The organism is Noviherbaspirillum cavernae, from assembly GCF_003590875.1.
GTDB classification, from domain to species: domain Bacteria; phylum Pseudomonadota; class Gammaproteobacteria; order Burkholderiales; family Burkholderiaceae_D; genus Noviherbaspirillum; species Noviherbaspirillum cavernae.
Map to the genome: position 1 here is coordinate 2,922,076 of NZ_QYUN01000002.1, position 57,536 is coordinate 2,979,611.

Consider the following 57,536-nt stretch of genomic DNA (forward strand, 5'->3'; position numbering starts at 1 on the left):
CATCGAGCGAGTCATAGCTCAGCACCGGCAGGATGGGGCCGAAGATTTCTTCCTGCATCAGGCGCATTTCCGGTGTGGCGCCGAACACCAGCACGGGTGCCAGTTGCCGCGTTGCGCCTGCGCTTCCCATGACAGGACCGAGCCGCCGCAGCGTCGCACCCTGCTCTTCCGCCTCTGCCAGCAACGATTGCAGCCGCGCGTAATGGCGTTCGCTGATGATGGCGGCATAGTCGGGATTGTCGATGTAACGCGGAAACAGTTGCGCCGCCGCAGCGGCAAAGGCATCACCGAAAGCTGCCTCGCGTCCCTTGGGCAGCAGCACGTAATCGGGCGCAATGCAGGTCTGGCCCGCATTGAGCAGCTTGCCGTGCGCGATCTTGATGGCGGCATCCGCCAGATCGCATGAGGCGTCGATGATGCAAGGCGACTTGCCGCCCAGTTCCAGCGTGGTCGGCGTGAGGTTGACGGCGGCGGCAGCGGCGACCTTGCGGCCCACGGCGGTCGAGCCGGTGAAGAACAGGTGATCGAAGGGCAGGCCCGCGAACTCCGCAGCCACTGCGCCGTCGCCCTGCACCACGCAGAATTCGTCGGGTGCGAAATAGCGGCCGATCAGCTCGGCCAGCAAGGCCGAGGTCTGCGGCGTCAGTTCGCTCGGCTTGAGCATGACCCGGTTGCCGGCAGCCAGCGCGATGACGGCCGGCCCGAGCGAAAGCTGCAGCGGATAGTTCCACGGCGCGATGATGCCGACCACGCCGAGCGGCTGGCGCTGCACATGCGCGCTGGCCGGTTGCAGATACAACGGCGTGCGCACCTTCGCGGGCCGCATCCACTTGCGCGAATGCCGCAGCGTGTGGCCGAGCATGCCGCGCAGCACGAACATGTCGGCGACCTCGGTGAGCCGGCGCGAACGGTTGCCGAAATCGGCGTTGACGGCATCGGCCAGCACCTCGCCATGCACGTCCAGCAGCTTGCGCACACGCAGCAGCCGCTCGCGTCGCAGCGAGTACGGCACGTCGATGGCGGCGCGGCTTGCCGCATGCTGGGCTTCGAACAGGGAGCGGATCGAGTGTGGCGGCAGTGTCATGTCTCGTTCACGGTGAGCGGGGTCAGGTGGCGGCGACAGATGCGGGCCGCGTTCTGGCCGATTGCCAGAGATACAGACTGTACAGGATCACGCACAGGCCGTCGAAGATCGCCGGCAGGTGCAAGCCTTGCAAGGCAGGGTCACGCCATGCCAGCGCCACCATGGCGACCAGACCGGCCTTTTCGATCGTCGCGGCGAACACGATGGGCCGGCGTGCCTCCGGATTGCGAGCCGCATGCACCAGCAGCGCGCCCATGCACAGCGCCAGCAAGCCCCAGTGGCGCGCATAAAAAAGACCGGCCGGGTCGCTCACGTCCAAGCCGGCCAGCCGCAGCGCCGCAACGGGAAACAGGAATTGCAGGCCTGGCAGCATGGTGGCAATGCCGGTCCACAGCAGGATGCGGGATTTGTGACCTTGCATGGTGTTTCTCCGTTCGATAGTCGGGTTGGGCATCAACGTACATACCAGCCGGCAGGGCCGGGAAACTCCGCACCGGTGTCGCGCCCCACTTCCTGCGCCACCAGTTCATTGGTGCGGCGCGACAGGGACAGCAGCAGTTCCTTGTGCGCCTCGGGTTTGGCCGCGAGATTGACCAGTTCGTCCGGGTCCTTGTGCGTGTCGTAGAGTTCCAGTTCGTTGCGGCCGATCAGCGTGTCCCAATCCTGCGGCTGGTGATGGTCCGCGGGGCGGAAATAGCGCGCGAACTTGTAGCGTCCGTCATGGATACCGCGAAACAATGCGGGATGTTCGCGGCCCGGAAACATCTGTCCCTTCGTCAGCGCGACGCGCAGGGCTGCCGCCTGCGGACTGCCGGCATCGGTTTCGATGGTGGCGCGGGTGAAGGCCGGATCGATGTACAACGGCACGCCATAGTTGAACAGGATGCCGCGCCGGTCGCGCTCGGTACGGGCCTGCGGCGATGCGACCACCGCACCGACATCCACGCCCTTGAGATCGGGATAATGCTCCGCCATCGCACTGGTCGACACTCCCGCAAAACCCAGCATGGTGGGAACCAGATCGATGCACGAAGTAAGCGCGCTGCTCTGGCCGCCGCCGCGCACGTCCGGATGACGCACGATGAGCGGCACGCGGATGTTTTCCTTGTACATGTGTGGGCCTTTCTGGCGCAGACGATGCGCACCGGCCATCTCGCCATGATCGGCGGTATAGATCACGATGGTATCGTCCGCCATGCCCATCTGCTCCAGCGCCCGCAGCACGGTCAGCACATGGCTGTCCACATCGCGTATGCAATTGAAGTAGTAGCTCTGGTAGGCGCGCCACGCGGCCTCATCGTCAGGATCGATGCGCCCGTACAGATGATTGCAGAGATCGACATACGAACGCTGCGCCCACGGCTTGCCGCTCAGGTCGTCCTGGTAGTGGCTGCGCGGTAGCGGCAGATCCCACTGCCGGTCATAGAGAGCGCCGGACGGCGCACCCGCCAGCGGCGCGAGCAGGTTCCTGCGCAGGCGGGAATCCTCCTGCTTCTCACCGCTGCTGAAATACATGATGTCATGCGGGTTGACAAAATTCACCGCGAGAAACCAGGGCTGCTGTCCCTTCAGGTCCTTGCCGCGCGTCCCCAGCCACTTCACGGCCTGGCTGGCGATCTGCGCATCGTAGCGGTAGCCGGTCCACGTCGCGCCGTGCGGATCGCCGTCGATATTGAAGTCGGAAAAGCCGTAGGGCTCCAGCACATGTTCCGAGTTGGGATACATCCCGTACACAAGCCCCGGATCATGACCCACCGGGCTCAAATGCCATTTGCCCTTGTAGGCGGTGTAGTAGCCCTGCGCGCGCAGCAGGTGGCCAATGCTGGGCATGCCGGAAGGCAGCTTCGGAAACGTGGGCGGCGCGTCGATGTTGGCCGTCATGCGCGTGCGCTGCGTATGCTGGCCGAAGTAGATGTTCGAGCGCGAGGGCGAGCACGGGGTGGTGTGGGCATGGTGCTGCGTGAAGCCGGTGCCGGTTTCCAGCAGCAGTTCGTGTGCGTGCAGGCCGAGGTTTTTTGGCAAGTCCAGCCAGCTGCGCTCCTGATCCGACATGATCAACAGGATGTTCGGCCGGCGACTGGCACGGCTTGCCTCGGAAACGGCCGAGGCGAGCTTCGGTGCCCGATAGGGACTCTGCGCCATCGCGCCGAGCGTCCCCGTCACGGCCCCCGCGCCGACAGCGGCGAGTCCGGCGAGCAATTGCCGTCGCGTTGGTCCGTTGGGTCCGAATCCATCCATGGCTTGTCTCCCGTGTGCTGTATGAAGCGGATTCTAGGTAACATGTCGGAATACATCCAATTCATTATTTTCATCCCTTTAATGAGTTCAACTCATCGGGTAAATCATGGACCTGCGCAAACTCCAGCACGTAGCCCTGCTCACGGAAACACGCCATTTCGCCCGTGCGGCGGAACTGGCGCACATCACGCAATCTGCCTTGAGCCGCAGCATTCAGGCGCTGGAAACGGAACTGGGATTGCGCCTGTTCGACCGCAGCCAGGCAGGCGTCTCGGTGACGCCGGCGGGCCGTGAACTGCTCGAGCGTGCGAAGCCGCTGTTGAAGGCGGCGCGCGATCTGAGCTATGAGATGACGCAACTGCGCGAATGCAAGCTGGGCGACCTGGCGATCGGCGCCGGCCCCTTCCCGGCGGCCACCCTGATCCCGCAGACGATTGCCAGTCTGCAATCCAGTCATCCCGGCCTGCGCCTCTCGATCGAAATCCACCATACCGAGGCGCTGTGTGCATTGCTTGAGCAGGAGACCATCTCGCTGTTCGTGGCGGATACGCGCAAGGGCGCCCTGCCGCCGGAAGTGGAGATGGAACCGCTGATGGTGCAGCACGGCGGACTGTTCTGCCGCGCCGATCATCCGCTCACACGCAGGAAGAATCTCGTCTTGCACGATCTGGCCGCCGAACGCTTCGCGTCCGTGCAGTTGCCGCCGCCCCTGCTCGCAGGCTTTCGTCGCGCACTGGGTACGACAGGCGATGTTCCATTCGCTGTCACATGCGACAACATCTATCTGCTCAAGGATCTGGCCAGACGCAGCGACGTCGTGCTGGTCTGCACCCGCGAGGCGCTGCGGGAGGAACTTGCCAGCGGCGAATTCCTTGCCTTGCCGCTGGCGCAGTTCCGCCCGCAACCGGTATCCGTCGGCGCGGTGACGCTGAGGAATCGCAGCCGTTCACCGGCGGCAAGCCTGTTCATCGATACCATCAAGCGCCAGATCGCGGCATCTTCGGCCTGACGATCGCGCACTGCCATCGGCTCACCAGCTGTCCAGCCGGTCGCCCCAGCTCGTCATGTCGCGCGCATAGAAGCGGTAGGCATCATCCGGCACCTTTTGCGCCAGCCGCGCGAGGTCGAAGATGAACAGCGCGCGGCCGATGCCGCGACGGCGGAAGCCCCGGTTGCGCTTGGGCCGGATGCTGTCGCGCCATGCGCCGAGGTTGATGTAGGTGTAGTTGTTGCGTCCCTTGCGCGGCTGCGAAAACTGCACGTCGGCTTCCAGCGCCACATGCGTGTGCCCTTCCACATGCAGGTGAAAGCCCAGTTCGCGATAGGCCGGCTGGAATGCCGGCAGGCGCAGCACCTTTGCCGTCGAAATATCGGCTTCCGGCTCCTGCTTCTTCGCCATGCCGCGCATCAGCAGCACGTCGAGCCAGTACCAGCGCAGGCGGCCGAGTATGCGCAGCAGCCAGAGCCCGAATTTCATGCTGCCCGCGGTCGTCTTCCATGTCTCGTCGTGCGACAGCCAGGCGATCAGGCTTTCGCGAAAACATTCCAGCACGGTCTCGTGCAGCCCCTTCGCCGCCGCGTCCTCGCGCGCCATCTTGCGCGTCTCGCGCAGCAGGCGCACCACCGCCGCCACCGAGGGCCGGTACAAATCCATTTCGTCGAGCAGGTTGCGCACGCGTCGCGCACCCGGCATGTCATGTGTGTCGTCAGGCAGATTCTGCGCGGCGCACCAGATGAAGCGCGACAGCATGCCGGCCGCCACCGTGTCGCCGAAGCAGGGATCGCTGAATGCGCGGTATTGCTCGCTGTGCCATGCCTGCGGCTGCCAGCCGTCGCGCGGATTCCAGCGTGACGTGGCGCGCGCATTGTCTGCATCGCGCCATTGTCCATGGGTGGCAAGCAGCCGCAGCGCCACATCGGCGAAATAGAACGGCAGGCAGGGATACATGTCGTCGCGCGAGGTGCCGAGCTGCGCCGCAACCCAGTTGCGGTAACTGTCGGGGATGTCGAATGCGGTCATGCCCAGGCATTCTTCGTAGAACATCTGCCGCGCCGCCGGCACCACCTGCAATTCCTTGTCATGGTTGCCGACAATCGGGATCACGGTCACCCTGACGCCGGTTGCGCGCAGACTCTCGATGGTCTTGCGCATCCAGAAAAAGAAACCCGAATACGGCCGCTCCGCACATACCGGCCGCTTGTGCGCGTGGATCGCGACGATCTCGCGCATGATCGCCATCACGATTTCCTCGAAGCGCGGATCGTCGCGCTGCCATGGATAGACGTCGGCCTGCGCCCATTTGCTGCTGCGGATCAGGTCGATGATGTCGCCGTTCAGTATCAGCAGCAGCTCGTCGATGATCTGGTCCGGATCCTGTTCCGATTTTTCACTCGGCGGATTGCAGACTGCGAACAACAGTTGCTCGAAGAAGAGTTGCCAATCGTTTTCCGATGCGGTCTGGTTGCCCACCGAACAATCGGTGCAGTGGATGTCGCTGATCAACACGCACAGGCGATTGTTCGGCAATGCGCCGGCCGGCCACAGCACCAAATCATGTGACTGACTGCCTTCAGTCATGGCAATGCTCGCGCAGAAAACCGACCAGGTGCGGGAAGATATCGACCGCCACGTTTTTCCCCATGAAAACGTCCTGATGGCCGTAACCCGGAAAGACATGCAGCCGGTGCCTGCCGGGCACGATCTGCTCCAGCCGCTCGTGGCAGCGGATGTTGGAATCGGCAAAGACGTTATTGTCCTGCCCCTGCACGAAGAAGATCGGCGTGTCGATCTCGGCCGCGTGCGCGAGATAGTTGTCGGGCAATGCGGCATAGCGCGGATTGCCCGGCTCGAACTTGACCGCCGCATGGCCGCTCTTCACCATCTTGTGGACATGGCGGTAGTAATGCACCGGGGTGCCGCCGAACAGGTCGCCAAGGCGTTCATGCGTTTCCGGCGCGATGTTGGCGTGATTGAACACCGCCGGCCGGCCGCTGCCCCACATGAAACTCAGCATGTGGCATTCCGGCGAATCGCATTCCTGATGCACGACATCGGCCGCGCAGGCAATCAGCTTGCCGACTGACCACGCAGGTTGGCGGCGCCAGCTCGGGTTGAAGTACTCGACGCCGAGCAGATAATCGGACGCCCACGGCCCCCACGCCAGCTTGAATTCCGACCAGCGCGGCACATGCGGCGTCAGCGACACGCTGTTCAGGATCATGCTGGAAATGCCCTGCACCGTCTTGCCGAACACCGCCATCGCCATCGTGATCGCGCCGACGCAATGCGCGATCACGTGCAGGCGGCGATGCGACCCGATATGCCGCCGCAGTTCCGCAAGCGCCGCCGGATGGTCGAACAGCGCGATATCGTCGAAGTTGTAGCGGCTGCGTTCGAGGTTGTAGGGAAAACGGTTGCTGCCGCGATAGTCGAGCGTCCACACGTCGCCGAATCCTTCGTCCAGCAGATGCTGCACCAGGTTGCGATGCTCCGGCATGATGAACATGTCGGACGAATTGGTCAGGCCATGCACGATCAGCACCACGTCATCGCAGACTGCGCGCCTGAAGCGCGTCAGTTGCAGGCCGAGACCGTCGGCAGTGGAGAACGGATGCTCCGTGATCTGCGCGCCGCTCACGCCTTCGGTCGTGAATTTCGCGTAGCGGCGCTTCGGTTGATTCAGCTTCGGCGGCAGATGCGGTCCATACACATCCCACAGCTTGCCGGCAAAGAACTGGCCGAAGCGCGCCAGCCCCTCGACGCTGGTCTTGCCGTGCGCGTCGGTGGCACGCAATCCCCGCAGCACCTGCATGAAATCCTGCAAGCCGAGGCTGATGATGCCGGTGACCCACAGCGATGCCTGCGCCGGCTTCGCCGGATCGACATGGCCGCGAAACACGTTGACATACAGAGTGGTCGTGTCGTGCCACGCGTCGAGCGGCGCAGTGTGCTGCACCTGCTTCTGCCCGACAAAAGTCACCGACTCGCCTTGCGGCGTGGTGCAATACACCTGGTAGTACATCACCTTGCGGTCGCGGTCGGCGGTGTCGGGCATCAGGCGGAATGTGCCCGATTGCACCGGACATATCCCACCGAGCAGAGGACAATCGATGTGACCGGCGAGCGTGCCCGCATGCTCGGATTTTTCGAGAAACGCGGCGAGATCGCCGATGCCAACGGTGACATGCAACGCCAGCGTGTTGCCCGCCGCCTCGCCGTCCTTGCGCCCGTCGGCGAAGGTCGTCGCCTCCGCGCTCACGAAGCCGCTCATCACTTCGGAAAATTCGATGCTCACTCTCTGCAGCGCGTTCGACATGACGATTGCTCTCCTGAAGAAACTCGTTCGATGAATCCGTAGGGTGCGCCGTGCGCACCGCATGTGAGACGTATCAGTACATAGGGTGGGCACCTGTGCCCACCTTGAAACTGCTCAAACAGGAGTAGGGCGGGTCCCACCCGTCAATGAACCACGCGTGGCGGGTGGGCCCCGCCCTGCCCATCCTCGTTGGCTTCAAAGCTCCGCGTCCGGCGCATTGCCGGTGATCTCATGCGCAATCCACTCCGACAGCGCCGTGATCGTCGCCGCCGGATTCGCGCCCAGCGCGGTCGGCATCAGCGATCCATCCGCCACATACAAGCCCGTATAACCAAATACCTGGCCTCTGCTGCCGGCCGCCGCGCTGACCACGCCTTGCTGCGGCGAATCGGCCAGCGCGCATCCGCCCAGCGGGTGCACCGTCACGTTGTTCCTGACCGGCCACAGCCATGTCGGCATCGGCAGAAAATGCCGGCCGCCGATGAAGCGCGTGAAGCGTTCGCCGAGGCGCAGGATCGCGTCGTACAGCGGCCGATTGCTGTCCTGCGGCCAGTCGATGTCGAGACAGCCGGACGCATTCAGCCGCAAGCTGCCATTGGCCTTGTCCAGCCCCATGCACAGCAGCACCGCGCTGTATTGCGACAGGTCGTGCGAGAACAGGCGCTGCACGAGATGGCCGACCCTGCTGTTCTTGCGCCCCGGATAGGCGCGGTCGAAGGCGTACAGGCAAAGCTGTCTGCAGGTCTGCCAGAGGCGTTCGAGCGGATTCATCATCGGCCCGATGGCCGCGGCAGCCCATCCCGCATGCGTCGGAAAGCTCGCGTCCTGCAGCAGGAAGGCATGCTCGCGATTATGGTTTTCAAACAGGTGATGGTCCGTGTATTGCGTGATGACCGGCCCGTAGGTGGAATTGACTTCGCGCTTGCCGTCGAGCGCGAAGGAAAGGAAGTCGCCGTTGCCGGAGAAACGCTGTCCCAGGCGATCTGAAATGCGCGGCAGGCTGCGATGCACATCGCGGCAGCGCAGCAGCAATTCGGTCGTGCCGAGCGTGCCGGCCGACACCACCACACGCCGCGTCGTGACGCTGTGCTGCGATCCGTCTTCCATCGAGCGAAACAGCACGCGGTAGCCATGCCGCCCATCGGCGGTCGCATCATCCCGGCCGGCGCCATCGAGCGGGACGATGTTCTCGACCGCCGCCTGGGTGCGGACCTGCGTCCGGTAACGCGTCTGCGCGACATGCAGGTAGTTGCGGTCGAGCGAGTTCTTGCCCTGCACGTTGCAGCCGATATCGCATTCGCCGCAGTAGGTGCAGGAAGTCTGACGCGCGCCGTAGCGGTTGATTTCCTGCTCGCCCAGCGCGGTGGCCTGCCCGCTGCCGTAGCTGTAATCGTTGCCGAAGAAGACGCAGATGTCCGCCAGCTTCGTCGGCAGCCCGGCGGCGCGCGCAAAGTTCTGGAACTGCACGGTGCGCTTGATGTGGCGGCGGTCGTGCGGATCGTCGCCTGCCGGCGGTATGGTGCGCGCGCCGAGCACCTGCTGCGCCACGTCGTAGTACGGTGCCAGCACCTCGCGCCGCACGGCGGCAGGCCAGCCTTGCTCGAACACCGCCTCGGGCGGGCGCAGGAAGACGTTGGCGTAGATTTGCGAGCCGCCGCCGAACACGGCGGAGGTGACGGTATCGATGCGGCTGAAATGGCGGATGTCGAACATGCCGGTGAGCTGGCCGCGCCTCGCCTTGCGCCGGCGAACCGCCCTCGGACGACGGACCGCATCGCCGTCGGGGCACCACACATTGTCGGCCAGATCGTGCGGACTGCGCGGAAAGGCGCCGAGCGGATAGGTCTTGCCGCGCTCCAGCAGCAGCACGCGCCCCGGCCATGTCTTCGACAGTCGCGCCGACATCACGGCGCCGCCAAAGCCGCTGCCGACAATCACTGCTTCATATTCCAGAGTCGTATCCAATCGCCCTCTCCCTTCCTTGTTTCACGTCCGGTTGGCATCATGCGCAGCGGCATTCGAATGGAACGCCACTGTTACATTTTCGATACATCTTCCGGCAGCTTTTCAGCCAGAAGACAGATGAAGCAGGATGTAGCAGTGCAGTTACGGCGCTCTGTTACATTTTTTTACATATGGTATTTGATTTTCATCAATACATGTTAAGTTTGTCCATGGTTGACAACGTGCGGGGCGTAGGCGGAACCGTTGCGAGAATTTCCGCGCCCCCTGCCGAAGAAACCATGCCAGGCGCAATCCGCATATTTTCAATTTGCCGACACGGTTAGATGGGTATCTTCGTACAGCTTTTCTGCTTCCTGCGCCGCCGCGCGCTTCCGACGCTGGCATGGATGCTGGCGTGCACACTGGCGCACGCCGGTACCCTGCAGGTGACCGATGCGCCCGCCGAAGCAGCGGTCAATCTGATGCCTTACTGGACGATTCTGGAAGATCCGGAGCGGCAGCTCGACATCGGCGAGGTGAGCACGCCGGAATCGGCGGCACGTTTTCACACGCCCGCACAGAACGTGCAGCGCAGCGCGATGGATAGCCTGAATTTCGGCATGACGCAATCCGCGATCTGGCTGCGGATGACGCTGCGCAACGATACGGACAAGACCCTCGACCGGCGGCTGGAAGTCGCGTATCCGCATCTGCAATATGTAGACCTCTACGTGCCGGATGCGCACGGCTTTACGCACATCAGCTCAGGACACGAGATACGGTACTCCGAAAGGCCGGTGGACCATCGCAATCTCGTGTTCCCGCTGCAGCTGCCTGCACACTCCGAATCGACGGTTTACCTGCGCGTCGCGTCCGCCACCTCGCTCGACATCCCGACATGCCTGTGGGAACCCGAGGCGTTCGCGCGCCACGGCCTGCACGAATACATGGGACAGGCCCTGTACTTCGGCATGCTGCTGGCGCTGGGCCTCTACAACTTCCTGCTCTTCATTTCGATGCGCGACAGGACGTATTTCTACTACGTGCTGTTCACCCTCTCCAGCGCGCTGGCGCTCGTGTCCTACAGCGGCATGGGGTATCAGTTCCTGTGGCCCGAGGCGCCCGGCTGGGCGACGATTGCCGCGATGATCGGCTTCGCCGCCAACGGCCTGACCCTGCTGCTGTTCCAGCGTCAGCTGCTGGCGACGAAGACGACCGTGCCTGTGCTCGACCGCGTGATGCAAGGCTTCATCGCGCTGAACGTGCTGCAGATGATCGGCTTCTTCTGGTCATTCGAAAAAATGGTGCGCTTCGGCGTTGCCATCGACGGCCTCAACATGCTGCTGGCGCTGACCGTCGGCATCGTCTGCTTGGTGCGCGGACAGCGCAGCGCGCGGGTGTTCCTGCTCGCATTCAGCGGCCTCGTGATGGCGGCGGTGCTGACGGTGGCGCGCAGCTACGGGCTGGGCGTCCCGAGCGTCCTCACGACCTACGGCATGCACATTGGCTCGGCGCTCGAGATGCTGCTGCTGTCGCTGGCGCTGGCCGACCGCTTCCATCAGATCCGACAGGAAAAGGAAGCCGCGCAAGAGCAGCTGGTTGTCAGCCTGAAGCGCTCGGAACGCATGCTCGAGCTGCGCGTGACCGACCGTACCGCCGAGCTGTCGGCGATCAACGCGGAACTCGTGGCGCAGGAACGCGCGCTGGCATCGGCCAAGGAAGTCGCGGAAGAAGCATCGCGCATGAAGTCGGTCTTCCTCGCCAACATGAGCCACGAAATCCGCACGCCGATGAACGCGGTCATCGGCATGGCCTATCTGGCGTTGCGCACCGATCTCACCGTGCGGCAGCGCGATTATGTCGAGAAGATTCACCGCGCAGCGATTTCGCTGCTGGGCATCATCAACGACATTCTCGATTTCTCCAAGATCGAGGCGGGCAAGCTCGACATCGAGCGCACCGACTTCACGCTGCATGACGTGCTGTCCAACGTCAGCTCGGTCACAGGACAGCGCGCGCAGGAAAAGAATCTGGACTGCGTGTTCGAGATCGCCGAGGACGTGCCGGTGCTCCTGGTCGGCGACCCGACGCGGCTCGGACAGGTATTGATCAACCTGATGAGCAATGCCATCAAGTTCACGCAGGAAGGCGAAGTCCGGCTGCGCTGCCGTGCGCAGCGGATCGGAAGCCGCTCGCTCGCGCTGCACTTCGAGATCCACGATACCGGCATCGGCATGACGCCGGAGCAGCAGGCCAGACTGTTTACTGCGTTCACTCAGGCCGACGATTCGACCACGCGCAAATTCGGCGGTACCGGCCTCGGTCTGACGATCAGCAAGCGCCTGATCGAAATGATGGACGGCACGCTCACGGTGCAGAGCGAGCCGGGCGTCGGCTCGGTGTTCAGCTTCAGCATCCGGGTCGAAACGAGCATGCTGCTGGAACAGCCGGCGCCGGCCTTGCCGGAAGGATTGCGCGGACGCCGCATCCTGATCGTGGACGACAATCCCGCCGCGCGCCAGATCCTGCTCGATCTGCTCGAAGGCTTCCGTCTGCAGGCAGACGCTTGTGCCAGCGGTGCGGAAGCGCTGGCGGCAATCCGGCAAGCCGATGCCACCGCGCCGTACGACGTCGTGCTGGCCGACCTCGGCATGCCTGGCATGAGCGGCGTGGAACTGGCGGCGGCGATCGTCGATGCCGGTCTTGCGCATGTGCCGAAGACCGTTCTCATCACCGCCTTCGGCCGCGAGGACGTGCTCCGGCAGGCGGAACATGCGCCGATTGAGACCGTGCTGTTCAAGCCGATCGGACAATCGATGCTGCACGATGCGCTCGTCAATGTGCTGGCGCGGGAATCGATGGCACGCTCCGCCGCGCGCCAGCAGCGCGTGGTGCCGCGCTTCGACGGCTGCAAGGTATTGCTGGTGGAAGACAATGAAGTGAACCAGCAGATTGCGCGCGAGATGCTGTCGGCGGCCGGCCTGACCGTGGATCTGGCCGGGAACGGTCGCATCGCCATCGAAACCTTGCTGGCCGCCGGCCCGCAGGCATACGACCTGGTGCTGATGGATATCCAGATGCCGGAAATGAGCGGCCATGCGGCGACGCGGCGGATCCGGATGGAAACGGAGTTTGCGGAACTGCCGATCGTTGCAATGACGGCACATGCCACCGTGGAAGAACGCGAACAGTGCATGTGCAGCGGGATGCAGGACCACATCACCAAGCCGATCGACCCGGACGAGTTCTACCGCACGCTGGCGCGCTGGTTGCGGCATGCGCAGTCGCCATCTGCGCCCGCAGTGAATGCAGCGGAAGCAGCGGCAGAAGCGCCGCTGGAAATCCCCGGCTTCGACACCGCCGGCACGATGGAGCGACTGGACGGCGACGCGGCGCTTTACCATGAACTGCTGGAAACACTGGCGCAAAGCCTGACGAAGGCGATGGCGGAATTCAACGCCGCATGGGAAGACAAGGCGCACAATGTCATCGAATCAACGGTGCACGGCATTCGCGGCATGGCGGCCAATGTCGGGGCACTGGCATTGTCGGCCTCCGCCTCGGCACTCGAAGAGACGCTGCGCAGCGGAAACGGCGAAGGCGGCAGTCACCACCAGCTGGCGGAGTTTTTCGATCTTGCCGAGGAAACGCTGCAGGCTGTCGAACACGGTCTCGCCAGCCGCACATCAACGACCGCAACGACCGCCGAATAACGAACGCGCGGGATATTGCCACGCCGACGCTTCATGTCGGCGCGTGTTTCTTTCCGCACGCATTGTTTGCTCAAGATTAAGAGCATCCGGCGCAATGCGGCTCAAGATTGTTCACGCTGCGGCCAGCCATGGCCGCTGTTGTGCATAAGGTACGGCAATGAGGCGCGGCAAATCGATGCCGTCACACTGCTTCTCGGTACCGGCCGCATTCCGATTCGGCCTTGCAAGCCGTCATGATGACGCCGGCCGCGCTTGCGCATCGACAAAAATTTTCGTGAGGAACAGCGTATGGGAATTCCCGGCCTGCGCGGAATCGGCCCGTTTACCTTGATCAAGGAAGCGGCCTATGAGTTCGACGATGACGACATGATGACCCACGCGTCGGCGCTATCCTACCAAGTGATCTTTTCGATATTCCCGTTCGTCATTTTTCTTGTCGCGCTGCTCGGCTTTCTGCACCTGCCCGGCTTCTTCGACTGGCTGCTGCAGCAAGCCTCGGCGATTTTCCCGGAACAGGCGATGGAACAGGTGATCGGCGTGATACAGCAGTTGCAGCAGCCGCAGGGAGGCTTGCTGTCATTCGGTGCGATCCTCGCGCTGTGGACGGCGTCCGCCGGCACGCGCGCCCTGATGCGAGCGTTGAACGTGGCATACGATGTCAAGGAAAGCCGCCCCATGTGGAAGCTGTATCCGCTGTCGATCATCTACACCATCGGCATCGCCGCCATGCTGGTCGTCGCCGCCACGTTCTTTCTGATCGGCCCGCAGGCAATCGAGTGGCTGGCGCAGCGGGTCGGTCTGGAAAAGCTGTTCGTTACCGTGTGGACGCTGCTGCGTCTGCCCGTGGTGCTGGTGCTGCTGACGGCGGCGGTCGCGATCATCTACCACGTCGCGCCGGATCATGACCAGCGATTCCGCTTCATCTCGCCCGGCGCGGTGCTGGCCGTCGGGGCATGGATCGTGATGTCGCTGGCATTCGACTATTACGTGAAAAATTTCGGCGACTACAACGCCATGTACGGCAGCATCGGCACCATCATCGTGCTGCTGCTGTATTTCTTTTTATCCGCTGCGATGCTGCTGTTCGGCGCCGAGATCAATGCCGTCATCGAGCGGCATGCGCCGGCGACGGAGAAAGCGGATGTGAAGCAGGCGGACGCGAAGGCATAGCCACGGCAACCCGCGCCGCCATGGGGCTATGCGGGCGCGAAGAAGCGCTGCGCCATTTCCTCCAGACCGAGCGTGTGCAGCACTTCCTGCAGGCGTTCGCCAGGACGCCGGCGCGGCAGGTCCTTGTAGCTGGCGATGATCAGTTCGTTCTTCATCGAGTGTTCCCAGCCGACCAGTTCGGTCACGGTGACCTGATAGCCGTGCGCCTCCAGCTGCAGGCAGCGCAGCACGTTGGTCACCTGGCTGCCGAACTCGCGCGTGTGCAGCGGATGCCGCCAGATTTCCGTCAGCGCGCTCTTGCCGATCGCCTGGCCCTTGTTCTTCTTCAGCACCGACGCCACCTCGGCCTGGCAGCATGGCACCAGCACGATGAAGCGCGCCTCTTTCTCCAAGGCGAAGCGGATCGCGTCGTCGGTCGCGGTGTTGCAGGCGTGCAGCGCGGTCACCATGTCGACCGTGGGCGGCAGCTGATCCGATGTGATCGAATCGGCCACCGACAGGTTCAGGAATGACATGCCGGGGAAATTCAGCCGCCGCGCCAGCTCCTGCGACTTCTTCACCAGCTCGTCGCGCGTCTCGATGCCGTAGATGTGCGCGTTGTTCGCATCGCCATCGAGCGTCTTGAAGAACAGGTCGTACAGGATGAAGCCGAGATAGGACTTGCCGGCACCGTGATCAACCAGCGTGATATCGGAATGGTCGACGCGCAGCTCCTGCAGTAGCGGCTCGATGAAATTGTAGAGGTGATAGACCTGCTTCAGCTTGCGGCGGCTGTCTTGGTTCAGCTTGCCGTCGCGCGTGAGGATGTGCAGTTCTTTCAGCAGTTCGACCGATTGGCCGGGGCGAATGTCGGGGATGGTGCTCATGGAAATATCTCGGAAGGGTGCGCCACTTGCGCCGTCAGACGAGATTATGCCTCGTCCGTCTGCACGGCGTCAGGACGGCATCAGCCTGTCCCTCATTCAGCCGGCTCTTTCACAAACGCTAACGCGCGAGATTCAGCCGGCCGATCACTTTCAATTTCGCATCTCCGTCAGGTACGACCAAGACCATCTCGCCCGACGCCACGGACAAATCGGTCAGCGCCAGGATGTTCTGGTTATGGGTCACGAAGACCAGGTTGGTGGAAAGCGGTCGACGGGCGATCGCCGCCAGCACCTGGCGGATTTTTGCGTCGGCGTTCGGCCCCGACTCGTTGAACATCGAATCCAGCATCGGTGCCGGCGTCGCCCGGCCAAATGCCAGCCTTGCCGTATCTAGGCATCGACACCATCGGCTGGAAAGCACTTCCGCCACGGGAATATTCTGGCGACGGAACGCTTCGCCGATACGCCGGGCATCCTCACGCCCCTGGGCCGAGAGATTGCGTTGCGTGCCGCAGTCGTCGAGCGAAAAGCCGGGAGGATCGCCGACGCCCGGCTCGGTAATGGCATGCCGCATCAGCACGACATGCCCGCCCGATTTCAGCGCCGCCCAGAGGCGTTCTTCCTCGCTCTGCGCCGGCGCGGCAAATGCATTCGGCGTACTCAAGCCGAATGCGAGGGAAAGCAGAAGCCATGAAAACACTGTGCGCCACATAGGAAAACCCGTGCTCGTCAGGTATAGGCCAATAGTCGGCCGCATAAGACCACCGTCACCCACAAGACCATCGACAAGGCCGCCTGGACCTTTGCCGTGCCGGGCGCGGCAGCGCCGGTGTTCCACCGGCTCACGGAACGGTAGACACCGAGATGGAACACAGCGGCGTTGATCCCCGCGATACCGATCAAGGAAAGCTTCAGGATAAACACCTCATTGCTGGCGAAATCATGCGGATGCGCCGAAAACATCAGCAGCCCGGCCGGCACGATCAACAACAGGGCCGTCACGCCCCACCGCAGCAGGTGGCGGGCCAACGCCGTCACCGCGATGTCTTTCGACAGGCCAAGCACCCGCAGATCGAACATGACGACAGAACCGACCAGCACCGCGAAGCCGATGATGTGCACCACTTCGACGATCGGATACAGCCACAGCTCGCTTCGCATCGCGACCCCGATCGCCGAATTGGCGATCCAGTCCAGCCAGCCTGCCTGACCGCCGAGAGCCGTCCCCTGCATCAGCGCAGCTCTGTGGTCTTGCTGCCGATGATGATGCGTTCGGCCCGCATTTCTTCCGGCTTGTTCCGGTTCGGATAGCCGACCACGGTCGCCTTGTTGCCGACGTTCAGCATCTCCTTCGACAAACCGCGGTTCTCCATGCGCGACGGCGGTGCAAGGACGACGGTCCAGATCTTGTCCGCAGTCTTGAGACGCACGATGCTGTGCGGGTGCGAGTAGGTGGACTCTTCTATCGTTCCGTTCAGTTGCAAGGTATTGCCGGCGTCGTACTCGCTCCAGCCGTGATGCGCGAACACGGTTGTGGCAAGCAGTAACGATGACAGTCCGATGCACTTGAGCATGACTTTCATGAGGTTCTCCTATTGCAAATCGTTTGTCGGTGGATGGCCACCGGTTTGACCATCCGGCTGTCGGCAAATTATGCGGAAAACGCGCCGCGGTGCCTTGATGGTGTTCAGAGAATGGATGCGACTCGGCCTTCCTGCACGCTTCTCTTATATATCGTAATATGACGATACTTAAATCAATCATTTTCGATTTTCGTTTCGCCAACTGACGAAAAACTATCCATGAAGCAAGACCCGATCGACATCGATGCCATCCACAAGGCGCTGGCCAACCCGGTACGGCGGCAGATCCTTGCCGCGCTGAAGACGCCGGAAATCTACTTCTCCGAGCAGGAGCATCCGCTCGACTTCGGCGTCTGCGCCGGCCAGATCGACCGCTATACCGGCCTGTCGCAATCGACCGTATCGGCGCACTTGGCGGTACTGCAACGCGCCGGCCTCGTCATCCCCCGCAAGGTCGGGCAATGGATTTTCTTCAAGCGCAACGAGGAAGCGATCCAGGAGTTTCTCCGGACCATCAACGGCGACCTCTGACGCCCGTTAACACTCTTTTTGAAAGCCATTCATGCCACTTGCCTTGCTCATCCTTGCGCTTAGCGCCTTCGCCATCGGCACGACCGAGTTCGTGATCATGGGCCTCCTGCCCGACGTGGCACGCAGCCTGTCCGTTTCCATTCCCGCCGCCGGCTGGCTGATCAGCGGCTATGCGCTGGGCGTCGCACTTGGCGCGCCGGTGATGGCCGTCGCCACCGCCTCGCTGCCGCGCAAGCGCGCGCTGCTGATTCTGATGAGCATCTTTATTCTCGGCAACATCTTGTGCGCGGTCGCCGCCAGCTATGGCTTCCTGATGTTTGCACGCGTCATTACCTCGCTCTGCCACGGCGCCTTCTTCGGCATCGGCTCGGTCGTCGCCGCCAGCCTCGTGCCGGAAAACCGCAAGGCCTCCGCAGTCGCGCTGATGTTCACCGGCCTCACGCTGGCCAACGTACTGGGCGTGCCACTCGGCACCGCCCTCGGCCAAGCCGCTGGCTGGCCGACCACGTTCTGGGCCGTGGCCGTGCTGGGCGTGCTGTCGCTGATCGGCCTGTGGCGCGCGATGCCGATACGGCACGACGAAGAAAAGGCCGACCTGCGCGCCGAGTTCGGCCAGTTGCGCAGCGCCGGACTGTGGGCAGCGTTGTCGACGACGATGCTGTTTTCCGCCGCAACCTTCGCGCTCTTCACCTATGTCGCGCCGCTGCTGGAGGACGTGACGCACCTGTCGCCGCACGGCGTGACCTGGACGCTGTTCCTGATCGGCCTGGGTCTGACCATCGGTAACGTCATCGGCGGCCGTCTCGCCGACTGGCGGCTGGGCGCGGCGCTGATCGGCATCTTCCTGGCGCTGGCCGTCGTCACCTCACTGGTGCGCTGGACCAGTCCCGGCCTCATCCCCGTCGAAATCAACCTGTTCCTGTGGGCGATGGTGTCGTTCGCTGCCGTGTCGGGCCTGCAGGTGAACGTGATGATTTTTGGCAAGGCCGCCCCCAATCTCGTCGCCACCCTCAACATCGGCGCCTTCAACGTCGGCAATGCCCTTGGTGCCTGGGTCGGCGGACTGGTCATCAGCGCGGGACTGGGCTTGCGCGCCGTGCCGGTCGCCGCAGGTGCGCTCGCACTGGCAGCGGCGGCGACGATGCTCCTGTGTATGCGTCTGGCCGATAACGCCGGCGATGCCGACGACGACGCGCCGCTGGCCGCCGTCGCGTAACAACGCAGCAAGACGATCAAGCTTTTTTCCCTGTCCTGTCGGGCACACTTTTGTGGAGAACTTCGAATGAGCACAAGCCTTTTCACACCGATCAAGATCGGCAACCTCGAACTGCCCAACCGCATCTTCATGGCCCCCTTGACGCGCTCGCGCGCCACCGGCGGCCGCATGCCGAACGAACTGATGGCGCAGTACTACGCACAGCGCGCCTCCGCCGGCCTGATCCTTTCCGAGGCCACCGCCGTCACGCCGCAAGGCGTCGGCTATGCCGACACGCCGGGCATCTGGTCGCAGGAACAGGTCGAAGGCTGGAAGCTGGTGACCAAGGCCGTGCATGAAAAAGGCGGCCGCATCTTCCTGCAACTGTGGCACGTCGGCCGCGTCTCAGACCCGATATTCCTCGATGGCCAGTTACCCGTCGCGCCCAGCGCCATCGCACCGCAAGGTCACGTCAGCCTGGTTCGCCCGCAACGTCCTTACGTCACGCCGCGCGCGCTCGACACCGAGGAAATCGCCGGCATCGTCGAGGACTATCGCAAGGGTGCGGAAAACGCACTGGCCGCCGGTTTCGACGGCGTCGAAGTGCACGGCGCGAACGGCTACCTGCTCGACCAGTTCCTGCAGGACGGCAGCAACCAGCGCACCGACATCTACGGCGGTTCTATCGAAAATCGCGCCCGCCTGATGCTGGAAGTCACCGACGCCTGCATCTCGGTCTGGGGCGCATCGCGCGTCGGCCTGCACCTCGCCCCACGCGGTGACGCGCACACGATGGGCGACTCCAACCCGCTCGCCACCTTCGGCTACGTCGCGCGCGAAGTCGGCAAGCGCGGCATCGCCTTCCTCTTCACGCGCGAAGCGGTCGGCCCGGACAGCATCAGCCCACAGCTGAAGAAGGCATTCGGCGGCGTCTACATCGCCAATGAGAAGCTGACCCGGGAAAGCGCCGCGCAGATAGTGGCGTCGGGGGAGGCGGACGCCGTCGCTTTCGGCAAGCTGTTCATCGCGAATCCCGATTTGCCGCGCCGCTTCCAGGTCAATGCACCGCTGAACACGCCGAACAGCGCAACCTTCTACCATCCGTCGCCCGAAGGCTATATCGACTACCCGACACTCGCCGCGTAGCAAGCCTGATGCATCCGGTTGCCGGCATGTCCGTGCCCGCAACCGGCGAGCATCAAGCGTCCAGCGCGACGATGCGCAACTCTCCCAGCAGCAGGGGCCGCGCCAGTATTCTGTAGGTGTCGATATCGATGAAATGCTTCGCCGCGCGCTTGAGCTTCGTGCGCCGTCCTTCCAGCGTGCCGAGGTAGCACCAGCGGTCGATCACGTGGACCTGCCGCCATCCCTCATCCTGTTCCACAATGCCGATCCGGCCCGCATGCGGCCACACCAGCGACTGCAATTCTTCCAGCGCGGCCCGCAAGCGGGTCAGATGGGCCTGCGCCGATTCGCTGCCGATGCATGCGCCGCGACAGCGCCCGAGCTGATGCGCGAAGCAGGCGCGGCCGCGCACTGCGGTTTCCAGTCCGAGCAGGGCCGGGCACAGGCCATGCCGGCGCGCCAGCGCACGCAAGCCCTCATCAGCCGCGTTGCGCGAGGTGAAGAGGCCATACACCGAATGTCGGTCGTCGAAGTCTTCCTCGCCGCTGCCGACGATGCGCGGGCGCGCCGCGCCCTCTTCCAGTTTCAACGCAAATGCTTCAGCGATTTCCTTCAAGCGCACGTTCCAGGCCGGCTGCAACTGCTTGATCAGTTGCGATTCCAGCAACAGCGCGCCGATCTCGCCGGCGGTGCGCATGTAGTCCACGCGGCAGCTGTCGCGCAGCATCGCCTCCTCTTCCGGCGTGCGCAGATGGGACAGCACGCGCGAGCGAATGTTGACGCTCTTGCCGATATAGACCGGCACGCCATGCCGGTCGCGGAACAGGTAGACGCCCGACCCGCCCGGCAGGGCGTCCAGGCTGGCGCGGTCGATGTGGGCGGGATACTCAAAGTTGTCGGCCGGGTTCGGCCGCATGATGAGGCCGACCGAAGTAATTCTGGGGCGCATGAATGAACAAGGCTCTGCGTGCTGCGGTAACGCGCCATGATCCTGCAACGACGGCGAAATTGAAATGCCAAGTCGTAAAGTACGGCATGCCAATTCGGCATGCTGCATCTTGTTCGCATTCCCTGCATTGCCGTACGAACAATGCATTGCGCCTCGCAGTCCCGGCAGGCGCAATAGGCTTTCAACAACGCACTACACCGCCTCGGCGGCCGCGACCGCCAGCATCGCCTCCCTATCCGTGGCGAAAACATGATCGCTCCCCAGATCGGTGATCACGCCTGCCCGGTCCAGCACGTCCCACACCTGCTTCTTGACGGCCGACAGATAGAGCTCGACCCCTTCGCCAAACAGCGTCTCGCGCAAGGCCTCGAGCGTGTCCACACCGCTGGCATCGATGTCGTTCACCGAGCCCGCGCAGAACAGGACGCGCCGGATGCCGCGATTCGCGCGCGTGCGATCGAGGATGAAACGCTCCAGTCCTGCGGCGGTCAGGAAGTTCAGCGCGGAATCCATGCGCACCGCGAGCACATCCGGCGCCAGCGGCGGCAGGTCGAAGCGGCTGCGGTCGCGCAGCGTGCCATCCTCATGCCTTGCGACTTCGATGATGCGTGGATGCGAACGGCGATACAGGAAGGACACCATGGTCAGTCCGACACCCGCGAACACGCCCCAGTGCAGGCGCGGCACGGAGAGCAGGGTCACGGCGAAGGTGACCAGCGCGATCGCGCCGTCGTCTTTCGACACCGACAGCAGGCGGCGCAACGAGGAAAAATCGAGCAGCCCGAACACAGGCACCACGATCATCGCCGCCAGCACCGAGCGCGGCAGGAATTGAATGACGTCCGTCAGGAACAACAGGCTCGCCAGCACGCACAAGGCGGCAAACAGCGTGGACCATGCGCTGGCCGCGCCGGCATACAGGTTCAGCGCCGAGCGCGAGAACGATCCGCTCACCGGGAATGCGCCGACCAGGCCGCTGGTGATTTTTGCCATGCCCTGCCCCATCAGTTCCTGGTTCTCGTCCCAGCGTTCGTGCCGCCTGCGGGCAATGGTGCGGCAGCTCGACATCGCCTCGGTGAAACTGACCAGCGCGAGGATCAATGCGGCCGGCCACAGTTCGCGATGGCTGTCGAACGGGATTGCCGGCGGCAGCAAAAGCGGCGGCACGCCGGCGACGATCGTGCCGACGATCGCGCCGCCGTGTCCGGCATAGTCGAACGCCCAGCTTGCACCGATGCCCAGCACGGTGACGAACAGAATGCCGGGGAACTTCGGCGCGATGCGCTTGAGGACAAGCAGCAGCACCAGCGCCGCCGCGCCGAAGGCGGCGGTGATCGCCATTGCGGCAGGCTGCGCCTTTGCATGGCCGATGGCGGCAGCGACATCGCCGCCGGCCAGTTCCGGCAAGCCGAGCAGCGCCGGCACTTGCGACGCGATGATGAGCAGCGCCGCCGCATTGACGAATCCGGTGATAACCGGCTGCGACACCAGACTCGCGATCTGCCCGAGGCGAAACGCACCCAGCAGGAACTGGATCGCGCCGGCATAGAGCGACAGCCAGATCGCCAGCGCCACCCATTGCGCGCTCGTCGGCGCGGCCAGCGAGGACAGCGAGCCGAACACCAGCAGGCTGGTCAACGCCACCGGCCCCACACCCAAAAGCGGTGAAGAACCCCACAAGATGCCGATCACGCTCGGCAGCAGCGCCGCGTACAGGCCGGTTTGCGGCGGCATGCCCGCCAGCGTCGCATATGCGATCGCCTGCGGGATCAGCACCAGCCCGACGGTGATGCCGGCCCACGCATCGCGCTGCAGCGACGACAGCGTCGGGCGCGGCCAACGCAGGAAAGGGAAGAATCGGGCGAGCTTGATGGGAAGTCCTTTCGCTGGCGGAGATGGCAAACAAGGGTTGAGGCGATCATGGCGTGTGCGCGGACGACGCGGCATCAGTCCTGGTCATTCCAGGTGGCTCTGCCGTTCGAGATTCCCTGCGGTACTCGAGATGACAAGCAATGCACGCAGTGCCGCATGCGGCATTCAGGTGCCCGCTCACCGGCCGGCAGTCATCAGCCCGTTTGCAATAACACACCATTCTGTCAGATTTTCCGGATACGGAAGCAATGCCGCCCGGGAACGAGTCTTCGCACCGCTACCGATGAGATCCCTCGCTTGTCCTTGTCGCACGAACGACACAACACCATTTTCACTTGACGCCGGCCAAGCTTTCCGCAAAGCGGGCGTGATATTCATTGAGTTCGCCACGACAGCCACGACGGAACCCATCAGCAAACGCACTGCTTCCAACAACAATCTGCGGAGACAACATGAGAGTAAAAATCCTCGCCTCACTGGTCGGTTCCCTGTTCGCATTGCCCGCCGCCGCGCAAACCAGCATCCAGATCTACGGCATCGTCGACGGCGGCGTCCAGATATCCGATTTCGGCGGCGGAAAGCAATACAACCTCGCCAGCGGCATCGCCGAAGGATCGCGCATCGGCTTCAGCGGCAGCGAGGATCTGGGGGGCGGGTACAAGGCAATCTTCACGCTGGAAAGCCGCTTCGAAGTCGACACCGGCGACAACAAGAACGGCTTCATCGGCAAGAATCCGGCCTTCGCATTGATGAACGGCGCGCCGCTGCCGCCCTCGGTGTCGCTTGCCATCGCCACCGCACTCGGCCAGAACAATGCCGTCGTCAACAGCAACGGCGCCTTGTTCGACCGCACGGCCCAGGTCGGACTGGTGACGCCGATCGGCGGTTTCCTGTTCGGTCGCCAATACACGCCGGCCTATGAAGTGTTCGCGATGGCCGACACCTTCGAAACCGGCAGCGCCGGCGGCTGGGGCAGCATCGCCGGCGGCATCGGTTCGCTCTACACGCCAGGCGTGGCGATCCGCGTCAACAACGCGATGCAGTACAGAATTGAATTACCCAGCGGTTTCGGCGCATCGCTCATGTACAGCCCGGAGAAAAACGCAACCGGCTCGCTCGGCGTGTCCGAACGCTTCCTCGCCGGCGGCGTGCGCTACAAAGCCAAAGGATTCAACGTCGGCATCGCCTACAACACCGAGGACAACGCCACCGGCAGCAAATCCCTGACCTCCACCGTCATCGGCGGCTCGTATGGATGGGGCGACTTCAGGTTCTACGCCGGCTACATGAAGATGAAGAACGACAACCCCAGCCTCGCCACCGCGCTAGGGCCCACCATCACCGCAGCGCTCGGCCCGGCCGGCGCGCCGCTGGTGCCCGGCACGCTGGCCACGCTCAACAGCAATGCACGGCTCGACGGCAGCACCTACACGCTCGGCATGCATTACCGCATCGGCGCGGGCCGCCTGATGGGTGCGCTGTCCCGCACGACGGACGACATCATCGCCAACGCCAACGTCACCATGATCTCGCTCGGCTACGACTACAACATGTCCAAGCGCACCGACCTGTATATCTTCTACGCCCACGCCAACAACCAGTCCAACGCCCAGTACGCGCTCGGCGGCGGCGGCTATGGCGGCGGCTTCACCACACAGCGCGGCGAGAATGCGAACGCATTGCAACTGGGGATGCGGCACAGGTTTTAGTCGTGCTGGAATCAGAGGTGCAAAGGCATCCTTGAAGGCATGGCTGAGCGCGCTGCCCATGCCGAGAGAGATGAAGCAAAATGCGAAGAATGCGTGCCTCGGGCAACCGCTCGTCGAGGGAGACTCCCGGCACGCAATCCCGTCCTGTTATCGCGCGATGCCGCGTGGCTTGCCGAGATGCCAGAACACCACGCTGAGCATCAACACGGTCAGCACGCCGCACGCCAGCTTGAAGGCGCTCTCGAACAGCATGGGAGCGACCACGCCGGAGACCACGGCGAACACCAGCATCTGCACAAACGATTGCAGCGACGACGCGAGTCCGCGATTCTCGGGGAAGATATCGAGCGCCAGGATGGTCATGGCCGGCGTCGCCAGCGCCACGCCGAACGCATACAGTGCCAGCGGCAATACCGCCCATGGCACCGCCGCCGCGAAGAAGTAGTTGTAAGCCACGTTGAGTACAGCGGCAATCGCCATGATGAGCTGCCCCGCCAGGATCATCTTCAGCGGTGCAAAGCGCGCCGCGAAACGTGCCGCCAATGCCGAGCCGATCGTCATGCCGCTGATCATCGGAATGAACATCCAGCCGAAGGATGTCTCCGGCAGGTGCAGGATGTTCATCACGAAATTGGCGGCCGATCCGATATACAGGCCGAATCCGCCAAACGCGATGCCCATCGCCAGCGCCAGCAACAAGAAGCGCGGATGCGACAGCACCATCCAATAGTTTTTCACGATAGTCGCCGGGTGAAACGGATGACGCGCCGTGCGCGGCAGGCTCTCCGGCAATGCGCGATAACAGACCACGAACATCAGCAATCCGAATCCGCCGAGGAACAGGAAGACCGAGCGCCATCCGAACGCCACATGCAGCCAGCCGCCCAGCACCGGCGCAATCGCCGGCGCCAGACCGAACACCATCATGATGTAGGCCAGCACCCGCTGCGCCTCGGAACCGGAGGCGCGGTCCCGCACGATCGCACGGCTGACCACCGAGCCGCCACCGGCAGCCAGCCCCTGCACCGCTCGGCATACCAGCAGCCAGCCGAAGCTGGGTGCGAACGCCGCACCGAAAGACGCTGCGGTGTAGACCGCGAGCGACCACAGGATCACGGGACGGCGGCCGATGGAATCGGACAAGGTGCCGTAGAACAACATCATGAATGCGAATGCAAACAGAAACACGCTCAGTGTCTGCTGCACCAATACCTGACTGACATTGAAGTCCTGTCCGATTGCATGAAACGACGGCAAATAGGTGTCGATTGCCAAGGGGCCGACCATTGTCAGGCCGGCCAGGATCACTGTTGTCAGTTTGTTCATTGATGCGATTGTTTTGGAAAGCGCGCAGGCGCGACGTGCCGGGCGCGCCGCAGGGGAATGAGGCGCATGCCGCTTGAAAAAGGAAGAGCGCTATCGTACAGGGAAACGTTGCCGAGCGTATCGGGCGTGGCGCGAGCGGGGACGCCATCTGCATGGATGGCAGTAATTCGGGCGACGATGGATTGACAGGTTCCCTCCCCTTCAAGGGGAAGGAAGCTGCTCATGCGATTGTGGTTTTGATTTCTGACTTACTGGCAAGTCCGGCAATGGAAGGCAGGAGCGTACCTTCCGCCTTCAGCCTGTTCTCGCATCAGCATCAGCATCGTCACCATCTTCCACATCAAGCAAGCGTTCCTTCGTCGGCGCGATTTCGGCGACCAGATCGCGCAGACGCACCTTGTTCGGCATCGGTTCCAGCCGGTGCACCGCACCGGCTTGCGGCCGCACCAGGCAGGCATAGATCGCCTTGCCGTCGACGTGCATCATGCATTCCTTGCAGGCATTGGCGTTGATGCATGAATAGCGGAAGGCCAGCGTGTTGTCGAGATTGCTGCGCACCCAGCGCAGGCAATCCAGCAGCGACGCCGCGGCACCGACGGGGATTGCATAGATGTCAATGCGTGAAGGGCCATCGCCGCAACCGCGCTGCACTTGAAGCGTGATCACATTGTCGTGTGGTGCATCGTCTTGTGGTGGTTTCATTGTTTCAGTCCAGGCGCGAATGGTGCGACAGCAATCGCCGGTGGCGGCGAATTCAGCGGCAATGAGGGCTGCGATGAGGGCTGCGATGAGGGCTGCAATGAGGACAAGCCGGTCGATGCCGCCGCCGGCAAGTCAAGCCGTGCAACCGGCTGAGTGGCGAGCACCCAGCGGCCGGCTTGCAGGGCGATCGTCTGATTGAGAGTCCAGGACGCATCCTGGGTCGGATAATCCTCGCGCTGATGCGCGCCGCGGCTTTCCTTCCGCGCCAGCGCCGCGTGCGTCACGGCTTCCGCCACCAGCAGCATGTTGCGCAAGTCGAGCGCATCGAGTCGCACCGGATCCTGCGGACCGAGGCCGCCCGGCAGCGTCGTGCCGAGCGCGGCGCGCAATGCTGCCAGTCTGGCCAATCCCTCGGTCAGCCCGGCTTCGGTGCGAAACGGCCCGACATGGTCCTGCATCACGTCCTGCAATTGCGCCAGCAGCGCGATCGGATCGGGTGCATCGGATGACGAGCGCGGCGCTGCGGCCTGCGCGCAGGCCGAACGCCACGGCCTCGGTGATGGCGTTGCCGGACAAACGGTTCGCGCCGTTGGCTCCGCCGACCGCTTCTCCCGCGGCGAACAAGCCGGGTATGTCGGTGGCCAGATCGGTATCGACCCGAATGCCGCCCATGTGATAGTGCGCAATCGGTGCCACCTCCACCATGGACTGCCGCAGGTCGATGCCGTTCTCCAGCAGCTTGTCGATGATCGGTCCGAAGGCTTGCCGCAGCGTCGCCTCCGGTACGTGACGGAAACTGAGCCACGCGCCGCCGGAGGGCGAGCCGCGACCGGCTTCGACTTCCTTCAGGATCGCGTAGGTCGCGGCGTCGCGGGTGGTGGTGTACTGCGCATGCTCGGCGCGATTGCCATAGCGCTCCACGAATTCTTCGCCATTGCCGTTGAGCAGCCGGCCTCCGAGCTTGTAGCGGAACGGGTCCCACATGATCGGATCGAAACCGACCAGGCGCGGCGCGAGATGGCCTATCGGGAAAAACTGCACGAACTCCATATCGACCAGCGTGGCTCCCGCGCGCAGCGCCAGCGCAAAACCGTCGCCGCCCATGTTGAGCGAGGCGCTGTTGCGACGATACAGGCGGGTCAGGCCGCCGGTGGCGATGATGGTCGCGCCGGCATGAATCAGCACCGGCGCGCCGGTGGTCAGGTGCAAGGCCACCGCGCCCACCACGCTGCCGTGCTGCTGCAGCAATTCGACCACCAGCAGATCGCCGATGCGGCGAATATTCGGCTGGCGTGCGAGCTGGGTACGCAGCGTTTGGGCGACCGCCGGACCGGTATTGAGAAAGTCCACATACACGCAGCGAGGGCGGTCATGTCCGGGTGCCTGTACCTGCGTCAGCTCGCCATCCTCGCGCGCCCAGCCGACACCCCAGCTGTCGAGCAGGCGAATCGCGTCCCCCCCCTCTTCGCACAACAGGCGTGCCAGCGGTTCATTGCACAGGCCGCGACCCGCCTTCAAGGTGTCGGCATAGTGATGCCGCCAATGATCCTCCACCTGACCGCCCAGGGCTGCGGCGACTGTCATCTGCGCCATGATGGTGGCACCGCCGCGGCCGATCAGGCTGCGATCGGCCAGCAATACCTGACTGCCGGCTTGCGCAGCGGCCAGCGCCGCGCTCATGCCGGCTCCGCCGGCACCGATCACAAGTACATCGGTGTGCAGGTGCCGAATTGTGTTTGCTTGTACAGACATCATGTTGATTCCTTCGATCTTGTCGGCTGCCATAGAAGGCCGATATCAGGCCGATATCAGGCCGCGCCCAGATACGCCTTTTGCACACCAGGGTCTTGCGCCAGCTGCTGCGCACTGCCGTGCAAGACCACATGACCATGCTGCAGCACGTAGGCACGGTCGGCCAGTTCCAGCGCGATGCGCGCATTCTGCTCGACCAGCAAAATGGTCTGCCCCTCGGCTTTCCAGCGGAACAGGACCTCATACACGGCATCCACGTAACGCGGCGACAAGCCCATCGAGGGCTCGTCGATGCAGACCATGCGTGCCCGCCGCAGCCAGGCGCGACCCAGCGCGAGCATCTGTTGTTCGCCGCCGGACAGGGTGCCGGCCGCCTGCCGACGCCGTTCCGCCAGGCGGGGGAACGCCTCGAACACAAGGGCGAGGTCGGCTGCGATTGCCTCTTTTTCATGGCGGCGCGGATAGGCGCCCATCAGCAGGTTTTCCTGCACGGACATCTCCGCAAACACGCGCCGTCCTTCCGGCACGCTGGCCAGACCGAGGTCGATGATGTCGGCCGGCGGCTTGCCGTGCACCGCCTGCCCGTCCAATGCAATGCGTCCGCGCGTCGGCTTGACCAGCCCGAGTACCGACTTGAGCGTGGTCGATTTGCCGGACGCGTTGCCGCCCAGTACCGCAACCACTTCGCCGGGCCGAACCCGGAGACTGACGCCGAACAAGGCTTGCACTGCGCCGTAGTGGACATCGATGGCGTCAATTTCCAGCAAGCTGGCTGGCGACGCGGGGAGTTGAGTAATGTGATCAGCCAAGATGAGCATCCGTTGCATTGGGCCGCACACGCTGGCGGCCAAGATAGGCTTCAACCACTTCGGGATGGTTGAGCGCATGATCGGGACTTCCCTCTGCCAGCACCCGTCCCTGATTGAGCACGATCACGCGATCTGCCACGCGGCGCACCAGCGACAGCTTGTGTTCGATCACCAGAATGCCGAGCGCGGGCTGTTGCTGACGCAGCGCCAGCAGCAGCTCGGTCAACTCGGCCGTTTCGGTCGGGTTCATGCCGGCGGCCGGTTCATCCAGCAGCAGGAAGTCGGGTTTGCCGGCCAGCACCCGCGCGATTTCGAGGCGACGCCGATTGGCGTACGAGAGGCTGAAAGCCGGTGCCTCGCGGCGCGGCCAAAGCCGATCGCCGAAACGCTGCAAGGCTTCGCGCGCCAGCGTTTCCTGCTGTTCGACGCGCTGCCGCCAGCGCGGCAATGCAAGCAGGACACCCAGTGCTTCCTGCAACGGATTGACCAGGCCGCCATTCGGCTTGCGCAGCAGACCGGCTTGCGTTCCCAGCAGCACGCTGTCCCATATCGACAGCGCCGGAAAAACCCGCGATGTCTGGAAACTGCGGCCCAGCCCGAGCCGCGCAATGCGCTCGGGTGGCAGGCGGTCGATGCGACGCCCGCCCAGGTAAATGCGGCCGTGCGTCAGACGCTCGACGCCGCTGATCAGCTGGATCAAGGTGGATTTGCCGGCACCGTTAGGCCCGACCAATGCCAGCGTTTCGCCCGCAGCAAGGCTGAAGCTGACATCATCGACCGCCTTGACACCATCGAAATGCCGCGACACGCCTTGCAGCACCAGGCCGCTGTTGTCGCCGGAAAGTATGTTTGCAACCATTAACGCGCTCCCAGTAAACCGTGCGGCCGCAGGCGCAACACCAGCAGCAATACCAGTCCGTAGGCGATCATGCGCCACTCGGCAAACGAGCGCAGCAATTCAGGCAGCAGGGTCAATGCGAAGCCTGCCAGCGCGGCGCCGGTCAGGTTGCCGAGCCCGCCGAGTACTGCAATGGTCAGCAACAGGATCGAACCCTGCACCGTAAAGCTTTCGGGACTGACCACGCCTTGAACGTAGGCAAACAGAGCCCCTGCGAGGCCGGCCAGCAGGCCGGACACGGCAAAGCCCATCAAGATGTATCGCCGCACCGGCAAGCCGGCCGCATGCGCTGCGAGCCGGTCCTCGCGTATGCCGCGCCAGACCCGTCCCACGCCTGAATTGAGCAGGCGTTGCGTCACGCATAGCGCAAGTGCGACAACCAGCGCCACCAGCCAGTATTTCTGGCCGATGGTAGCCAGCCGCAGGTCGCCCAGCAAAGCCAGGCGCGGCACCGGGATGTTGACTAGCCTCATCGGCCCGCGCGTCACCGGCAGCCAGGTCATGAAGATGAGAAAGCCGATTTGTCCCACCGCCAGTGTGCCCAGCGCGGCGGTGTGTCCGCTCAATTGCAGCAGCGGCAAGGCGGTCACCACGGCCACCGCCGCCGTCAGCAGCGCGGCGACAGGAAGCACCACCTCGGTGGGCCAGCCGTAATTGCGCGCCAGCACACCCAGTGCGTAGGCGCCGACGCCGTAGAAGGCCGCATGACCGATGGACAGGATGCCAAGCGCGCCGGACACCAGCGTCACGCTCGCCACCAGCAGCGCAAACACCATGCCGTACACCACCGCCTGCAACACATAGGCACTCTGCGTCATCACCGGCAGCAGCGCCAGCACGATGCCCGCCGCCAGGAACCCCCACGGCGGCAACTCGAACGCGCGCGTCAAACCGCGCTGACTCGACGCGGAAGCCAGTATACTGGTGCTTGGCATCGCGCCGGACGCGCCGCCGGTACCGCCCAGCGCGTCGAGCCGGCGATCGCCCAGCAGGCCGCACGGCCGGAAAACCAGAAATACCAGCAGCAGCGTGAAGGCCGCCAGATCGCGAAAGCCCTCGCCGATATACGCGCTTGCCATGGTCTCCACCATGCCCAGTAACAGTCCGCCGAGCACTGCACCGGGAATGCTGGTCAGTCCCCCCAACAAGGCGGCGGCGAAACCCTTCAAACCGAACGGCGTCCCCATTTGCGGAAACACGCTCTTGAAGTACAGCGCCACCAGAATGCCGCTTAACGCGCCCAGCGCACCGGCCAGCCCGAACGCCAGCCGCTTGACATTGGCGGTACGCACGCCGAGTTGGGCCACGGCATCGCGGTCCTGCGCGGTGGCGCGCAAGGTGCGTCCGGTCCATGTGCGAGACAGGAACCAGGTCAGCCCCAGCGCGGCAGCGCCGCCGAAAACGAAAATCAGCAAATCGGTACTGGTGAGGTAAGCGCCGCCGAAAAAGAAAGTGACTTCGTCGAACGGCAAGGGGAAAGCCTGCCCCTCCGGCGACCAGACGATTTCCGCCAGCTGATCGATGATGATGCTGATGGCCAGCGTCGACAGCACCGGCGCGATGTAGGGTGCGTTCTCTAGCGGCCGCAACGCCACACGCTCGAGCAGCATGCCCAGCAGCGTCACCAGAGCGACGGCAGCCAGCGCCGCCACCGGCAAGGGCAGATGCAGCAGCGTGACGCCGCTGAACGCGAAGAACGCGCCGAGCATGAACAACGCGCCCTGCGCGAAATTGATGAGATTCGATACACCGAAGACGAGGCTGAAGCCAAGTGCGATCAATGCATACACCTGCCCGATGGCGAGGCCATTGAGCAGTTGACTGAAAAAGAGTTCAAGCATGGGTACACCGGGGAAACAAGCTCACGCCGCGCACGGACGCGACGCGAGAGGGATGGAAATTGATGCAGGAATATCCGCGGAAAATTCAGGCTTGCTCAGGCATCAGCAGTTCAGACGACGCCGGATTTACACGTCCCCTTCCCCTTCAAGGGGAAGGTTGGGATGGGGATGGGTTTTACGCTGCTGCCTTGCCCTTCCTCTCCTGTGAAGAGAGCGGGCATGAGAATGCTGCGTCGCCTGAGCTGTTGGCTGCCATGTAAATTCATCCAGGAACATGCGCCAAACAACACCGCGCATGTTCCCTGCTCAAATCAAAACAGCTGCAACTCGCCTTTGCGCACGGTGATGAAGGTCGGTTCCTTCTTCACATTGCCGTTGTCGTACTTCGTCACGCCGGTCACGCCTTTGTAAGCCGGCCCGTTGGCCAACTCATCACGCACAGCCTGGCCAGTCAGCGGCTTGCCCGACTTGATCACGCGGCGGATTGCCTCCACGCCCACACCGGCGGCGTCATATGCCAACGCCGCGAACTGGTCCGGCACGCGGCCATACTTTGCCTTGTACTCATCGACGAACACCTTCTTCGACGGATCGCCGGCAAAGAAAATGCTATGCAACACCACGCCATCGGCGGTCTTGCCCGCCAGTTCGATGAACTTCGGCGATGTCAGCGGAATGCCGCCGCCGACCGGAATATCCACGCCGGCCTGGTGCAACTGTTGAATGAAAATCGACGCCTCCTGATACGGCAGCGCCAGGAACACGCCTTCCGGTTTCAGCGCCTTGATCTTGCTGACCAGCGGACGGAAATCCTTCGAGTTCGGCACGACGCTTTCGAGCAGCAGCACTTTGCCGCCGTCTTTCTCGATCGCAGCCGCAGTGGCTTTGCCGGTGTAGACGCCCCAGTCATCCTGGGAATACGGGATCACGACAGTACGCGCCTTGAGCTTCTTGTGAATGGTGTCGGCGTTGTACTGCGCCAGAATGTCATCGGTATTGTTTTGCCGGAACTGGTACGGGCTCTGCTTGGTGAAATCGGGATGCGACGCGGTCGGGCTGATCTGAGGAATCCTTGCCTCCGTGAAGATGGGCGCAGCCGCCAGCGAAGCCGTGGTCGACCATGAACCGATGGCCAGCACAACACCCGGCGTGGCAACGATCTTGCGCGCCACGGTAGCGGCTTCCTGCGGCGAATTCCGATCGTCCTCCACGATCACCTTGACAGGCCGTCCCTCCACACCGCCCTGTGCATTGATCTTGTCGATATAAAGCTCGACTGCATTCTTGAAACTTGCCCCGTACTCGGCGAAATTGCCGGACAAGTGCGAGAAAAATCCGATCGACACCGGCTCTGCCGCGTGCACGGACGACATGACAAGTGAAAAGGACGAAAGTGCAATGGTGGCGTGCACCAGCAAACGGGATGGATGAAAACGCATGAGCAAGGTCCTCTGATCTCAAGAAAATTCAACAGCCGAGGACGACGTAACATCGTCGCGTTGCCTCAGCGCCTCAAGTACAGGCGCAACATTAAAGATTGACGCAGAAACTGGCCACGAATCATTTCAAATATGCTTAGTGCAGTTTTGAGTAAGGGAAATGATTTCGGAATGTCGCGTGGTGAACAAGTCGACGCACATTTCGTCATGAGCGCGAACGACATGACGCAGCGCGCGGCAAGTCACCCACTGGCGATCGAAGCGGGACTGACGCAACTGCTGGAGCAATACGAGAAGGAGAAGACACTGCACGGCCGGCGCGTAGTGGTGAGCAATGACTGCCGGCCAGAGCGGGAGGTATTGCCAAGAACCGGCCCCTTGGCGGTCAAGGTGCCGAAGGTGCGTCACCGTCCCGGCAACGACCGAGATCAAGGACAAGCTCGTTCTTTTGAAGAATCGGTCTTGATCACGGCCTGACGCATGGCGATGCAACCAGAAATTCCCTCGCTCTGGGCAAGCAAGGTACCTATCCGCTACCGCAGCCCCAGAAACAACAAAGCCCAACCTTGTGGGCTGGGCCAAGTCATTGAATCCATTGGTGCTGATGAGAGGAGTCGAACCTCCGACCTACTGATTACGAATTAGCAATTATCATGCTAAGCCTTTGAAAATTAAGACAAATACTCGGCAATCCGATACGGTACAGTCTCACCAAGGAGCGAAACCGCCATACCTTTTACTGGCATGAAATCGGATAACGTCACGTTCAAAGTATCTACCAACATTTGGTTCCTCTCCCGGCCTGCGCCGATTTCCTTTACTGCGCCGCTGGCGGTGTCCAGCCGGCCCTCCGCGCCAAGATTTGCCATTGCGGTTCTTCTTCGGCGATGATTTCTTTGCAGTAGTTCAAAACCAAAGTAATCGCTTCGCTAAATTTTTTTCGGCGAAGATCATCTGATTTTGCAAATCCTGAAGCCATAGATTGCAATCGTGTTTTGGCGCTTGTGTTCATACCTGCAATGGATCGCAAGCTGCTGGCGAGACCTGCGGAGGCTTTCTTCAAAAATTCGTCCTCGGTTTCAATCGCAAGCTGACTCAGCTTGTTCAAAGTCGCAGCGACAGACGCTTCTGCGTCCAAAACTTTCAGCATGGTCTTATATTCTTTTTTGTCATCGGCTTTTCTCATTTCCATCCCTTTACTTGTTTGGCTTTCCGAATCATTGATAACAGCGAAGTGAAGCATGTCTCGCATTGAGATCACGTTGCCTGGCCTGATCCGCATTGACCTGATCGATGGGCACATACTGCCAGTTCGAATATTTCAATTGGAGCTGCTTCAACTCTTGGTTGATCGAATCACATTGAGTGGCTCTCGCACGCTCGCCAATTTCAGACGCGCGGGCACTGTTCGCGCGATCCAGTCCACGCTGCATTAAATCGACCTGCTGTTGAAATGGCATGTTGTCAGGAACGGTATATATCCCCTCGACCAAGGATTTGTGCTTCTGGCAATGATCCTTTGCCCAGAAGGATTCGCCGTTGTAGGCTCTGCATCGATAGATGGTATCGGCCAGACTTGAAGTCGCGATCAAAATTGATGTGGCAGCCGACGCAATGACGAATATTCTGGGTATTAGCGGCATGGACATTTTTGTTTCGCTTCCTCAGTCGATCTCGATTTTTTCTATCGGGTGAGCTTGGAAATGGCGCTCTGTGCATTTGCCTCTGTCTCGAAGCGAAGCTGCCTATCAGACGGACCACGCATTACTTCCAAATGTCCGTCTGCATAGCGACGCACGACTTCAAATGGACGGAACGGTGCAAGACTAGCGACGCCAATGATGTTCTTGCGCACTCGCCACCCTGCCTCTTCAGACAGCGCCCCAGGTGTCCGCGAGGCGAGGTGCAATTGGTGTAACTGCCGACTCAGCAACACCCGTTTTCGAGCCCGTTGTTTCATGATTGTTTCCCTAGATCGGGGAGAACTTATAGTCTTTAGCAACCAGCACAACAGCATTGCCGAAGGCGACAAATATGCTGGCGTCTTTTGCTTGCTTCACCAGTTCAGTCATGAAGGCATCTTTCATACGCTCTCGACCCGCTTCCTTGTAAAACTGCGGCCACGTCAACGTAATAACATCCTTCGCTGATTTGTTGAGTAGGTCTCTCAAATCCTCAACAACATCTGCCACCGATTTAGCCATATTCGCACCCTCTAAAGTCAATAATGATAATCAACCGTAAGTAAGTTATAACACTTTTCTAAGAAATGCTAAGGATTTATAAGAATTCCTAAAAAATTTATGACCAAATGCAAACCGCGAACATTTCACGCAGTTTTTCTTGAGACACTTTTAGGTAGGGCATGATGTGATCCAGTTCGGCATGTCCCAAAAGCTGCTGCACGGTTTCGATATCGACCCCTCTCATCAAAAGATTAGAAGCGAATGACCGCCTGCCGCTGTGACTAGGGCCGCCGCGAATGCCTGCGTCCTTGTAGAGTTTGGTGATATGAGATTGAAGGCTGTCACAGGCCAGATAATCGACCTGCTCCCCGGCCTCATTGATGCGCCGTTTTGTGATCGCTTACGCCTCGCACCATTTCGTCTTCAGTGCGTCGCGCCCAGTCATCGGCGTCGCGTTTAGTGCGGAAGGTCTTTGAAGCGGTGGGCCAGCCGTGCTTACGTATAACGGCTTTCCAAGTGCCAGATGGAGTCTTAACGATGGCCGCCATGTCCCTTTTGTGAATGCCAAGTGTACCGATAATGTACTTTTTGCACCCCACAAAAGCAAACGCCTTACGTGAATTTCACGTAAGGCGTTTGCTTTTATTGGTGCTGATGAGAGGAGTCGAACCTCCGACCTACTGATTACGAATCAGTTGCTCTACCAACTGAGCTACATCAGCGAAGACGCGTATTCTAGCAAAAAATCAAGCTTTTCCGCCAGACATCCTGTCGCCCGACCGACGTGATCCACGTCATGTCAATTAAACAAACACTCACTCCCCGTGATAGCCGGTCACGCGCTCGACTTCGTTCTTCGAGCCGAGGAACACGGCAACGCGTTCATGCAGTTTCGTCGGCTGAATGTCCATGATGCGCTGCTTGCCGTTCGTCGCGGCGCCACCTGCCTGTTCGACGAGGAAGGCCATCGGGTTGGCTTCGTACATCAGGCGCAGCTTGCCTGGCTTGTCCGGCTCACGCGCATCGGCGGGGTACATGAAGATGCCGCCGCGGTTCAGGATGCGGTGGACGTCGGCGACCATCGAGGCGATCCAGCGCATGTTGAAGTCCTTGCCGCGCGCGCCGGTTTTTCCTGCGAGCAGTTCATCGACATAACGCTTGACCGGCGGATACCAGTGGCGGGCATTGGAGGCGTTGATCGCGAATTCCTTGGTGTCGGCCGGGATTTGCATGTTGCGCTGGGTGAGCACCCATGAGCCCATTTCGCGGTCGAGCGTGAAGCAGTTGACGCCGTCGCCGGTGGTGAGGACCAGCACAGTCTGCGGACCGTACACGGCGTAGCCGGCGGCGACCTGTTTCGTGCCCGGTTGCAGGAAGTCCTTTTCGGTCGGCTCTTGCATGCCATCCGGCGCTTTCAGCACGGAGAAGATGGTGCCGATGGAGACGTTGACGTCGATGTTGCTGGAGCCGTCGAGCGGATCGAACAGCAGCATGTATTCGCCCTTCGGATAGCGGTGCGGAATCGGGTGGATGGTTTCCATTTCTTCCGATGCCATCGCGGCGAGGTGGCCGCCCCATTCGTTGGCTTCGAGCAGGATTTCGTTGGAGAGCACGTCGAGTTTCTTCTGCACTTCTCCCTGCACGTTTTCGCTGCCGGCGCTGCCGAGCACTTCGCCCAGCGCGCCCTTGCCGACGGCATGGCTGATGGATTTGCAGGCGCGCGCGACCACTTCGATCAGGAGGCGCAGTTCTGCGGGAATCTTGTTGTTCTGTCGCTGTTCTTCGACCAGGTATTGCGTGAGGCTGACACGTTTCATATGTTGCGTTCCAGTGTGACGATGATTAATTGGCAAGGGATTTGGTGACGACTTCGAGCACGTCTTTCGACAGGCCCTTGGTGTCGGCGACCTGCTTCAGCGCGGCGCGCATCTTGCCCTGCAAGACGGGTGCGTACTTGCGCCAGCGGTCGAGGCTGCGCGCGAGGCGTGCCGCGACTTGCGGGTTGATCGCGTTGAGCGCGATGACTTGCTCCGCCCAGAAGGCGTAGCCGCTGCCGTCGACCGCATGGAATTGCGATGGGTTGCCGTTGCAGAATCCGAAAAGCAGGCTGCGCGCGCGGTTCGGGTTCTTCAGCGTGAATGCGGAATGTTTCATCAGTTTGCGCACGGCCTTGACGTCGGTGGTGCGGGCTGTGGCTTGCAGCATGAACCACTTGTCGATGACCAGCGCTTCGTTTTCGAACTCGTTATAGAAGGTGTCGAGCGCGGCGACCTTGCCAGGCGCATTGCTGTTGACGAGCGCGGTCAGCGCGACCAGTCGGTCGGTCATGTTGTTGGCGTTGTCGTACTGGGTCTGCGCCAGCACGTGCGCTTCGATGTCATCCAGTTCGATCATGTAGGACAAGGCGAGGTTCTTCAAGCCGCGCTTGCCGGCCGATGCGGCGTCAGGGCTGTAGGTGCCGGGCGTGCGGTTCGACTGGTAGGCAACCAGCCAGTCGATGCGCAGCGCGCTTGCCAGCGAGCGGCGCAGGAACCGGCGCACCGTGTGAATCGCCTGCGGGTCCACCATGTCCATCTGTTCCGCGATCACGGTTTCCGACGGCAGGGTCAAGGCAAATTCGCGGAACGCGGAATCGAGCGCGGTGGCGTCCAGCATGGCGCGGAAGCTCTCCGTCAATACAGGCTCGTCGCCATCGTCATCTGCCAGCACGTGGCCGTCCTGCACGTCGCGGGTCAGTTCCAGCATGCGGCGCATGGCAAGGCGCTGGCCTGCCTCCCAGCGATTGAAGGGGTCGCTGTCGTTGGCCATCAGGAAGGCGAGTTCGACGTCGGTATAGTCGATTTCCAGAATCACCGGCGCGGAGAAGTCGCGCAGGATGGACGGCACGGGCTGCTCCGGCACGTCGGTGAAGACGAAGGTCTGCTTCTCCTTCGTGAGTTCCAGCACCATTGTGGTGCCGGCCTGCGCGTGTCCTTCGAGATGGAGCGGCATATCGCTGCCATGGCTGTTGAGCAAGCCGACCTTGACCGGAATGTGGAATGGCAGCTTCCTGTCCTCGCCGGGCGTCGGCGGGCAGGATTGCGACAGCGTGAGTTCGTACTTCCTGCCGACCGGATCGTAATGCGTGTCCACGGTCACGCGCGGTGTGCCGGCCTGGCTGTACCACAGCTCGAATTGCGTCAGGTCGCGGTCGTTGGCATCGGCCATCGCGGCGCGGAAGTCGTCGCATTCGACCGCCTGCCCGTCGTGCCGCTGAAAGTAGAGATCCATGCCCTTGCGGAAGCCGTCGCGGCCGAGCAGGGTCTGGTACATGCGCACCACTTCCGAACCTTTTTCGTAGATGGTGACGGTGTAGAAATTATTGATCTCGACGTAGGAATCGGGCCGCACCGGATGCGCCATCGGGCCGGCGTCCTCCGGGAACTGCGCCTGACGCAGCACGCGCACGTCCTCGATGCGCTTGACCGCGCGGCCGCTGTCGGTGCCGATCATGTCGGCGGAAAATTCCTGATCGCGGAACACGGTCAGGCCTTCCTTCAACGATAGCTGGAACCAATCGCGGCAGGTGACGCGGTTGCCGGTCCAGTTGTGGAAATACTCGTGGCCCACCACCGATTCGATGCCGGCGTAATCGGCATCGGTCGCGATGCGCGGATTGGCCAGCACGTACTTGGTGTTGAAGATATTGAGGCCCTTGTTCTCCATCGCGCCCATGTTGAAGTCGCCGACCGCGACGATCATGAAACGGTCGAGGTCGAGTTCCAGGCCGAAGCGTTCCTCATCCCAGCGGATGCTGTTCTTCAGCGAATCCATCGCATGCTGCGTCTTGTCGAGATTACCCTCCTCGACCCAGACCTGCAGCAGCACTTCACGGCCCGACTGCAGCGTGTACTTTTCTTCCTGGCAAACGAGTTGTCCCGCGACGAGCGCGAACAGGTAGGACGGCTTCTTGAACGGGTCTTCCCACACGGCGTAGTGACGGCCATCGCCAAGATCGCCTTCCTCGATCAGGTTCCCGTTGGACAGCAGCACCGGATACTTCTTCTTGTCGGCGCGCAGCATGACGGTGTATTTCGCCATCACGTCGGGCCGGTCGGGGAAGTAGGTGATCTTGCGGAAGCCCTCGGCTTCGCATTGCGTGAAAAAGTTGCCGTTGGAAACGTACAAACCCATCAGCGAGGTATTGCGATCCGGATGGGTCAGCGTCTCGATTTCGAGCGTGACCTTGTCGGGCGCATTGAAAATCTCCAATGTCCCATCGTGCAGCGTGTAGGCGCGCTTCGTGAGCGGCTTGCCGTTCATGCGCAACTGCACGAGTTCCAGCGCTTCGCCGCACAGCACGAGACTCTTGTTGCGGCTGTCGCGGTTGCGCGTCATCGTGAGCCGAGTCGCGACGCGCGTGATGGCCGGGTCGAGGTCGAAACCCATTTCGACGGTGTCGACCCAATAGCTCGGCGGTGTGTAGTCCTTGCGATAAATCGTTTGGGGAGTATCGGTGCGCATAAGGGATAATTGGCGTCGGAGTTTTGAAGCAAAATGGCATTCTACCAACCAACCGTATGCGACCCCAATCAATGAAACCATCCCTTGCGCTTTTCGTGGCCGCCCTGCCGCTTGTCCTTTCGTCATGTACCCAGGAGCAACAAAATAAGATCAGCCGGACCGTGCAGAACTGGACGGGGACGAATGGCGTGCTGGAATTTTATGCAGGCGACAAGCTGGTGCGGCGCTTCATCCATATCGACAAGATCTCGACCGCGCTGGGCACCGATGACAAGTCGCCGCGCTCGTATCGCTATGGCTACGGCGTTCTTGATGAAAACTTCAACATGCTTGCCGATGCCGGCGAGAAAAAAGTCTATTTCGAGATCAGCGATTTCGGCGCGAGTTACATCTTTTTCGAAAATCCGCGTTGATTTCCCTTGAAGTTTTTTGTTGCGAGTTGCAAATGTTGATGGAAATTTTCCACAAGCCGCCTATGCTGAATTTCTCCCAGCTGGAGAAATCCATGAAGCGTTGGCTGACTGTGAAGTTGATTGTCGTTGCGGGCGTGATGCTCGGCGGATGCACCACACCGGTGGTCAAGAGCAATGTGACTTCCTTCCACGAATTACCGGCCAGCCTGCAGGACAAGACCTTCGTCTTCGAGCGCACGCAGGAACAGGAAAACAGCCTCGAATATCGCAACTATGAAAACCTGGCGAGCGCCGAGCTGGTGCGCCTTGGATTCCGGGAAGTTCCGACTATCGCAGCGGCGAAACTCAAGGCATCGATGGGCTATAAAGTCACGGTGCGCGACGTGCGCGTGGTGGAGCCGGTCATCGTCAACACCTACTGGCCGGGACCGTTCTGGCCGGGTCCCTATTGGCGCGGCTACTACGGCCCGTTCTACGATCCGTTCTGGTACGGCCCGCCGATTGTCGAGCGCCGCGACAGCAGTTTTCAGGTGTTTAACCGGCAATTGAAGTTTGCCCTGGCGCAGACCTCGAACGGCAAGACGGTGTTTGAAACGACCGTGGTGAGCGAAGGCGCCAACGGTTCGCTGGCGGCGGTCATGCCTTACATGATACGCAGCGCGTTTGCGGACTTTCCCGGACCGAACGGCGTGCCGCGGCAAATCGAGTTGAAGATGGAAAAATGAGTCGGCGCTGCCGCGATCGATGCGGCAGCGACCCGGAGTCAGGCATCCATTTCCTCCAGCACCGCATTCATCGCGCGATCCAGCGCCGCGTCAATCGAAATCGCCGTCGCCCCATCTTCGCGGAACGATTGCGCCAGCTCTTCGAAGGTCAGCGTAAACGGTTCCTGCCCGCGCCTGCCGGCAAAGATGAAGCGGGTACGGCGCGGACTGATCCATGCCAGCCTGTATCTTGCTTTCGCACCGCTGTTGCGGACAAACTCGACCCACGCGTCAGGTTCGAGGCCGTCGACCAGATGCATGGACACGTCGGCGGGTTGATCCGCCTGCTCCGTCGCGCGCAGGTTGAGGCGGCGTTCGCTTGCTCTTTGCACCGCGTTCATCGTGATTTCGAGCTGCGCGCGCGGCGACAGTTCACCGGCGGTGCGCGCGATCGACGCATGGCGTTCGGCCAGCGACGAGAAGAATGCGACCCGCTCCGCACCGTCCCACTTGACCACGTTGAGCCACGCATTGAGTGTGGACAACAGTGACGGCAGCCTGCCGAGAAGTTCCTTGCGCTCGTCGCCGCCGTTCTTCGGCTTGACGCTCCAGATCAGTTCGTCCATCGCCTTGAGCGCACCGGGCAAGGCATCGGGCCGGGTGTCTTCCACCGTATGCGCCAGGCCCAGCACGCGCGTCCATTGCGACTGCAGGAACGCTTCGACAAACCCCGGCACCTCGCCGGACTCGATCCGCAGCGACACATGATGCGCCGCCAGCTCCCTTGCGCGCGCGATGCGCTCCTGCTGCAAGGCCTGCGCCACGGCGTGCGACAGCGCCGCATCGGCGACCTGCGCTTCCTGCGCAAGGAAGGATTCCAGATCGGTGGCGGCATTGTCGAACATGGCGAGCTGCGCATCGTATTCCTGCTGCACGCGATCGACGAGGCCTTCAATCATGCGGTACAGCGGATCGTCATGCACGGGTCCTTGTTCCATGCCCACGCCGGACTTGACGACCGTGTCGACCAGGCGGCGCGCCGGATGGTCGGCCCGGAAGAAGAATTCGTCGTCGGCGAGTGCCGCCTTCAGCATCGGCACTTGCAAGCGAACCAGCAGCCGCTTGATATCGGCGGGGATGTGCGGCTCATCGAGAACGCGGTCGAACATGCGCGCCAGCAGTTCGATGGCATTTTCATCGGCCTGCGACAGCATGCCGCGCGGCGCCTGCTGTCCAATCTGGCGCAGCACAGATGCATCCGTTTGCGCGCCTTGCATGCCGCGCAGATAGTCGCGCAAGCCGGGATGGGTGACTGCTTGCCGGCCATGCGGACCCGCGGCCGTGCCCAGCTCCGAAGGCGACAGCCAGCGATTCAGCTTGTCGTAGATCGGCAGATTGCGGCGCGGCATCTCGCCGGCGTGCCGCGCATGGCTGGCCAGTTTATTCAGGCGATATGCGTCGGCCAGATTCGGCACGATACCGTTGGCGATCAGGGCGTCATTCAAGGCCCGCAGAATCGGATCGAGCTGCAGAAACACTTCCGGCCGCATCTGATTCAGTACCACTCGCTGCGATGTGCCGCTCAGATCGAACTTGCCCCATGCATCGGCGACGGCCTGCAGGAAGACGTGCGGGCGAAACGGATTGTGCGCGATGCCAACTTCGACCTTTCCCAGCAGGCTGGCGATGCGGATATTCAAGGCATCCAGTGCTTCGGTATTGGCAGCGTCAAGCGCATGACTGAGGTGGTCGATCAACACCTTCTGTTCCATCGCCTCGAAGGTCACGAGCGACAGATCGATGGCGTCGCGTTCCATCGGGGATTTTTCCGGCTGTTCCGTCGCACGGAGCTCCTGCTGCAAGGCGTCGGCGAGACACGCAGGCAACAAGCGGTGAAAGGTCGCCCTGTTCCTGCTCAGGTGACGAAACGCATTCGCGGCGATCTCCGTGTCGCTCGAGCGAGCGGCATGGTCCGCGAGTGTGGACAAGGCATCCAGCAGACGTGACACGAATGCATCCTGTTGCGCCGCAAGCTGTTGCGATGCAATCGATACGAGCGTCCTCAATACCGGCATCCGGAAGGACGGCGGCACGGCTTTATCGCATGGATGATTGGCAAGCTGGTCGGCCATGAGGGACGGAGGGCGCGTTCATGTCCGATGATTCTAGTAGGCAACAACAGGAAATCAAAGGGGTTTCATGTATCGCTTGCCATGCAGATAACATCAAGGACGGCACCGGGAGGTTGATGCCATCTTTGCAATTCAAGCGCAGGACAGCAGCGCCGGCAAGACCGGCCTCGCCTGCCGCAAGCTCAGGTATACAGCCACTCCGACACAAAGGTGAGCGCCATCACGAAAAGCACCGCCGCCACCAAAATGATGAGCAGCCGGCCGAAGCGTGGCGCGTCGTCCGTGCCGGCGGGCTGCTCTTCCGGGTGCTTCATCGGATTGTGATTGGAATCTTCCATCTGCATCTTTCCTTATTGATCAGGGAATGAGAATGGTCGATCCGGTCGTCTTGCGCGACTCGAGATCGCGATGCGCCTGCGCCACATCCTGCAACGCATAACGCTGATTGATGTCGATCCTGATCCGGCCGCTCTCGACCATGCCGAACAGGTCGGCCGCCATCGCATCGAGGTCTTCGCGCTTGGCGATGTAATTGAAGATCGATGGCCGGGTCAGGAACAGCGAGCCGCGCGACGCCAGTTCGTTCAGGGTGAATGCCGGCACCGGCCCCGATGCCGCGCCGAAGCTGACCATCATGCCGAGCGGCGACAGGCAGTCGAGCGAACCGGTGAAGGTGTCCTTGCCGATCGAATCGTAGACCACCGGCACGCCTTTGCCGCCGGTGATTTCCTTGACGCGCTCGACGAAATTTTCCGTGTTGTAGTTGATGGTGTGGGTGCAGCCGTGCGCCTTCGCGAGCGCCGCTTTCTCGTCGGAGCCGACCGTGCCGATCATCGTCACGCCCAGCGCTCTCGCCCACTGACAGGCGATCAAGCCGACGCCGCCGGCTGCCGCATGAAACAAGATCGTCTCGCCGCCCTGCAAGCGATAGGTGCGGCGGAACAGATACTGCACGGTCAATCCCTGCAGCATCATCGCCGCGCCGGTGTCGAAATCGATGGCGTCGGGCAGCCTGACCAGCGGCGCGGCCGGCATGACACGCACTTCCGCATACGCGCCGGACGGGCGGCCGGCATAGGCGACGCGGTCGCCCGCCTTGACGTGCGTCACACCCTCGCCTACCGCTTCCACGACGCCCGCACCTTCCATCCCCAGACCGCCCGGCAGCGGCTGCGGATAGGCGCCGGTGCGGAAGTACACGTCGATGTAATTCAAGCCGCATGCCGCCTGGCGCACGCGTGCTTCGCCGGGGCCGGGATTGCCTGCTTCGACTTCAACGTACTCCATCACTTCGGGACCGCCGATCTTGAATATCCTGATTGCTTTTGCCATGGTTGCCTCGCTCTTGTTATTGCTCATGAATGGGAAGGATGACGCGGCGTCAGTTGCGACAGCAGGATCCGCGCAGTCGCCGGATTGGTCGCGCACGGCACGTTGTGCACATCGCATGCGCGCACCAGCGCGTTGATATCGGGTTCGTGCGGCTGCGGCGTCAGCGGATCGCGCAGGAAGATGACGGCGTCGATCTTGCCTTCCGCGAGTTCCGCACCGATCTGCAAATCGCCGCCGAGCGGGCCGGACAGCTTGCGTTCGATCGTCAATCCCACTTCCTGCGACAAGCGCTTGCCGGTGGTGCCGGTGGCGGTCAGCACGCATTGCCGCAGCACATCGGCAAATTCGGACGCGAGCTCGACAATCTCGTCCTTCTTGTTGTCATGCGCGATCAATGCAATTCGCTTTTTCACCGCTGCCCCGTCTCGAAAAAATCAGAATGTGCCCGGATAATTGCCGCCATCGAGCAGCACGTTCTGCCCCGTCATGTAACCGGCGTGCACGCTGCACAGGAATGCGCACGCCGCCCCGAACTCCGCCGCATTGCCGAAACGCTGCGCGGGAATCTGCAAGCGCCGTGCCGCAGCCACCTCGTCCAGGCTCTTGCCTGCGGCAGTGGCGGACGCGCCGAGCGTCTTCTTCAGGCGATCGGTCTCGAACTGCCCCGGCAGCAGGTTGTTGATGGTGACGTTGTGCGCCACCGTCGTGCGCGCAACACCCGCGACAAAACCCGTCAGTCCGGAGCGCGCACCATTCGACAGACCGAGGATATCGATCGGCGCTTTCACCGCACTGGAGGTGATATTGACGATGCGGCCGAAGCGGCGCGCCATCATGCCATCGACCGTGGCCTTGATCAGCTCGATCGGCGTCAGCATGTTCGCGTCCAGCGCGGCGATCCAGTCGTCGCGCGTCCAGTTGCGGAAATTACCCGGCGGCGGCCCGCCCGCGTTGTTGATCAGAATGTCCGGCTGCGGGCACGCGGCCAGCGCCATGGCGCGGCCTTCGGCGGTCGTGATGTCGCACGCCACCGCATTGACCGTCACGCCGGTCGCGCGGCGGATTTCCTCCGCTGCCGCTTCCAGCGCATCGGCCGTGCGTGCGACCAGCGTGATGTTGACGCCTTCCGCCGCCAGCGCATCGGCGCAGCCGCGCCCCAGTCCCTTGCTCGCGCCGCAGACGAGCGCATGTTTGCCGCGTATTCCGAGATCCATTTCGTCCCCTACGATTTCTTTCGTGATAACAAATATATGCCGACCAACACCAGACCTGTGCCGGCAAGCTGAATGGCGGTGATCGGCTCATCCAGAATCATCGCGCCCAGGAACAGTGTCGATACCGGCCCGATCATGCCGGCCTGCGATGTCGTGGCGGCACCGATCCGCTCCACCGCGACCATGGTCAGAATCACCGGCAACACCGTGCACAGCACGGCGTTCACGATCGACAAGCCATAGACCGGCATCGGCTGGATCAGCATTGCCGGCGGCCGCAGCAGGAAGAACTGCACAATGCATGCCACGCTCGACACGCACATGGCATAGGCGACGAGACGCAGCGACCCGACCTTGCGCACCATTTCACCGGACATCAGCAGATAGATCGCATAGGCGATGGCGCTGCCCAGCACGAATGCGCCGCCCAGTATGACGTTCGACCCGCCGGCCCTGGCATCGTGCAAAAACACCAACACGGTGCCGAGATACGCAGTGCCAAGCGCCAGCCATTCGACTATCGTGATTTTTTTCTTCAGGAACACGACCGAAATCAGCAGCACGAAGGATGGCGTCAGAAACAGGATCAGGCGCTCCAGTCCCGCGGTGATGTATTGCAGTCCGAGAAAATCGAGAAAGCTCGACAGGTAGTACCCAAGCAAGCCCAGCACCACGATCCTGCCGCGCTCGCCATTGGTGAGAGGTTCGCCGGTGCTGCCCTTCCAGATCGCCAGTGCCGCGAAAAACGGCAGCGAAAAAATCATGCGGAATGCAATCAGCGTCACTGCATCGATGTGATAGCGGTACAGAAGCTTGGCGACGATCGCCTTGGCCGAAAAAAGAATGGCGCCGATGATGGCGATGGCGAGACCGGCAAGCAGGCTTTGCCGATTGGAAGATTCAAGCGTGGCGGAAGGCATAGCGCGATTGTACGATGCGGTGCGATTTTGCACATTTTGCGGCGCGGGCCAATGGAAGGCGCAAGCCGTCGCGGCGCGGACATGCCACCATACGGATAGGCAAGAGCCAAGCGCCCTTCGCCTACCGTTTCATGATCGATCCCAGCACGCCGCGAATGATTTCCCGTCCCACTTGCGAGCCCATGCTGCGCGCTGCCGACTTGACTGCGGCCTCTACCACCGTGTCCTTGCGACGTGCATTACTACCGCTGCCGAACAGCCCGCCCATCGCATTACTGAGCATGTCGCCGATGGAAATACCGGATGAAGACGGTTCGGCTGCCGTGCCGGCATCGCCATTGCGGGACGACTGCGGCGCATTGGGCGACGTTTCCTGTTTAGCAATCACGCGCCCCCTGAAATGTTCGTAAGCCGATGCGCGGTCGATCACCTTTTCATACACGCCGGCCACCACGGAATTGGCGATGATTTCGCTGCGTTCGGCGTCGCTGATCGGACCGATTTGCGATGCCGGCGGCACCACGAAACCGCGCTCGACCATGGTGGGGCTGCCTTTTGCGTCGAGGAAAGAAATCAGCGCTTCGCCCACACCCAGCTCGGTGATCACTTGCGCGGTGTCGAGTTGCGGATTGGGACGGAAAGTCTCCGCCGCCGCCTGCACCGCCTTCTGGTCGCGCGGCGTGTAGGCCCGCAAGGCATGCTGCACCCGGTTGCCCAATTGGCCGAGCACGGTATCGGGGATGTCGAGCGGATTCTGCGTGACGAAATACACGCCGACACCCTTGGAGCGAATCAGGCGCACGACCTGCTCGATTTTCTGCAGCAAGGGCTTGGGCGCTTCGTTGAACAAGAGGTGCGCTTCGTCGAAGAAGAACACCAGCTTCGGCTTGTCGAGATCGCCGACTTCCGGCAGATCCTCAAACAGTTCCGACAGCATCCACAGCAGGAAAATCGCGTACAGGCGCGGCGAATTCAGCAGTCTGTCCGCCGCGAGGATATTGACGATACCCTTGCCCCTGGCATCGGTTTGCATGAAATCCTCGATGTTGAGCATCGGTTCGCCGAAGAAGCGGTCACCGCCCTGCTCATCGATCGCGATCAGGCCGCGCTGGATCGCACCGACGCTGGCGGCAGAAATGTTGCCGTATTCGGTCTGGAATTCGGATGCGTTCTCGCCGACATGCTGCAGCATCGCGCGCAGGTCCTTGATGTCGAGCAAGAGCAGTCCATTGTCGTCGGCGATCTTGAATACCAGTTGCAGCACACCCTGCTGTGTGTCATTCAGATTCAGCATGCGCGACAGCAACAAGGGGCCGAGATCGGAAATGGTCGCCCGCACCGGATGGCCCTTCTCGCCGAATACGTCCCAGAATGTGACGGGACAGGCTTCCCATTTCGGCTCGTCGAGCTTCAATTGGGTGAAGCGTTCCTTCACCTTGCCGATAAAGGTCCCGGCCTTCGCCATGCCGGAAAGGTCGCCCTTGACGTCGGCCATGAACACCGGCACGCCGATGTCCGACAGCGCCTGCGCCATGGTCTGCAAGGTCACGGTCTTGCCGGTTCCGGTCGCGCCGGTGATGCATCCGTGACGGTTGGCGAGGTTCGGCAACAGGACCAGCTCAGGGGCTTGATTCGGGGCTTCATTCTTCGCGATCAGGAGTGGATTCGGCATTGTTTTCAGGGATTCCGGGCGGATTTCGGGAAGGGTCGATATGCTAAAATTGTAGATTGATTTCAGGCTTGTCAATATTTTATTTTGAGCCGGGCAGCAAGGCGCGAAACGAATCATTGAGCGACGCCAAATTAACTCATCTCCAAGAAAGACTCCTCATGGCTGGACATAGCAAGTGGGCCAATATCAAGCATAAAAAAGCCGCAACCGATGCCAAGCGAGGCAAAATCTGGACCCGCCTGATCAAGGAAATCACGGTGGCGGCGCGTCTGGGCGGCGGCGACATGGCCAGCAATCCGCGCCTGCGTCTGGCAGTGGACAAGGCGGCCGATGCGAACATGCCGAAAGACAACGTCAACCGTGCGGTCCAGCGCGGCACCGGCGGGCTGGATGGTGCCAACTATGAGGAAATCCGCTACGAAGGCTATGGCATCAACGGCGCGGCCATCATTGTCGATTGCATGACCGACAATCGCGTGCGTACCGTGGCGGAAGTGCGCCACGCGTTTTCCAAGTTCGGCGGCAACATGGGCACAGAAGGTTCGGTGGCCTTTCTCTTCAAGCACTGCGGGCAATTGTTTTACGCTCCCGGCACCGATGAAGACGCGCTGATGGAAGCGGCGCTCGAAGCCGGCGCGGAAGACGTCATGACCGACGACGAAGGCGGCATCGAAGTCATCACGCCGCCGCACGACTTTTCCGCAGTCAAGGATGCACTGGGAAAAGCCGGCTTCAAGGCTGAAATGGCGGAAGTCGTGATGAAGCCGGCGACCGAAACGATATTCACCGGCGACGATGCGCTGAAGATGCAAAAGTTGCTCGACGCGCTGGAAAACCTGGACGATGTGCAAGAGGTCTATACCAACGCCGTGATCGAGGAATAAGGCCTCCACGGCCGTCGCGCCGGCAACAGCCGGCAGACAATCTCCCATCAGCACGGATTTCCGGTCCGCGCTACCCGAACAATGTCATAGTGATATGTCCATGAAAATACTTGTAGTCGGCTCAGGCGGCCGCGAACACGCCCTGGCTTGGAAGCTGGCTCAATCCGAGCGTATCCAAAAGGTCTACGTAGCCCCCGGCAACGGCGGCACCGCGCTCGATCTCCGTTTGGAAAATGTGCCGATCACCGATCCGGCATGGCTGGCGCAATTCGCCATCAAGGAAAACATCGCGTTGACCGTGGTCGGGCCGGAAGCACCGCTGGCCGCCGGTATCGTCAATATCTTCCGCGACCAGGGACTGAAGGTTTTCGGCCCGACCAGGGAAGCGGCGCAGCTCGAAAGTTCGAAGGATTTCGCCAAGGCGTTCATGAAGCGCCACCGCATTCCCACCGCCGATTACCAGACCTTCTCCGATGTCGCCGCCGCGCATCGCTACATCAACCAGAAAGGCGCGCCGATCGTGATCAAGGCCGACGGCCTCGCGGCGGGCAAGGGTGTAGTGGTGGCGATGACGGTCGACGAGGCGCATGCCGCAGTTGACATGATGTTGTCTGACAACAAACTGGGTGACGCCGGGGCACGCGTCGTGATCGAGGAATTCCTAGCCGGCGAGGAAGCGAGCTTCATCGTCATGGTCGATGGCAAGCACGTGCTGCCACTGGCCACCAGCCAGGATCACAAGCGCCTGAAGGACAACGACGAAGGCCCGAACACCGGCGGCATGGGTGCCTATTCGCCGGCGCCGATCGTGACGCCGGCGCTGCATGCGCGCGTGATGCGCGAAATCATCAACCCGACCGTGCTCGGCATGTCGAAGGACGGCATCCCCTTCACCGGCTTCCTGTACGCCGGCCTGATGATCGATGCCAAGGGCAATCCGAAGACGCTGGAATTCAACTGCCGCATGGGCGACCCGGAAACGCAGCCCATCATGGCGCGCCTGAAAACCGATCTGGTCGGCGTCATGGAACATGCAGTCAATGGCACGCTCGATGCCGTGGAGCTCGAATGGGATCGCCGTACCGCGCTGGGCGTGGTGCTGGCTGCCGGCGGCTATCCGGACGCGCCGACGAAGGGCGACGTGATCAGCGGCATTCCCGATGAGACTGCGGATTGCGTGACCTTCCATGCCGGCACCACGCTCACCGACGACGGCAAGCTGCTGACTTCCGGCGGCCGGGTGCTGTGCGTGGTGGGACTGGGCGACAGCGTACGCATGGCGCAGAAGCACGCCTATGACGCCGTCGACAAGATCCGCTTCAACGGCATGCAGTTCCGCCGCGATATCGGCTGGCGGGCGCTGAAGCGTCCTGCCTGAGCGACAATGAGCGCCCGGTTCAAGGCAGCCATCCCCAAGCTGGCTTCGGCAGACATCGGGCGCAGCCTTGCTTTTTTCGAGCAGCTCGGCTTTGCGAGCATCGCCGCATATCCGGACTACGGCATCGTTGAACGCGACGGCGTTGCCATCCATTTCTGGCTGTGCAACGACCCGCGCATCGCCGAGGCAACCGGTTGCAGGATCCATGTCGAAGGCATCGATGCACTCTTTGACGCGTATGCGGCGCTGAACATCATTCATCCGAACGACCCCTTGTCCGACAAACCGTGGGGCATGCGTGAATTCTCCATCCTCGATCCGGATGGCAATCTCGTGACCTTTGCCGAAGAAACCGCCTGATCAGCTTCACCATTGCGCGGAACCTGCTTGCCAACCCGCCAAGGTACCCAGGGGTAAAATCCCCTCTGATTCTTTTTACCCGAAACATCGTGATCCAGTCCCCCACCTCCCCTTTCATCGTCAAGACCTGGCTGCTCGATTTGCAGGCGCGCATCATCACCGCGCTGGAAGCCATCGACGGCAGGCAATTCATCAACGACACTTGGGAGCGACCGGAAGGCATGGGGCCGATTTCCGGCGGCGGTATCTCGCGCATTCTGGAGGAAGGGAATGTGCTGGAGCGTGGCGGCGTCGGCTTTTCGCATGTCAGCGGCCAAAGTCTGCCGCCTTCTGCGGCAGCCAACCGCCCCGACATTGCCGGACGCAACTGGGAAGCGATGGGTGTGTCGCTGGTGCTGCACCCGCGCAATCCGTACGCACCCACCGTACACATGAACGTACGCTTTTTCACGGCAACCGCGCCCGGACAGGAGCCGGTCTGGTGGTTCGGCGGCGGCATGGACCTGACGCCGTATTACGGCTTCGAGGAAGACGTGACACACTTCCATCGAACCTGCCGCGACGCGCTTGCGCCCTTCGGCGACGATCTGCATCCACGCTTCAAGACATGGTGCGACGAGTATTTTTACCTGAAGCATCGCAAGGAACCGCGCGGCGTGGGCGGCATCTTCTTCGATGACTTCCACGCGCTCGGCTTCGAGCAAAGCTTCGCGATGATGAAGAGCGTCGGCGATGGCTTTCTCGATGCCTACCTGCCCATACTGCAGCGGCGCAAGGACACGCCTTACGGCGAGCGCGAGCGCGATTTCCAGGCGTATCGGCGAGGACGCTATGTGGAATTCAATCTGGTATTCGACCGCGGCACGCTGTTCGGCCTGCAATCGGGCGGACGCACCGAATCGATCCTGATGTCGATGCCGCCCATCGTCAAATGGCGCTATGGCTGGACGCCGGAACCGGGCAGCGATGAGGCCCGGCTGTATTCCGATTTCCTGATCCATCGGGAATGGGTGTGAACGCGCATCGACGCTGCGTCGCCATCCTCGGCGGCAGTTTCGATCCGGTGCATAACGGCCACGTCGCGCTGGTCGCATATTTCGCGAAGCTGCTCTTTCCCGACGAAGTGCGCATCATCCCGGCTGGCAATCCATGGCAGAAAGGGAACCTTCAGGCGAGCGCAGAAGATCGCCTGCACATGCTGCGCCTCGCCTACGACAAGCAGGCTTTCAACGTCACCATCGACCGGCAGGAAATCGAACGCCATGGCGCGAGCTATACCATCGACACGCTGCGCGCGATCCGCGCCGAAACGGGCCCTGATACGTCAATCGCATTCCTGATAGGCGCCGATCAATTGCAGAAACTGAATACCTGGAAGGACTGGCAGCGACTATTCGACTACGCCCACATTTGCGCCGCATCGCGCCCGGGCTTCGCGCTGGACGCCGGCCATGTACCGGCGGAAGTGGCGCGCGAGTTTGCACGGCGCGCCGCGACGCCGCAGCAGATTCGGGAAACGTCGCATGGCCTGACCTGTCTCGCGACGAATCTGGCGATCGACATTTCCGCGACGGAAATACGTGCCGCACTTCAACGCGAAGAACAACCGGAATCGCTGATCCCGCCCGCGGTGCTAGACTATATAAAACACCATCACCTCTATACACACCAAGCATACTAATGGACATCAAAAAACTTCAAGCTCTTGTAATCGACGCCCTCGAGGACGTCAAAGCCCAGGACATCCGCGCATTCGACACCGTCCACCTGACCAGCCTGTTTGACCGCATGGCAATCGCATCCGGCACTTCAAACCGCCAGACGAAAGCGCTCGCGGCATCCGTGCGCGACAAGGTCAAGGAGAACGGCGGCAGCATCATCAGCATCGAAGGTGAAGACACCGGAGAATGGGTGCTGGTCGATCTGGGCGACATGATCGTGCACATCATGCAGCCGGCGATCCGCGACTACTACCGTCTGGAAGAAATCTGGGGCGAGAAGGAAATCAAGCTCGGCGCCGCCAAGCGCACTTCCAAACGCACCGCGAGCGCGGATGGCGCCGACGAAGCGCCGAAGAAGCGAACAACGCGCCATCTGGCCGCCAGCCAGGCCACGCTCGACGACGAACCGAAGAAACCGGCACGAAAAACCACGACCCGCACCGCTACCACCACGACCGCGAAGAAGACTGCTGCAGCCAAAACCGCCAAGGTGCCTGTCGGCAAGAAGGTCAAGGTGGCGGCACCAAAGAGCACCAGCTCCGCACCGAAGAAAGCCACCGCCAAGCGCACCCCCGCCAAGGCCAAGACCGCCTGATCGGACTGCATGCAGCTCGTCATTGCGGCGGTGGGCCACAAGATGCCCGCCTGGATCGAGGCAGGATTCAACGAATACGCGAAGCGCATGCCGCCGGAATGCCGCATCGCGTTGAAGGAAATCAAGCCGATCGACCGCTCCGGCAGCAAGACTGCCGACACCGTGATGGCGCTGGAGCGCGCCCGAATCGAAGCGGCCATCCCGAAAGGGTCGCGCATCGTCGCTCTCGACGAACGCGGCAAGGACATCTCGACCGTACAGCTGTCGCAACTACTGACCCAGTGGCAACAAGACGGACGAGATGTTACATTCGTGATAGGCGGCGCCGACGGGCTGGACCAGGGATTCAAGGCATCAGCGGACATGCTGGTGCGCATTTCCAGCCTGACTTTGCCGCACGGGATGGTGCGGGTATTACTGGCTGAACAACTCTACCGTGCCTGGTCGATAACGCAGAATCACCCCTACCACAGGGTCTAGAAAAATTACATGAAACCGGCAGACCACAAGATTTACCTCGCATCGAAAAGCCCGCGCCGCCGCGAGCTGTTGCGTCAGATCGGCGTCGAATTCGAACTGCTGTTGCTGCGCGACCACACAGCCAGAGGCCCGGACGTGAACGAGGATGTGCATCCCGGTGAAAAGGCGGAAGACTATGTCGCCCGCGTCGCAAAGGAAAAGGCCGAGTACGCCGCCAATGTGATGTTGTGGCGCCGGTTGCCGGTGCGCGTGGTACTGGCGGCGGACACAACCGTGGTGGTCGATGGACGCATTCTCGGCAAACCGGCCGACGCGGCGGAAGCCGCGGAGATGCTGAAAGCCCTGTCCGGGCGAACGCACCAGGTGTTGACCAGCATCGCCGCGCGCCAAAACGACACCACCTGGCAGCACACGCAAATCTCGGACGTCACCCTTTCCACATTGACCGACGCGATGATCCGCGCCTACTGCGCAACGACGGAGCCGTATGACAAGGCCGGTGCCTACGGCATACAGGGCATGGCGGCGGTCTTCGTCGAAAAGATCGTCGGCAGCTACACCGGCATCATGGGTCTACCCTTGCACGAAACCGCGCAGCTGTTGCGCAAGGCCGGCATTTCCGTGCTATGAGCGAAGACATTCTCGTCAACATCACGCCGCAGGAAACACGCGTCGCGCTGATCCTGCAAGGCGCAGTACAGGAACTCCACATCGAGCGCACCCTGTCGCGCGGCATGGCCGGCAACATCTATCTCGGCAAGGTAGTGCGCGTGCTGCCCGGCATGCAATCCGCGTTCATCGATATCGGACTGGAGCGCGCCGCCTTCTTGCATGTTGCCGATATCTGGGAAGCGCGCCCGCACGACAATCCCACCGCGCCATCGATGCCGATTGAAAAGCTGCTGCACGACGGCCAGTCGCTGATGGTGCAGGTCATCAAGGACCCGATCGGCACCAAGGGGGCGCGCCTGTCGACGCAGATTTCGATCGCCGGGCGCATGCTGGTCTATCTGCCGCAAGACCCGCACATCGGCATTTCGCAGCGCATCGAGAACGAGAGCGAACGGGAAGCGCTGCGCGGCAAGGTGCAGCGCCTGTTGCCGCCCGAGGAAAAAGGCGGCTTCATCATCCGCACCATGGCCGAAGACGCATCCGAAGCCGATCTGCAGATGGATATCGACTATCTGCGCAAGACCTGGTCGACCATCGCGCAGCAGACCAAGACGCGACCCGCACCCAGCCTGCTGTACCAGGACCTGAGCCTCGCGCAGCGCGTGCTGCGCGATTTCGTCGGCGACGACACCCTGAGCATCCAGGTGGACTCACGGGAAAACTTTCAAAAGCTGCAGCAGTTCGGCGCGATCTACACGCCGTCCGTGCTGGCCAAGCTGACCCACTACACCGGTGAGCGCCCGCTGTTCGACCTGTACGGCGTGGAAGAGGAAATCCAACGCGCGCTGGGCCGCCGCGTCGATCTGAAGTCCGGCGGCTACCTGATCATCGACCAGACCGAGGCGATGACCACCATCGACGTCAACACCGGCAGCTATGTCCACGGCCGCAACTTCGATGACACGATCTTCAAGACCAATCTCGAAGCGGCGCACGCCATCGCGCGCCAACTGCGCCTGCGCAATCTCGGCGGCATCATCATCCTCGACTTCATCGACATGGAGAACGCGGAGCATCGCAGCGCGGTGCTGGCCGAACTGAACAAGGCGCTGTCGCGCGACCGCACCAAGGTATCGGTGTCCGGCTTCTCGCAGCTCGGACTGGTCGAAATGACACGCAAGCGCACCCGCGAGTCGCTGTCGCATATCCTGTGCGAAACCTGCCCGGCCTGCAGCGGCAAGGGCCAGGTCAAGACCGCACGCACCATCTGCTATGAAATCCTGCGCGAACTGCTGCGCGAGGCGAAGCAGTTCAACCCGCGCGAGTTCCGCATTCTCGCCTCGCAGGTCGTGGTCGACATGTTCCTCGAAGAAGAATCGCCACACCTGGCGATGCTGGGCGACTTCATCGGCAAGCCGATCTCGCTGCAGGTGGAGACGGTGTACCACCAGGAACAGTACGACATCATCCTGATGTGAATTTTCAGGCGGCCTCAAATATGAAGTGCAATACATACATGCAAGTATGTATTGCGATGGGGGTCTATCTTCGGCAACGCATTTAGGCCAGCAACCAGCCTTGGAGGTCGCAAATATGTCCAACATCAATGCCACTGGAGCATATCGTCTTACCGGTACAGCAATTTCTATTTCAGAACTTGCAAAGAACAAGCCCGGCATGGTGGTCAAAGCGACCGACGAACAGATCGCCGAGATCAAATTGCACGAGGAGCAGGTGCAAGCGCGTGACGCAGTCAATAATCGTTACGCCGAACAGCACCCGGACAAGGTCTATGGCCAGGTTGTGGTCGATGGGAAGCTCTTTGCAACGGTTTACGATTCGGGCGTTGCGACCATGCCATACCAGATCCCCGGCCTGTCAAATGAGGGCTTCGGGACAGAATTGACGCAAACCAGGCTTGCCGAAATCGCGAAGGCCGCGAATGGCGAGATTATCCATTCCAGTTTCTTCCCGGATGCGGGAATCTCTTTTCGCAGCGCTCCGGAATCGGACCTTCCTCCCGTTACGGCACGCAGTCTGATTGACTTCACGCGCGAACTGAGCTGGGCACGGGAGCGATCCCGCATGGAGGCAATGGAGCAGCGCGTCCAAGGGCAGGACTCTCCTCTTGGCGAAACAAAAGTGAAATAGGTTTGCTCTGACCTGTTGATGTGAGATGAATCGGGGCTGGGAGCAATCAGCCGGCCCTCTCTACTTTCCAAGCCATGCCTGCCGGCAACCGCGCCGCCGTACTGGATAGCACCGGCGGCTGACCTCTTCCCACCGACCGCGCGCCCCCTTTCCAACCGCTTTCGACTGCCTTTCGGCAATTTTTTTCAGCGTTTATGCAACTACTTGCATAAACCCGAAATGCCGCCTACACTTTTGCAACCAGTTGCATAAAAGGAGACATGATGAGCCAGTACCCGCAGCTTCTGAAACCGCTCGACCTCGGTTTCACCACCCTGAAAAACCGCGTGCTGATGGGTTCGATGCACGTCGGCCTGGAAGAAGTCGAGAACGGTTTCGAACGCATGGCCGCCTTCTATGCGGAACGTGCGCGTGGTGGCGTCGGCCTGATCGTGACGGGAGGCATCTCCCCCAACAAGCGCGGCCGTCCGATGCAAGGCGGCGCGATGCTGACCACGGAAGCCGAGGCCGAGCATCACAAGCTGGTGACGGCTGCCGTGCATGCGGAGGGCGGCAAGATCGCGATGCAGATCCTGCACTTCGGCCGCTACTCCTACCAGCCGAATCTGGTCGCGCCGAGTGCGATCAAGGCGCCGATCAATCCCTTCGTGCCGCATGAACTCAGCGCCGCAGAAGTGGAAGAGACGATCGCCGACTTCGTCAATTGCGCCGCCCTCGCGCAGCATGCCGGCTACGACGGCGTCGAGATCATGGGTTCCGAAGGCTATCTGATCAACGAATTCATCGCGGCTCGCACCAATCAGCGGCAGGACGAATGGGGCGGCAGCTACGAGAATCGCATCCGCTTTCCGCTCGAGATCGTGCGCCGCACGCGCGAGCGCGTCGGCAAGAACTTCATCATCATCTACCGTCTCTCGATGCTGGATCTGGTCGAAGGCGGCTCGTCGCTGGAAGAAGTGATCGCACTGGCAAAGGCGGTCGAGGCCGCCGGCGCGACCATCATCAACACCGGCATCGGCTGGCACGAGGCGCGCATACCGACCATCGCGACCAAGGTGCCGCGCGGCGCGTATGCTTGGGTCACGCAACGCGTGAAGGGCCATGTCTCGATTCCGCTCGTTGCCACCAACCGCATCAACACGCCGGAAGTCGCCGAGCAGCTTCTCGCAGATGGCTATTGCGACATGGTTTCCATGGCGCGTCCGCTGCTGGCCGAT

At 61.8% G+C, this 57,536-nt stretch carries 54 protein-coding genes, 1 tRNA gene and 2 pseudogenes (2 of these 57 only partly in view); 21 read left to right on the forward strand and 36 right to left on the reverse strand.

The features are described 5' to 3' along the window. The 3 genes in view from D3870_RS13700 to D3870_RS13710 are tightly spaced (at most 32 nt apart) and all read right to left on the reverse strand, a layout consistent with a single transcriptional unit that may run on beyond the window. Positions 1–1,078: the 5' portion of a coniferyl aldehyde dehydrogenase gene (locus D3870_RS13700; protein WP_119742113.1), read on the reverse strand. The gene continues 332 nt to the left of window position 1, outside the view; 1,078 of the gene's 1,410 nt are visible here — the first part of the coding sequence; the start codon lies at positions 1,076–1,078; the stop codon falls past the left edge of the window. A gap of 28 nt (positions 1,079–1,106) precedes the next feature. Then, positions 1,107–1,505, reverse strand: coding sequence for a hypothetical protein (locus D3870_RS13705; RefSeq protein WP_119739906.1), 399 nt, complete (start codon positions 1,503–1,505; stop codon positions 1,107–1,109). Between the two features lie 32 nt (positions 1,506–1,537). Then, positions 1,538–3,322: a sulfatase family protein gene (locus tag D3870_RS13710; RefSeq protein WP_119739908.1), complete on the reverse strand. Its 1,785-nt coding sequence runs from the start codon at positions 3,320–3,322 to the stop codon at positions 1,538–1,540. 106 nt (positions 3,323–3,428) lie between these two features. On the opposite strand from D3870_RS13710, the gene D3870_RS13715 reads away from it, so the two are divergent. Then, positions 3,429–4,331 carry a LysR family transcriptional regulator gene (locus tag D3870_RS13715; protein ID WP_119739910.1) on the forward strand — a complete coding sequence of 301 codons (903 nt, stop codon included), beginning with the start codon at positions 3,429–3,431 and terminating at the stop codon, positions 4,329–4,331. 21 nt (positions 4,332–4,352) lie between these two features. On the opposite strand, the gene D3870_RS13720 is transcribed toward D3870_RS13715, so the two are convergent. The 3 genes from D3870_RS13720 to D3870_RS13730 form a co-directional block, all read right to left on the reverse strand. Further along, a complete protein-coding gene (locus D3870_RS13720; RefSeq protein WP_119739912.1) occupies positions 4,353–5,900 on the reverse strand; it encodes a hypothetical protein in 1,548 nt (515 codons plus the stop codon). After that, positions 5,893–7,638 carry an alpha/beta fold hydrolase gene (locus D3870_RS13725; RefSeq protein ID WP_119739914.1) on the reverse strand — a complete coding sequence of 582 codons (1,746 nt, stop codon included), beginning with the start codon at positions 7,636–7,638 and terminating at the stop codon, positions 5,893–5,895. Before D3870_RS13725 ends, D3870_RS13720 begins: the two co-directional genes overlap by 8 nt. A gap of 195 nt (positions 7,639–7,833) precedes the next feature. After that, positions 7,834–9,603 carry a GMC oxidoreductase gene (locus D3870_RS13730; RefSeq protein ID WP_199710650.1) on the reverse strand — a complete coding sequence of 590 codons (1,770 nt, stop codon included), beginning with the start codon at positions 9,601–9,603 and terminating at the stop codon, positions 7,834–7,836. A gap of 323 nt (positions 9,604–9,926) precedes the next feature. Here D3870_RS13730 and D3870_RS13735 point away from each other — a divergent pair, with 323 nt between their 5' ends. Next, positions 9,927–13,295: a hybrid sensor histidine kinase/response regulator gene (locus D3870_RS13735; protein WP_119739916.1), complete on the forward strand. Its 3,369-nt coding sequence runs from the start codon at positions 9,927–9,929 to the stop codon at positions 13,293–13,295. A 288-nt stretch (positions 13,296–13,583) separates the two neighbouring features. Continuing rightward, positions 13,584–14,465 carry a YihY/virulence factor BrkB family protein gene (locus D3870_RS13740; protein WP_119739918.1) on the forward strand — a complete coding sequence of 294 codons (882 nt, stop codon included), beginning with the start codon at positions 13,584–13,586 and terminating at the stop codon, positions 14,463–14,465. Between the two features lie 26 nt (positions 14,466–14,491). Here D3870_RS13740 and D3870_RS13745 read toward each other — a convergent pair whose 3' ends face one another. From D3870_RS13745 to D3870_RS13760, 4 genes are all read right to left on the reverse strand, one after another. After that, positions 14,492–15,331, reverse strand: coding sequence for a class I SAM-dependent methyltransferase (locus tag D3870_RS13745; RefSeq protein ID WP_119739920.1), 840 nt, complete (start codon positions 15,329–15,331; stop codon positions 14,492–14,494). A 118-nt stretch (positions 15,332–15,449) separates the two neighbouring features. Beyond that, positions 15,450–15,995, reverse strand: a complete 546-nt coding sequence (locus D3870_RS13750) for a histidine phosphatase family protein (protein ID WP_242489977.1) — start codon at positions 15,993–15,995, stop codon at positions 15,450–15,452. Positions 15,996–16,060: 65 nt separating this feature from the next. Beyond that, on the reverse strand, positions 16,061–16,564 hold the full coding sequence (locus D3870_RS13755; RefSeq protein WP_119739924.1) for a DUF6644 family protein: 504 nt from the start codon (positions 16,562–16,564) through the stop codon (positions 16,061–16,063). Next, the gene (locus D3870_RS13760) at positions 16,564–16,914 is read right to left on the reverse strand and encodes a DUF6152 family protein (RefSeq protein WP_119739926.1); all 351 of its coding nucleotides are present in this window, start codon (positions 16,912–16,914) and stop codon (positions 16,564–16,566) included. Before D3870_RS13760 ends, D3870_RS13755 begins: the two co-directional genes overlap by 1 nt. A 219-nt stretch (positions 16,915–17,133) precedes the next feature. On the opposite strand from D3870_RS13760, the gene D3870_RS13765 reads away from it, so the two are divergent. From D3870_RS13765 to D3870_RS13775, 3 genes are all read left to right on the forward strand, one after another. After that, positions 17,134–17,445: an ArsR/SmtB family transcription factor gene (locus D3870_RS13765; protein WP_199710652.1), complete on the forward strand. Its 312-nt coding sequence runs from the start codon at positions 17,134–17,136 to the stop codon at positions 17,443–17,445. Between the two features lie 31 nt (positions 17,446–17,476). Continuing rightward, positions 17,477–18,661, forward strand: coding sequence for an MFS transporter (locus D3870_RS13770; protein WP_119739928.1), 1,185 nt, complete (start codon positions 17,477–17,479; stop codon positions 18,659–18,661). Between the two features lie 66 nt (positions 18,662–18,727). Then, positions 18,728–19,786: an alkene reductase gene (locus D3870_RS13775; protein ID WP_119739930.1), complete on the forward strand. Its 1,059-nt coding sequence runs from the start codon at positions 18,728–18,730 to the stop codon at positions 19,784–19,786. A 52-nt stretch (positions 19,787–19,838) separates the two neighbouring features. On the opposite strand, the gene D3870_RS13780 is transcribed toward D3870_RS13775, so the two are convergent. After that, a complete protein-coding gene (locus tag D3870_RS13780) occupies positions 19,839–20,714 on the reverse strand; it encodes an endonuclease (RefSeq protein ID WP_199710654.1) in 876 nt (291 codons plus the stop codon). Between the two features lie 192 nt (positions 20,715–20,906). Next, positions 20,907–22,616: a SulP family inorganic anion transporter gene (locus D3870_RS13785; RefSeq protein WP_242489978.1), complete on the reverse strand. Its 1,710-nt coding sequence runs from the start codon at positions 22,614–22,616 to the stop codon at positions 20,907–20,909. Positions 22,617–23,038: 422 nt separating this feature from the next. On the opposite strand from D3870_RS13785, the gene D3870_RS13790 reads away from it, so the two are divergent. Then, positions 23,039–24,295, forward strand: a complete 1,257-nt coding sequence (locus D3870_RS13790; RefSeq protein ID WP_119739936.1) for a porin — start codon at positions 23,039–23,041, stop codon at positions 24,293–24,295. A 147-nt stretch (positions 24,296–24,442) separates the two neighbouring features. On the opposite strand, the gene D3870_RS13795 is transcribed toward D3870_RS13790, so the two are convergent. From D3870_RS13795 to D3870_RS13825, 9 genes and pseudogenes are all read right to left on the reverse strand, one after another. Beyond that, positions 24,443–25,621: a multidrug effflux MFS transporter gene (locus D3870_RS13795; protein WP_119739938.1), complete on the reverse strand. Its 1,179-nt coding sequence runs from the start codon at positions 25,619–25,621 to the stop codon at positions 24,443–24,445. Beyond that, a complete protein-coding gene (locus tag D3870_RS22110) occupies positions 25,618–25,845 on the reverse strand; it encodes a hypothetical protein (protein ID WP_147375798.1) in 228 nt (75 codons plus the stop codon). Before D3870_RS22110 ends, D3870_RS13795 begins: the two co-directional genes overlap by 4 nt. 70 nt (positions 25,846–25,915) lie before the next feature. Beyond that, entirely contained in the window at positions 25,916–26,323 is a 408-nt protein-coding gene (locus tag D3870_RS13800) for a 2Fe-2S iron-sulfur cluster-binding protein (RefSeq protein ID WP_119739940.1), read from the reverse strand. Then, entirely contained in the window at positions 26,320–26,781 is a 462-nt protein-coding gene (locus tag D3870_RS22810; protein WP_242489979.1) for a hypothetical protein, read from the reverse strand. The genes D3870_RS13800 and D3870_RS22810 overlap by 4 nt, the downstream gene beginning before the upstream one ends. A gap of 163 nt (positions 26,782–26,944) precedes the next feature. Further along, positions 26,945–28,108: pseudogene (locus D3870_RS13805) on the reverse strand (FAD-binding protein); the annotation flags it as partial. A 23-nt stretch (positions 28,109–28,131) separates the two neighbouring features. Continuing rightward, the gene (locus D3870_RS13810) at positions 28,132–28,884 is read right to left on the reverse strand and encodes an ABC transporter ATP-binding protein (protein WP_242489980.1); all 753 of its coding nucleotides are present in this window, start codon (positions 28,882–28,884) and stop codon (positions 28,132–28,134) included. Beyond that, complete coding sequence (locus D3870_RS13815) at positions 28,877–29,743, reverse strand: ABC transporter ATP-binding protein (RefSeq protein WP_119739944.1); 867 nt, start codon at positions 29,741–29,743, stop codon at positions 28,877–28,879. The genes D3870_RS13810 and D3870_RS13815 overlap by 8 nt, the downstream gene beginning before the upstream one ends. Next, the gene (locus tag D3870_RS13820; protein WP_119739946.1) at positions 29,743–31,623 is read right to left on the reverse strand and encodes an ABC transporter permease; all 1,881 of its coding nucleotides are present in this window, start codon (positions 31,621–31,623) and stop codon (positions 29,743–29,745) included. Before D3870_RS13820 ends, D3870_RS13815 begins: the two co-directional genes overlap by 1 nt. Before the next feature lie 311 nt (positions 31,624–31,934). Next, positions 31,935–33,062, reverse strand: a complete 1,128-nt coding sequence (locus D3870_RS13825) for an ABC transporter substrate-binding protein (RefSeq protein WP_119739948.1) — start codon at positions 33,060–33,062, stop codon at positions 31,935–31,937. A 171-nt stretch (positions 33,063–33,233) separates the two neighbouring features. Between D3870_RS13825 and D3870_RS13830 the strand changes: the two genes are divergently transcribed. After that, a complete protein-coding gene (locus tag D3870_RS13830) occupies positions 33,234–33,539 on the forward strand; it encodes a hypothetical protein (protein WP_119739950.1) in 306 nt (101 codons plus the stop codon). A 340-nt stretch (positions 33,540–33,879) separates the two neighbouring features. On the opposite strand, the gene D3870_RS13835 is transcribed toward D3870_RS13830, so the two are convergent. The 8 genes and pseudogenes from D3870_RS13835 to pepN form a co-directional block, all read right to left on the reverse strand. Next, positions 33,880–34,305: a hypothetical protein gene (locus tag D3870_RS13835; RefSeq protein ID WP_119739952.1), complete on the reverse strand. Its 426-nt coding sequence runs from the start codon at positions 34,303–34,305 to the stop codon at positions 33,880–33,882. Beyond that, entirely contained in the window at positions 34,280–34,711 is a 432-nt protein-coding gene (locus D3870_RS22115; protein WP_147375799.1) for a hypothetical protein, read from the reverse strand. The genes D3870_RS13835 and D3870_RS22115 overlap by 26 nt, the downstream gene beginning before the upstream one ends. A 321-nt stretch (positions 34,712–35,032) precedes the next feature. Beyond that, positions 35,033–35,266: a hypothetical protein gene (locus D3870_RS13845; RefSeq protein WP_119739956.1), complete on the reverse strand. Its 234-nt coding sequence runs from the start codon at positions 35,264–35,266 to the stop codon at positions 35,033–35,035. A gap of 97 nt (positions 35,267–35,363) precedes the next feature. Next, on the reverse strand, positions 35,364–35,645 hold the full coding sequence (locus D3870_RS22815; protein WP_119739958.1) for a tyrosine-type recombinase/integrase: 282 nt from the start codon (positions 35,643–35,645) through the stop codon (positions 35,364–35,366). Between the two features lie 4 nt (positions 35,646–35,649). Beyond that, positions 35,650–35,796 (reverse strand): annotated as a pseudogene (locus D3870_RS22820) (site-specific integrase); the annotation flags it as partial. A gap of 98 nt (positions 35,797–35,894) precedes the next feature. Further along, positions 35,895–35,970 (reverse strand) — tRNA-Thr (locus D3870_RS13860). 93 nt (positions 35,971–36,063) lie between these two features. Next, complete coding sequence (locus tag D3870_RS13865) at positions 36,064–37,065, reverse strand: class 1 fructose-bisphosphatase (protein ID WP_119739960.1); 1,002 nt, start codon at positions 37,063–37,065, stop codon at positions 36,064–36,066. Between the two features lie 25 nt (positions 37,066–37,090). Further along, the gene (pepN, locus tag D3870_RS13870) at positions 37,091–39,751 is read right to left on the reverse strand and encodes an aminopeptidase N (RefSeq protein WP_119739962.1); all 2,661 of its coding nucleotides are present in this window, start codon (positions 39,749–39,751) and stop codon (positions 37,091–37,093) included. 71 nt (positions 39,752–39,822) lie between these two features. Between pepN and D3870_RS13875 the strand changes: the two genes are divergently transcribed. Then, entirely contained in the window at positions 39,823–40,164 is a 342-nt protein-coding gene (locus D3870_RS13875) for a hypothetical protein (protein ID WP_422879667.1), read from the forward strand. A gap of 92 nt (positions 40,165–40,256) precedes the next feature. After that, positions 40,257–40,889, forward strand: a complete 633-nt coding sequence (locus D3870_RS13880) for a DUF4136 domain-containing protein (RefSeq protein ID WP_119742119.1) — start codon at positions 40,257–40,259, stop codon at positions 40,887–40,889. Positions 40,890–40,927: 38 nt separating this feature from the next. On the opposite strand, the gene D3870_RS13885 is transcribed toward D3870_RS13880, so the two are convergent. The 7 genes from D3870_RS13885 to D3870_RS13910 all read right to left on the reverse strand — a co-directional run bounded on the left by D3870_RS13885 (position 40,928) and on the right by D3870_RS13910 (position 48,138). Continuing rightward, positions 40,928–43,000, reverse strand: coding sequence for a DUF1631 family protein (locus tag D3870_RS13885; RefSeq protein ID WP_119739966.1), 2,073 nt, complete (start codon positions 42,998–43,000; stop codon positions 40,928–40,930). A 182-nt stretch (positions 43,001–43,182) separates the two neighbouring features. Then, positions 43,183–43,338, reverse strand: a complete 156-nt coding sequence (locus tag D3870_RS22560) for a hypothetical protein (RefSeq protein WP_199710805.1) — start codon at positions 43,336–43,338, stop codon at positions 43,183–43,185. A 19-nt stretch (positions 43,339–43,357) separates the two neighbouring features. After that, positions 43,358–44,332 (reverse strand): quinone oxidoreductase family protein, encoded by a 975-nt coding sequence (locus D3870_RS13890; protein WP_119742121.1) that lies wholly within the window; start codon positions 44,330–44,332, stop codon positions 43,358–43,360. A gap of 23 nt (positions 44,333–44,355) precedes the next feature. Beyond that, positions 44,356–44,745: a methylglyoxal synthase gene (locus tag D3870_RS13895; protein ID WP_119739967.1), complete on the reverse strand. Its 390-nt coding sequence runs from the start codon at positions 44,743–44,745 to the stop codon at positions 44,356–44,358. A 21-nt stretch (positions 44,746–44,766) separates the two neighbouring features. After that, positions 44,767–45,546 (reverse strand): SDR family oxidoreductase, encoded by a 780-nt coding sequence (locus D3870_RS13900; protein ID WP_119739969.1) that lies wholly within the window; start codon positions 45,544–45,546, stop codon positions 44,767–44,769. Positions 45,547–45,554: 8 nt separating this feature from the next. Then, a complete protein-coding gene (locus D3870_RS13905) occupies positions 45,555–46,466 on the reverse strand; it encodes a DMT family transporter (protein ID WP_119739971.1) in 912 nt (303 codons plus the stop codon). A 121-nt stretch (positions 46,467–46,587) separates the two neighbouring features. After that, positions 46,588–48,138 carry a helicase HerA-like C-terminal domain-containing protein gene (locus D3870_RS13910; protein ID WP_119739973.1) on the reverse strand — a complete coding sequence of 517 codons (1,551 nt, stop codon included), beginning with the start codon at positions 48,136–48,138 and terminating at the stop codon, positions 46,588–46,590. A gap of 158 nt (positions 48,139–48,296) precedes the next feature. On the opposite strand from D3870_RS13910, the gene D3870_RS13915 reads away from it, so the two are divergent. From D3870_RS13915 to D3870_RS13965, 11 genes are all read left to right on the forward strand, one after another. Further along, complete coding sequence (locus D3870_RS13915) at positions 48,297–49,022, forward strand: YebC/PmpR family DNA-binding transcriptional regulator (RefSeq protein ID WP_119739975.1); 726 nt, start codon at positions 48,297–48,299, stop codon at positions 49,020–49,022. Between the two features lie 100 nt (positions 49,023–49,122). Continuing rightward, complete coding sequence (purD, locus tag D3870_RS13920; protein ID WP_119742123.1) at positions 49,123–50,400, forward strand: phosphoribosylamine--glycine ligase; 1,278 nt, start codon at positions 49,123–49,125, stop codon at positions 50,398–50,400. Between the two features lie 6 nt (positions 50,401–50,406). Beyond that, on the forward strand, positions 50,407–50,760 hold the full coding sequence (locus D3870_RS13925; protein ID WP_119739977.1) for a bleomycin resistance protein: 354 nt from the start codon (positions 50,407–50,409) through the stop codon (positions 50,758–50,760). A gap of 89 nt (positions 50,761–50,849) precedes the next feature. Then, a complete protein-coding gene (gene hemF, locus D3870_RS13930) occupies positions 50,850–51,776 on the forward strand; it encodes an oxygen-dependent coproporphyrinogen oxidase (RefSeq protein ID WP_119739979.1) in 927 nt (308 codons plus the stop codon). Further along, complete coding sequence (locus tag D3870_RS13935; protein WP_119739981.1) at positions 51,767–52,441, forward strand: nicotinate-nucleotide adenylyltransferase; 675 nt, start codon at positions 51,767–51,769, stop codon at positions 52,439–52,441. Before hemF ends, D3870_RS13935 begins: the two co-directional genes overlap by 10 nt. Beyond that, positions 52,441–53,076 (forward strand): ribosome silencing factor, encoded by a 636-nt coding sequence (rsfS, locus tag D3870_RS13940; protein WP_119739983.1) that lies wholly within the window; start codon positions 52,441–52,443, stop codon positions 53,074–53,076. The genes D3870_RS13935 and rsfS overlap by 1 nt, the downstream gene beginning before the upstream one ends. A gap of 9 nt (positions 53,077–53,085) precedes the next feature. Next, complete coding sequence (rlmH, locus tag D3870_RS13945) at positions 53,086–53,556, forward strand: 23S rRNA (pseudouridine(1915)-N(3))-methyltransferase RlmH (RefSeq protein WP_119739985.1); 471 nt, start codon at positions 53,086–53,088, stop codon at positions 53,554–53,556. A gap of 9 nt (positions 53,557–53,565) precedes the next feature. After that, positions 53,566–54,186, forward strand: coding sequence for a Maf family protein (locus D3870_RS13950; protein ID WP_119739987.1), 621 nt, complete (start codon positions 53,566–53,568; stop codon positions 54,184–54,186). After that, positions 54,183–55,646: a ribonuclease G gene (rng, locus tag D3870_RS13955; protein ID WP_119739988.1), complete on the forward strand. Its 1,464-nt coding sequence runs from the start codon at positions 54,183–54,185 to the stop codon at positions 55,644–55,646. The genes D3870_RS13950 and rng overlap by 4 nt, the downstream gene beginning before the upstream one ends. 115 nt (positions 55,647–55,761) lie before the next feature. Then, positions 55,762–56,319, forward strand: a complete 558-nt coding sequence (locus D3870_RS13960) for a hypothetical protein (RefSeq protein WP_147375800.1) — start codon at positions 55,762–55,764, stop codon at positions 56,317–56,319. A gap of 263 nt (positions 56,320–56,582) precedes the next feature. Then, positions 56,583–57,536 carry the start of an oxidoreductase gene (locus D3870_RS13965; RefSeq protein ID WP_119742125.1) on the forward strand. It continues 1,068 nt past the right edge of the window, so the window shows 954 of its 2,022 coding nt (coding positions 1–954); its start codon is at positions 56,583–56,585; its stop codon lies beyond the right edge, outside the window.

Coding starts and splice junctions, on each gene's coding strand:
- D3870_RS13705 (WP_119739906.1), bottom strand. CDS start 1,505: ATGCAAGGTCACAAATCCCGCATCCTGCTGTGGACCGGCATTGCCACC.
- D3870_RS13710 (WP_119739908.1), bottom strand. CDS start 3,322: ATGGATGGATTCGGACCCAACGGACCAACGCGACGGCAATTGCTCGCC.
- D3870_RS13715 (WP_119739910.1), top strand. CDS start 3,429: ATGGACCTGCGCAAACTCCAGCACGTAGCCCTGCTCACGGAAACACGC.
- D3870_RS13720 (WP_119739912.1), bottom strand. CDS start 5,900: ATGACTGAAGGCAGTCAGTCACATGATTTGGTGCTGTGGCCGGCCGGC.
- D3870_RS13725 (WP_119739914.1), bottom strand. CDS start 7,638: ATGTCGAACGCGCTGCAGAGAGTGAGCATCGAATTTTCCGAAGTGATG.
- D3870_RS13735 (WP_119739916.1), top strand. CDS start 9,927: ATGGGTATCTTCGTACAGCTTTTCTGCTTCCTGCGCCGCCGCGCGCTT.
- D3870_RS13740 (WP_119739918.1), top strand. CDS start 13,584: ATGGGAATTCCCGGCCTGCGCGGAATCGGCCCGTTTACCTTGATCAAG.
- D3870_RS13745 (WP_119739920.1), bottom strand. CDS start 15,331: ATGAGCACCATCCCCGACATTCGCCCCGGCCAATCGGTCGAACTGCTG.
- D3870_RS13755 (WP_119739924.1), bottom strand. CDS start 16,564: ATGCAGGGGACGGCTCTCGGCGGTCAGGCAGGCTGGCTGGACTGGATC.
- D3870_RS13760 (WP_119739926.1), bottom strand. CDS start 16,914: ATGAAAGTCATGCTCAAGTGCATCGGACTGTCATCGTTACTGCTTGCC.
- D3870_RS13765 (WP_199710652.1), top strand. CDS start 17,134: ATGAAGCAAGACCCGATCGACATCGATGCCATCCACAAGGCGCTGGCC.
- D3870_RS13770 (WP_119739928.1), top strand. CDS start 17,477: ATGCCACTTGCCTTGCTCATCCTTGCGCTTAGCGCCTTCGCCATCGGC.
- D3870_RS13775 (WP_119739930.1), top strand. CDS start 18,728: ATGAGCACAAGCCTTTTCACACCGATCAAGATCGGCAACCTCGAACTG.
- D3870_RS13780 (WP_199710654.1), bottom strand. CDS start 20,714: ATGCGCCCCAGAATTACTTCGGTCGGCCTCATCATGCGGCCGAACCCG.
- D3870_RS13790 (WP_119739936.1), top strand. CDS start 23,039: ATGAGAGTAAAAATCCTCGCCTCACTGGTCGGTTCCCTGTTCGCATTG.
- D3870_RS13795 (WP_119739938.1), bottom strand. CDS start 25,621: ATGAACAAACTGACAACAGTGATCCTGGCCGGCCTGACAATGGTCGGC.
- D3870_RS22110 (WP_147375798.1), bottom strand. CDS start 25,845: ATGAGCAGCTTCCTTCCCCTTGAAGGGGAGGGAACCTGTCAATCCATC.
- D3870_RS13800 (WP_119739940.1), bottom strand. CDS start 26,323: ATGAAACCACCACAAGACGATGCACCACACGACAATGTGATCACGCTT.
- D3870_RS22810 (WP_242489979.1), bottom strand. CDS start 26,781: ATGCAGGACCATGTCGGGCCGTTTCGCACCGAAGCCGGGCTGACCGAG.
- D3870_RS13815 (WP_119739944.1), bottom strand. CDS start 29,743: ATGGTTGCAAACATACTTTCCGGCGACAACAGCGGCCTGGTGCTGCAA.
- D3870_RS13820 (WP_119739946.1), bottom strand. CDS start 31,623: ATGCTTGAACTCTTTTTCAGTCAACTGCTCAATGGCCTCGCCATCGGG.
- D3870_RS13825 (WP_119739948.1), bottom strand. CDS start 33,062: ATGCGTTTTCATCCATCCCGTTTGCTGGTGCACGCCACCATTGCACTT.
- D3870_RS13830 (WP_119739950.1), top strand. CDS start 33,234: ATGTCGCGTGGTGAACAAGTCGACGCACATTTCGTCATGAGCGCGAAC.
- D3870_RS13835 (WP_119739952.1), bottom strand. CDS start 34,305: ATGCTTCACTTCGCTGTTATCAATGATTCGGAAAGCCAAACAAGTAAA.
- D3870_RS22115 (WP_147375799.1), bottom strand. CDS start 34,711: ATGTCCATGCCGCTAATACCCAGAATATTCGTCATTGCGTCGGCTGCC.
- D3870_RS13845 (WP_119739956.1), bottom strand. CDS start 35,266: ATGGCTAAATCGGTGGCAGATGTTGTTGAGGATTTGAGAGACCTACTC.
- D3870_RS13865 (WP_119739960.1), bottom strand. CDS start 37,065: ATGAAACGTGTCAGCCTCACGCAATACCTGGTCGAAGAACAGCGACAG.
- pepN (WP_119739962.1), bottom strand. CDS start 39,751: ATGCGCACCGATACTCCCCAAACGATTTATCGCAAGGACTACACACCG.
- D3870_RS13875 (WP_422879667.1), top strand. CDS start 39,823: ATGAAACCATCCCTTGCGCTTTTCGTGGCCGCCCTGCCGCTTGTCCTT.
- D3870_RS13880 (WP_119742119.1), top strand. CDS start 40,257: ATGAAGCGTTGGCTGACTGTGAAGTTGATTGTCGTTGCGGGCGTGATG.
- D3870_RS13885 (WP_119739966.1), bottom strand. CDS start 43,000: ATGGCCGACCAGCTTGCCAATCATCCATGCGATAAAGCCGTGCCGCCG.
- D3870_RS22560 (WP_199710805.1), bottom strand. CDS start 43,338: ATGGAAGATTCCAATCACAATCCGATGAAGCACCCGGAAGAGCAGCCC.
- D3870_RS13890 (WP_119742121.1), bottom strand. CDS start 44,332: ATGGCAAAAGCAATCAGGATATTCAAGATCGGCGGTCCCGAAGTGATG.
- D3870_RS13900 (WP_119739969.1), bottom strand. CDS start 45,546: ATGGATCTCGGAATACGCGGCAAACATGCGCTCGTCTGCGGCGCGAGC.
- D3870_RS13905 (WP_119739971.1), bottom strand. CDS start 46,466: ATGCCTTCCGCCACGCTTGAATCTTCCAATCGGCAAAGCCTGCTTGCC.
- D3870_RS13910 (WP_119739973.1), bottom strand. CDS start 48,138: ATGCCGAATCCACTCCTGATCGCGAAGAATGAAGCCCCGAATCAAGCC.
- D3870_RS13915 (WP_119739975.1), top strand. CDS start 48,297: ATGGCTGGACATAGCAAGTGGGCCAATATCAAGCATAAAAAAGCCGCA.
- purD (WP_119742123.1), top strand. CDS start 49,123: ATGAAAATACTTGTAGTCGGCTCAGGCGGCCGCGAACACGCCCTGGCT.
- D3870_RS13925 (WP_119739977.1), top strand. CDS start 50,407: ATGAGCGCCCGGTTCAAGGCAGCCATCCCCAAGCTGGCTTCGGCAGAC.
- D3870_RS13935 (WP_119739981.1), top strand. CDS start 51,767: ATGGGTGTGAACGCGCATCGACGCTGCGTCGCCATCCTCGGCGGCAGT.
- rsfS (WP_119739983.1), top strand. CDS start 52,441: ATGGACATCAAAAAACTTCAAGCTCTTGTAATCGACGCCCTCGAGGAC.
- rlmH (WP_119739985.1), top strand. CDS start 53,086: ATGCAGCTCGTCATTGCGGCGGTGGGCCACAAGATGCCCGCCTGGATC.
- D3870_RS13950 (WP_119739987.1), top strand. CDS start 53,566: ATGAAACCGGCAGACCACAAGATTTACCTCGCATCGAAAAGCCCGCGC.
- rng (WP_119739988.1), top strand. CDS start 54,183: ATGAGCGAAGACATTCTCGTCAACATCACGCCGCAGGAAACACGCGTC.
- D3870_RS13960 (WP_147375800.1), top strand. CDS start 55,762: ATGTCCAACATCAATGCCACTGGAGCATATCGTCTTACCGGTACAGCA.